This is a genomic window from Paenibacillus sp. An7 (genome assembly GCF_009870785.1).
Classification (GTDB): domain Bacteria; phylum Bacillota; class Bacilli; order Paenibacillales; family Paenibacillaceae; genus Paenibacillus.
Genome location: NZ_WTWX01000015.1, coordinates 1 through 57671, shown reverse-complemented (window position 1 = coordinate 57671; position 57671 = coordinate 1). Strand labels below are relative to the sequence as shown.

At 41.4% G+C, this 57671-nt stretch carries 47 protein-coding genes and 1 pseudogene; 29 read left to right on the top strand and 19 right to left on the bottom strand.

Annotated features, from left to right (window positions below; all coding sequences use genetic code 11):
• Positions 1-52 precede the first annotated feature (52 nt).
• The 10 genes from GQY27_RS15825 (at position 53) to GQY27_RS15780 (ending at position 10281) form a co-directional block, all read left to right on the top strand.
• Positions 53-697 carry a GntR family transcriptional regulator gene (locus tag GQY27_RS15825; RefSeq protein WP_160036142.1) on the top strand — a complete coding sequence of 215 codons (645 nt, stop codon included), beginning with the start codon at positions 53-55 and terminating at the stop codon, positions 695-697.
• 147 nt (positions 698-844) lie between these two features.
• Entirely contained in the window at positions 845-1249 is a 405-nt protein-coding gene (locus GQY27_RS15820; RefSeq protein WP_160036140.1) for an RDD family protein, read from the top strand.
• 356 nt (positions 1250-1605) lie between these two features.
• The gene (locus tag GQY27_RS15815) at positions 1606-2289 is read left to right on the top strand and encodes a YjjG family noncanonical pyrimidine nucleotidase (protein ID WP_160036182.1); all 684 of its coding nucleotides are present in this window, start codon (positions 1606-1608) and stop codon (positions 2287-2289) included.
• Between the two features lie 287 nt (positions 2290-2576).
• Positions 2577-3836, top strand: a complete 1260-nt coding sequence (locus GQY27_RS15810) for a M20/M25/M40 family metallo-hydrolase (RefSeq protein WP_160036138.1) — start codon at positions 2577-2579, stop codon at positions 3834-3836.
• Between the two features lie 64 nt (positions 3837-3900).
• Positions 3901-4695, top strand: a complete 795-nt coding sequence (locus GQY27_RS15805) for a DUF3100 domain-containing protein (protein WP_160036136.1) — start codon at positions 3901-3903, stop codon at positions 4693-4695.
• The gene (locus GQY27_RS15800; RefSeq protein ID WP_160036134.1) at positions 4695-5177 is read left to right on the top strand and encodes a hypothetical protein; all 483 of its coding nucleotides are present in this window, start codon (positions 4695-4697) and stop codon (positions 5175-5177) included. Before GQY27_RS15805 ends, GQY27_RS15800 begins: the two co-directional genes overlap by 1 nt.
• A gap of 349 nt (positions 5178-5526) precedes the next feature.
• Positions 5527-6945, top strand: coding sequence for an alanine/glycine:cation symporter family protein (locus GQY27_RS15795; protein ID WP_160036132.1), 1419 nt, complete (start codon positions 5527-5529; stop codon positions 6943-6945).
• 178 nt (positions 6946-7123) lie between these two features.
• Entirely contained in the window at positions 7124-7972 is an 849-nt protein-coding gene (locus tag GQY27_RS15790) for a DUF1835 domain-containing protein (RefSeq protein ID WP_160036130.1), read from the top strand.
• Between the two features lie 17 nt (positions 7973-7989).
• Positions 7990-8874, top strand: coding sequence for a TIGR01777 family oxidoreductase (locus GQY27_RS15785; protein ID WP_160036128.1), 885 nt, complete (start codon positions 7990-7992; stop codon positions 8872-8874).
• Between the two features lie 477 nt (positions 8875-9351).
• Positions 9352-10281: a tyrosine-type recombinase/integrase gene (locus GQY27_RS15780; RefSeq protein WP_160036180.1), complete on the top strand. Its 930-nt coding sequence runs from the start codon at positions 9352-9354 to the stop codon at positions 10279-10281.
• Positions 10282-10602: 321 nt separating this feature from the next.
• Here GQY27_RS15780 and GQY27_RS15775 read toward each other — a convergent pair whose 3' ends face one another.
• The 4 genes from GQY27_RS15775 to GQY27_RS15760 form a co-directional block, all read right to left on the bottom strand.
• Positions 10603-11958: an FAD-binding oxidoreductase gene (locus GQY27_RS15775; RefSeq protein ID WP_236570626.1), complete on the bottom strand. Its 1356-nt coding sequence runs from the start codon at positions 11956-11958 to the stop codon at positions 10603-10605.
• Positions 11959-12290: 332 nt separating this feature from the next.
• Positions 12291-13436 carry a DHHW family protein gene (locus tag GQY27_RS15770; protein ID WP_160036126.1) on the bottom strand — a complete coding sequence of 382 codons (1146 nt, stop codon included), beginning with the start codon at positions 13434-13436 and terminating at the stop codon, positions 12291-12293.
• Between the two features lie 13 nt (positions 13437-13449).
• Positions 13450-14856 (bottom strand): MBOAT family O-acyltransferase, encoded by a 1407-nt coding sequence (locus tag GQY27_RS15765; RefSeq protein WP_160036124.1) that lies wholly within the window; start codon positions 14854-14856, stop codon positions 13450-13452.
• Between the two features lie 38 nt (positions 14857-14894).
• The gene (locus GQY27_RS15760) at positions 14895-15395 is read right to left on the bottom strand and encodes a DUF4358 domain-containing protein (RefSeq protein WP_160036122.1); all 501 of its coding nucleotides are present in this window, start codon (positions 15393-15395) and stop codon (positions 14895-14897) included.
• Positions 15396-15718: 323 nt separating this feature from the next.
• Between GQY27_RS15760 and kimA the strand changes: the two genes are divergently transcribed.
• From kimA to GQY27_RS15735, 5 genes are all read left to right on the top strand, one after another.
• Positions 15719-17539, top strand: coding sequence for a potassium transporter KimA (gene kimA / locus GQY27_RS15755; protein ID WP_160036120.1), 1821 nt, complete (start codon positions 15719-15721; stop codon positions 17537-17539).
• 198 nt (positions 17540-17737) lie between these two features.
• A complete protein-coding gene (locus GQY27_RS15750; RefSeq protein WP_160036118.1) occupies positions 17738-18127 on the top strand; it encodes a hypothetical protein in 390 nt (129 codons plus the stop codon).
• Between the two features lie 175 nt (positions 18128-18302).
• The gene (locus tag GQY27_RS15745; protein WP_160036116.1) at positions 18303-19553 is read left to right on the top strand and encodes a stalk domain-containing protein; all 1251 of its coding nucleotides are present in this window, start codon (positions 18303-18305) and stop codon (positions 19551-19553) included.
• A 143-nt stretch (positions 19554-19696) separates the two neighbouring features.
• Complete coding sequence (locus GQY27_RS15740; RefSeq protein ID WP_160036114.1) at positions 19697-20110, top strand: PH domain-containing protein; 414 nt, start codon at positions 19697-19699, stop codon at positions 20108-20110.
• Between the two features lie 405 nt (positions 20111-20515).
• A complete protein-coding gene (locus tag GQY27_RS15735) occupies positions 20516-21337 on the top strand; it encodes a class I SAM-dependent methyltransferase (protein ID WP_160036112.1) in 822 nt (273 codons plus the stop codon).
• Between the two features lie 21 nt (positions 21338-21358).
• Here GQY27_RS15735 and GQY27_RS15730 read toward each other — a convergent pair whose 3' ends face one another.
• The gene (locus tag GQY27_RS15730) at positions 21359-22054 is read right to left on the bottom strand and encodes a YoaK family protein (RefSeq protein ID WP_160036110.1); all 696 of its coding nucleotides are present in this window, start codon (positions 22052-22054) and stop codon (positions 21359-21361) included.
• A 91-nt stretch (positions 22055-22145) separates the two neighbouring features.
• Positions 22146-22445, bottom strand: a complete 300-nt coding sequence (locus GQY27_RS15725; RefSeq protein WP_160036108.1) for an MGMT family protein — start codon at positions 22443-22445, stop codon at positions 22146-22148.
• A 178-nt stretch (positions 22446-22623) separates the two neighbouring features.
• Between GQY27_RS15725 and GQY27_RS15720 the strand changes: the two genes are divergently transcribed.
• Entirely contained in the window at positions 22624-23172 is a 549-nt protein-coding gene (locus GQY27_RS15720) for a hypothetical protein (RefSeq protein WP_160036106.1), read from the top strand.
• A gap of 339 nt (positions 23173-23511) precedes the next feature.
• Positions 23512-27717 carry an S-layer homology domain-containing protein gene (locus tag GQY27_RS15715; RefSeq protein WP_160036104.1) on the top strand — a complete coding sequence of 1402 codons (4206 nt, stop codon included), beginning with the start codon at positions 23512-23514 and terminating at the stop codon, positions 27715-27717.
• Positions 27718-27846: 129 nt separating this feature from the next.
• Here the strand turns inward: GQY27_RS15715 and GQY27_RS15710 are convergent, their stop codons facing one another.
• Positions 27847-28878: a zinc-binding alcohol dehydrogenase family protein gene (locus tag GQY27_RS15710; RefSeq protein ID WP_160036102.1), complete on the bottom strand. Its 1032-nt coding sequence runs from the start codon at positions 28876-28878 to the stop codon at positions 27847-27849.
• Positions 28879-29069: 191 nt separating this feature from the next.
• Here GQY27_RS15710 and GQY27_RS15705 point away from each other — a divergent pair, with 191 nt between their 5' ends.
• The 4 genes from GQY27_RS15705 (at position 29070) to GQY27_RS15690 (ending at position 34777) form a co-directional block, all read left to right on the top strand.
• Positions 29070-29546: a VOC family protein gene (locus tag GQY27_RS15705; protein WP_160036100.1), complete on the top strand. Its 477-nt coding sequence runs from the start codon at positions 29070-29072 to the stop codon at positions 29544-29546.
• 264 nt (positions 29547-29810) lie between these two features.
• Positions 29811-31664 (top strand): assimilatory sulfite reductase (NADPH) flavoprotein subunit, encoded by a 1854-nt coding sequence (locus GQY27_RS15700; protein WP_160036098.1) that lies wholly within the window; start codon positions 29811-29813, stop codon positions 31662-31664.
• A 37-nt stretch (positions 31665-31701) separates the two neighbouring features.
• A complete protein-coding gene (gene cysI, locus GQY27_RS15695) occupies positions 31702-33426 on the top strand; it encodes an assimilatory sulfite reductase (NADPH) hemoprotein subunit (protein WP_160036096.1) in 1725 nt (574 codons plus the stop codon).
• 223 nt (positions 33427-33649) lie between these two features.
• Positions 33650-34777, top strand: a complete 1128-nt coding sequence (locus tag GQY27_RS15690; RefSeq protein WP_160036094.1) for a DNA alkylation repair protein — start codon at positions 33650-33652, stop codon at positions 34775-34777.
• Positions 34778-34877: 100 nt separating this feature from the next.
• Here GQY27_RS15690 and GQY27_RS15685 read toward each other — a convergent pair whose 3' ends face one another.
• The gene (locus tag GQY27_RS15685; RefSeq protein WP_160036093.1) at positions 34878-35627 is read right to left on the bottom strand and encodes a YqcI/YcgG family protein; all 750 of its coding nucleotides are present in this window, start codon (positions 35625-35627) and stop codon (positions 34878-34880) included.
• Positions 35628-35721: 94 nt separating this feature from the next.
• Here GQY27_RS15685 and GQY27_RS15680 point away from each other — a divergent pair, with 94 nt between their 5' ends.
• The 3 genes from GQY27_RS15680 to GQY27_RS15670 all read left to right on the top strand — a co-directional run bounded on the left by GQY27_RS15680 (position 35722) and on the right by GQY27_RS15670 (position 39888).
• Positions 35722-36267: a hypothetical protein gene (locus GQY27_RS15680; protein ID WP_160036091.1), complete on the top strand. Its 546-nt coding sequence runs from the start codon at positions 35722-35724 to the stop codon at positions 36265-36267.
• A 219-nt stretch (positions 36268-36486) separates the two neighbouring features.
• Positions 36487-38214, top strand: a complete 1728-nt coding sequence (gene poxB / locus GQY27_RS15675) for a ubiquinone-dependent pyruvate dehydrogenase (protein ID WP_160036089.1) — start codon at positions 36487-36489, stop codon at positions 38212-38214.
• Positions 38215-38418: 204 nt separating this feature from the next.
• The gene (locus GQY27_RS15670; RefSeq protein ID WP_160036087.1) at positions 38419-39888 is read left to right on the top strand and encodes an aryl-sulfate sulfotransferase; all 1470 of its coding nucleotides are present in this window, start codon (positions 38419-38421) and stop codon (positions 39886-39888) included.
• A 189-nt stretch (positions 39889-40077) separates the two neighbouring features.
• Here GQY27_RS15670 and GQY27_RS15665 read toward each other — a convergent pair whose 3' ends face one another.
• Positions 40078-40467 carry an S-layer homology domain-containing protein gene (locus tag GQY27_RS15665; protein WP_236570625.1) on the bottom strand — a complete coding sequence of 130 codons (390 nt, stop codon included), beginning with the start codon at positions 40465-40467 and terminating at the stop codon, positions 40078-40080.
• Between the two features lie 62 nt (positions 40468-40529).
• Positions 40530-42068: a purple acid phosphatase family protein gene (locus GQY27_RS15655; RefSeq protein WP_160036083.1), complete on the bottom strand. Its 1539-nt coding sequence runs from the start codon at positions 42066-42068 to the stop codon at positions 40530-40532.
• 295 nt (positions 42069-42363) lie between these two features.
• Here GQY27_RS15655 and GQY27_RS15650 point away from each other — a divergent pair, with 295 nt between their 5' ends.
• From GQY27_RS15650 to GQY27_RS15630, 5 genes are all read left to right on the top strand, one after another.
• Positions 42364-43242: an AraC family transcriptional regulator gene (locus GQY27_RS15650; protein ID WP_160036081.1), complete on the top strand. Its 879-nt coding sequence runs from the start codon at positions 42364-42366 to the stop codon at positions 43240-43242.
• 86 nt (positions 43243-43328) lie between these two features.
• Complete coding sequence (locus tag GQY27_RS15645; protein ID WP_160036079.1) at positions 43329-44606, top strand: ABC transporter substrate-binding protein; 1278 nt, start codon at positions 43329-43331, stop codon at positions 44604-44606.
• Positions 44607-44653: 47 nt separating this feature from the next.
• Positions 44654-45544 carry a carbohydrate ABC transporter permease gene (locus GQY27_RS15640; protein ID WP_160036077.1) on the top strand — a complete coding sequence of 297 codons (891 nt, stop codon included), beginning with the start codon at positions 44654-44656 and terminating at the stop codon, positions 45542-45544.
• Between the two features lie 16 nt (positions 45545-45560).
• The gene (locus GQY27_RS15635; RefSeq protein WP_160036075.1) at positions 45561-46439 is read left to right on the top strand and encodes a carbohydrate ABC transporter permease; all 879 of its coding nucleotides are present in this window, start codon (positions 45561-45563) and stop codon (positions 46437-46439) included.
• 952 nt (positions 46440-47391) lie between these two features.
• Positions 47392-48984: a bifunctional metallophosphatase/5'-nucleotidase gene (locus tag GQY27_RS15630; RefSeq protein ID WP_160036073.1), complete on the top strand. Its 1593-nt coding sequence runs from the start codon at positions 47392-47394 to the stop codon at positions 48982-48984.
• Positions 48985-49113: 129 nt separating this feature from the next.
• On the opposite strand, the gene phnE (GQY27_RS15625) is transcribed toward GQY27_RS15630, so the two are convergent.
• The 9 genes and pseudogenes from phnE (GQY27_RS15625) to GQY27_RS15585 form a co-directional block, all read right to left on the bottom strand.
• Positions 49114-49920, bottom strand: coding sequence for a phosphonate ABC transporter, permease protein PhnE (phnE, locus tag GQY27_RS15625; protein WP_160036071.1), 807 nt, complete (start codon positions 49918-49920; stop codon positions 49114-49116).
• A gap of 13 nt (positions 49921-49933) precedes the next feature.
• Positions 49934-50749: a phosphonate ABC transporter, permease protein PhnE gene (gene phnE, locus GQY27_RS15620; RefSeq protein ID WP_160036069.1), complete on the bottom strand. Its 816-nt coding sequence runs from the start codon at positions 50747-50749 to the stop codon at positions 49934-49936.
• Positions 50742-51542: a phosphonate ABC transporter ATP-binding protein gene (gene phnC, locus GQY27_RS15615; protein WP_160036067.1), complete on the bottom strand. Its 801-nt coding sequence runs from the start codon at positions 51540-51542 to the stop codon at positions 50742-50744. Before phnC ends, phnE (GQY27_RS15620) begins: the two co-directional genes overlap by 8 nt.
• 115 nt (positions 51543-51657) lie before the next feature.
• Positions 51658-52764, bottom strand: coding sequence for a phosphate/phosphite/phosphonate ABC transporter substrate-binding protein (locus GQY27_RS15610; protein WP_442950913.1), 1107 nt, complete (start codon positions 52762-52764; stop codon positions 51658-51660).
• A gap of 1175 nt (positions 52765-53939) precedes the next feature.
• Positions 53940-54198: pseudogene (locus tag GQY27_RS21780) on the bottom strand (CPCC family cysteine-rich protein); the annotation flags it as partial.
• Between the two features lie 950 nt (positions 54199-55148).
• Entirely contained in the window at positions 55149-56018 is an 870-nt protein-coding gene (locus GQY27_RS15600; RefSeq protein ID WP_160036065.1) for an arginase family protein, read from the bottom strand.
• A gap of 288 nt (positions 56019-56306) precedes the next feature.
• The gene (locus tag GQY27_RS21925; protein ID WP_268893033.1) at positions 56307-56429 is read right to left on the bottom strand and encodes a hypothetical protein; all 123 of its coding nucleotides are present in this window, start codon (positions 56427-56429) and stop codon (positions 56307-56309) included.
• 226 nt (positions 56430-56655) lie between these two features.
• On the bottom strand, positions 56656-56835 hold the full coding sequence (locus tag GQY27_RS15590; RefSeq protein ID WP_160036063.1) for a DUF1572 family protein: 180 nt from the start codon (positions 56833-56835) through the stop codon (positions 56656-56658).
• Between the two features lie 128 nt (positions 56836-56963).
• The gene (locus tag GQY27_RS15585; RefSeq protein WP_160036061.1) at positions 56964-57275 is read right to left on the bottom strand and encodes a hypothetical protein; all 312 of its coding nucleotides are present in this window, start codon (positions 57273-57275) and stop codon (positions 56964-56966) included.
• Between the last annotated feature and the right edge of the window lie 396 nt (positions 57276-57671).

The following is a 57671-nucleotide window of genomic DNA, read 5'->3' as shown; positions in this document are numbered from 1 at the left end:
TTATATAAAAGATTTTTCAGTGGTAATTTGGTAATATGAGTAATAACTTGTAATGTTAACGGAGGTGAAGTTAGTGCTTGAAGGTAACAACTCACGACCGGCGTATCATCAATGTTACGAAATTCTCCGTGATAAAATATTAACCGGTGAGCTTTCTAGCGGTACGAAGATCGTCGAAGAAAAACTCGCTGCCGAACTTGGTGTCAGCAGAACCCCCATAAGAGACTCTATACGTAAATTAGAAAATGAAGGTCTTATTGTTAAAAAGAAAGTAGTAAAGCCAACGGAGAAGGACTTGCGAAATATATTTAGTGTGAGAATCTTGCTGGAAGGATACTCAGCTCGGTGTGCGGCTATTTTCTTGAAAGAAAATGAAATTGAAAAACTGTACCAATATGTGGAGGTTGGCAGAAAAGGAACGAAAGAAGAGATTATGTCTGCCAATGAAGATTTTCATAATGATATTGTGAGAGCAAGCAATAATCCGTTGATGATTGATATCATTGACCGGATGCAGGCTATCATTTACTTACTCAGAAAAACCGTTGTTATCTATAATCGGCCTCATCTCATTGATGAACATGAAGAAATATATGAGGCAATCAAGATGAGAGATGGAGAAAAAGCGGAAGAATTGATGAAAAAACACTTAGAAAATGACTTGAACTTTTATCTGCATGTCATGAGTAATGACTAGTGTTTTCATTCTAATCGTATGAAAATCATCTCACATCACTTTAAGTGAAAAATGTTTTTCTTTCCATTTTCGTAACTGATTCATATTACATGTCGTTATTACCTACATATGAATACAGGTAACTGAATACGAATAGGTGGTGACGGTATGGTAAGTGAACCAGCTGGTTTTTGGTCGCGTTTCTTTGCGGGGCTGCTTGATGGGATCATCGTAGGTCTCCCGTTGTACATTTTGTCTAATATCCTGACGGGATCTACAGACGACAATTGGGTGACGCAGCTGCTTCTTTTCCTTTATTCGCTGCTTCTCCCTGTCTTTTGGGGAGGATGCACGATCGGGAAACGACTATGTGGTATCAAAATACAAAAGGTATCAGACGAGGGCCCACCAGGGATTGGAACGATGCTGCTGCGCAATCTGGTAGCAAGCTTCGTATATGGAATTACGCTCGGCATAGGCTGGATTATCAGCTTGTTTATGGTCGTATTTAGAGAAGATAAACGTGCTATTCACGATTTTATTGCAGGGACAGAAGTAGTTCAATTTAAATAAGACTGAATAAGAACTAAATAAGAACTAAGGAATCAGGACCGTTGGGATTTTCTCAATGTCCTGATTTTTTTGTTTTCTCCTATAAGAATGGTTATCAGAAAGGGGACTTTGAAGAAAAACATATTCAGGTTTACATAATTATAATTATGTAAACCTGTATCATAGTAAATAATTCTAACTAATCTAATAAGGCTATTTAGGTTTACAATGAAAGCTACTCTATACTGGTAGAGACTAATTTTTAGAATATCATTCGTTTTCATAAAATGGCATATGTCCTTTCTCCTCAATACAAGGTATTATTTAATAGATATCAAATCATTGCTGTAAATATATTAAGAAAGAGATGACCTATGATGAGTACATATAAGACGTTGTTTTTTGATGTAGATGACACGTTGCTTGATTTTGGTGCGGCAGAGAACAATGCCCTTCAGCTGTTATGTAAAGATATGAAGCTTCCTTTCACACCTGAAATAGAAGCCAGTTACAGAAAGATTAATAAGCAATTATGGAGAGCTTTTGAAGAAGGAACAATTAGTAGAGATGAAGTGTTACATACTCGATTTTCGCTTTTCTTTAAAGAATGGGGACTTGAAGCGGATGGTATTCAGTTAGAACAAACCTACCGTACCTATCTTGAACAAGGACATATGCTGATGGATGGAGCCATGGAATTAGTAACAGAGCTGCAACATCGATATGATCTTTATATCGTAACCAATGGAGTTTCAAGAACGCAAGATATCCGGTTACGAAGTTCAGGTCTGTATCCACATATGAAACAGATTTTCGTATCCGAAGATACCGGTTATCAGAAGCCGATGAAAGAGTTTTTTGATTATGTATTTGATCGAATCCCTGATTTTCAACCTTCTACCGCATTAATTATTGGCGATTCGCTAAGTGCAGATATTAAAGGGGGACAGCTTGCTGGTTTAGATACCTGTTGGTTTAATCCGAAAGGGCTCGTTAATTCTACAGATATCATCCCCACTTATGAAATATCAGATTTACATCAGTTACATAGCATATTATGAAAAAATACGATTTGAACTGGGGAAACCACATTGTCTATTTACAATGTGGTTTCTTCTTTTTTTATAAAAACACTCAACCTATAGGATGAAATATTCAATGTTTCGACTCTATAAAAATCCTCACAATACCCCAATTTATTAACATAATGTTCGGGAATAAAGCAAAATTCGACATAAAAATCCTAAAAACGTTGACAATATTCTGCTTTTTACTTATGATGAGGTTGTTCTTTTGACATGTATATAAATTTAATTAAATATAAACCGACCTAACTGGGGGACACAGCATGAGTACTTTCACAAAACAGTATGAAGAAATCAAACAAATTGCTAACCGGATTTTCGACAATCCTGAATTAGGTTACAAGGAACATAAAACACACCAAACGGTTCTAGAATTTTTACTTGAAGTTAATCCTGAGCTTACATATGAGGTATTCTGTGGGACAGGGATTATGACGACACTCGGGACAGGTAAATCGCTGAACCTTGGATTTATAGCTGAACTCGATGCAGTTTATGCACCGTCTCATTTTCATGCCGATCAGGAAACGGGTGCAGCACATAACTGCGGACATTACACACAAGTAGCAATAGCCCTCGCACTGTATAAGCACTATTTTACGACGAAAGCATATGAAGATTTAGATTTTGCTCTTACCTTTATTTTTGTTCCTGCAGAAGAATATCTTGATTTACCATATCGTGATGGACTGAAAGCGAAAGGGGAAATAACCTACTACGGCGGTAAGCCTGAAGCGATGAAACGCGGCATATTTGACGATATTGACCTCGGAGTATGTGTTCATTCGATGGGTGGAGAATATCCGAAACGTACGATTGAAATCAATTGTGATCTAGCAGGTTTCCTGTATAAGAAGTATACATTTAAAGGTCGTGCATCTCATGCCGGTTTTGATCCATCTTCAGGTACAAATGCGTATAGCATGTCGACTTTATTTAATGTAGCGCTTGGTATGCAAAGACAGCATTTTAAAGATGCAGAAAAAGTGAGAATGAACCCCATTGTGATGCAGTCGGATATGTCAACGAATGTAATCCCTAACCAAATCACGGTCGGAACGGATCTGCGTACACAGTCTGTTGAATATATGAAGGAAGTAGCTAAACAGATGGATCAGGCCGCAAAAGGAAGTGCCATTGCTATGGGCGGAGAGGTTGAAGCTTCTACACAGATGGGCTATCTGCCTTTTGTACAAGATCGTTATCTTTCTGAATTTGCACTGGCTGCCTATAAAGAGAATGAAGCTATTGAAGAAATACTGGAAGACAACGCGATTAGTGCAGCAGGGGATATTGGAGATTTATCCTTCATGATGCCTTGCATTCAGATTGGCTACAGTGGTTTTACAGGTACGATTCATGGTGATGATTTCAAAGATATTGATCCGGAATTCATTTATGAAATCTTCCCTAGATACTTGACAGAAGTCTTTAACAAAATGAACGGCCAACTCGACAAATCTAGAATCTACCGCCGTACGTTCGCTGAGTATGAAGCGCTTCTGACTTCCATTACGGAGTAATCTTTTATCCACTAAATAGATCAATGAGACAACAAAGAATATACAGAAATGAGGATTTTGGTTCATGAAATCAAAAGGACATCTTGTTTATCTTATCTTATTTGCTTTATTTCTCATTACAGCAGCAGAATGGATTGGAACCCAGTCCATACCGATCGGTAACATTACCATTAACTTGCTTCCTCTGGTGTTTGCTATTCTAATTGCTATGATTCTAGGAACTGCTATCTTTAGACGCGGTATTATGAAAAAGGTGTACAGTAAAGAAAACGTGAACTTTGCAAGTAAATATCTAATTTACATCATGTTACCTCTTATGGCGCGTTACGGAGCGGATGTTGCTCCTAAACTAAGAGAAATTCTTGATGTTGGCTGGGTCTTCTTGCTGCAAGAGATCGGTAACCTCGGAACTGTACTGCTTGGTCTTCCAGTGGCAATTCTACTGGGTCTTCGCAGAGAAGCAATTGGAGCTACCCTGGGGCTTGGACGTGAAGGTGAACTTGCTTATATCTCTGAGAAATATACACTCGATTCCAGTGAGGGACGCGGGGTATTATCACTGTATATTATAGGTACACTTTTTGGAACTTTGTTCTTTAGTATTATTGCACCTGTTCTTCACGCTTTAGGTTTCTCTATTGAAGCACTGGCGATGTCTTCTGGAGTAGGTTCATCTAGTATGATGGTGGGAGCTTCTTCATCTCTAATCGCCTTAGCTCCAGATCAAGCTGACGTCATCAACAGTTATGCTGCAGCGAGTCAGCTACTGACAAGTTTCCTTGGAACGTACACTATGGTGTTTTTGGCTGTTCCGTTGCAACGTTTTATGTATAATCTGTTTACTGGAGGTAAAAGGTAATGGTACTAGATAAAAAACATTGGATGAAAGCAGGACTTGTACTTTTGCTAAGTGTCTCGCTTATCCTATTTACAGATATTATGAAACAACTTCGGATCGGTGAGGGCGTTACCGTCTCATGGCATACGATTGGCGGACTGGCTGTATTATGGCTGTTCTCGATGATCGGGATCTTAATTTCTTCTTTAATGAAGAAAGTGCCTGTGAAAGTGCTGCAAGAGTTCCCTGTACTTGGCTGGGTATCGATTACATCACTCATATTCTGCCTTAGTTCTGATGTGTTTGTAGAAGCTATTCAAGCGGTTAACTTCTTATCGATTACTACACCTATTTTGGCTTTCGCTGGGATCTCCGTAGTAGATCGTCTGTCAGATCTTCGTAAAACATCTTGGCGTGTTGCTATTGTTGCATTATTCGTATTTACCGGCACATACCTTGGCAGTGCCATATTATCTGAAATTGGTCTTTCGTTAACTCGTTAGTAATTATAATTTCACTTATGCAAATACTATACAAAAGAATGGAGAATAACCTATTCATATGAATAGGTTATTTCTTTTATTTCGGATAATAAGACAGTGAGTCTCAGATAACCGATTTCACACAGGTATAATCAATCAAATTCATGTATATAATTGCAAGATGTCATCTTTGTAATATATCTTGACATGAAAAAATCATTTTTATACTATAAAATTAATATAGCGTAAATTAATAAAAATAAGTATAATAAAAAAATGCGTTATTAAATTTTAATGTTAATAATACTAACAAGAGATCGTTAAGGACATCGTTCCCTTATACGAATATACAACATGATGGAGGTTTGAGATGCAAGACTTCTTACAAAAAGGAATCAGTTTGATCAACGATGTGCTTTGGTCATATGTTCTAATCATTTTATTGGTTGCGATTGGGCTTTACTTCACATGGAAATCAGGCTTTATGCAGTTCACTTACATAAAAGATATGTTCCGTGAACTTAAAGGATCAAACAAGAAACAAAAAGGTGAGATTACCGCTTTCCAAGCATTTTGCATCAGTATGGCTGCTCGTGTTGGGACAGGTAACATCACGGGTATCGCTCTTGCGATTGGTATTGGAGGTCCAGGTGCTGTTTTCTGGATGTGGATTATCGCGATCATCGGATCTGCGTCAAGTTTTGTGGAAAGTACACTTGCTCAGGTTTATAAAATCAAGGACAAACAAGGGTTCCGCGGCGGACCTGCCTACTATATGGAACAAGGGCTTAACAAGCGTTGGATGGGAATCCTGTTTGCAGTCCTGATTACCGTATCCTTTGGACTCGTATTTAATGCGGTTCAAGCCAATACAGTAGCAACAGCTTTCCAAAATTCTTTTGGCGTTGATCCATTATGGCTCGGGATTGCTTTGGTTGTAGCTTTCGGGATTATCATTTTCGGCGGTATTAAACGAATTGCGAAAATCTCCGAGTACATTGTCGTTATCATGGCCGTTATTTATATCGGTATTGCTTTCATTGCGGTACTCATCAATATTACTGAAGTTCCTGCAATGATTGCTACTATTGTTAAACATGCATTTGGTATTGAACAATTTGCGGGTGGTACGCTTGGTGGAGCTCTCATGCAAGGGGTTAAAAGAGGACTCTTCTCCAATGAAGCGGGTATGGGTAGTGCGCCGAATGCGGCTGCTACAGCAACGACAAGTCATCCAGCTAAACAAGGTTTAATTCAAGCATTAGCTGTTTTGATTGATACGCTGATTATTTGTACAAGTACTGCTTTCTTGGTACTGCTCTCAGGTGCTTATACAGATCCATCTGTAAATACAGAAGGGATTGTACTTACACAAACTGCACTCAGTATCCATTTTGGTGATTGGGCGTCAGGTATGCTTGCATTAATGATTTTCCTATTTGCATTTAGTACGCTGATTGGTAACTACTATTATGGGGAAACGAATATTGAGTTTATTAAATCAAGCAAAACAACGCTTGTAATTTACCGAATTGCTGTTCTTGCTATGATCATGTTTGGCTCGGTCGCTAGCGTGAAGCTGGTCTGGGATATGGCCGACCTGTTTATGGGCTTCATGGTTATTGTTAACTTAATAGCCATCGCGCTCTTATCAAAGATCGCATTCGCTGCGTTAAAGGATTATTCAAAACAAAGAAAAGAAGGCAAAGATCCTGTGTTCTACAAAGATTCCATTCCAGGAATCGAGAATGTAACAGGCTGGGAAGAATCACCTAAAGAGAAATCCTAATGTAATTGTTCAAAGCTTCTACCTTTTGGTAGGAGCTTTTTTTGATACAGGCGATTGTATGGATCAGTTAAATTTATTATAATTAGGAAATAACCAAAATTTTCAATTAATTATTTTAATTAGGAAGTCATTATGTAATAAGGTGTAATAAGGGGGAATAGGGCTGAAACAGCTCAAGATGGTTCCGAATAGTAAGACGAAAAAAGTGCACATCTTGTTTGGTTATTCTACAGCAGGAAGTGTAAGACAGACCATCAAGCAGTTGAATTTACAGGAGTCTGATGGGATGATTTGTTTTCCAGATCTATTTTCAGTGGGACCCATATGGAAACTTCATGAACCAGAAGGAAGACGATACCGTGAAGAATGGATGAGAACTCACCTGGGTCTCGAAAATCATTCTGCTCATAATGGTGAGTTGAATTCTATCCAAATGCTTCAACAGATACCGGAACACGCTCGAATTGTAATTTGGGGTGGAGATTCAGCTCATGAAAAAATAGGATCAAGGTACGTTGAGTATTTGTTAAAAGAATATAAGAATGAAATAATTGAAATCAATGCTGTTAAGATATGTGAAAGAAAGTACAATACACCGAAGCATCAACAATATTATCGTCATGCGGGAGAAATCGTGTCAGAGAAACTTATTGAAGTATTTCATGAACTGAAACGAATTCATCCTTTAACTACAGAACAAAGAAGTAAGTACGAACAAGAATGGTTGGGATATGCAGAGACGAAGCAGGTACTTAGGCTGTGGAATGATGGGGAAGTAGATACAGTAGAGGAAAATGTTTTAGATGAATATTTGCTTCATACGGTTTCTAAGTTACAGAATCGCTCTAATGCAGGTGGTTTTATAAAAGCAGCGCGGGTCGTAGGGGAAGCGATGGGATATTTGGAGCAGTATATCGGTGATGCATTTTTTGAGTTCCGATTACGGAGTTTGATCAATGAGGGCAAACTTGAGATACAAGGAGTACCTAGTGCGATGAGGTATTATTCGGTACGTATAAAATCTTAGCGAGTGAGGTGAGCTTTATGGGGAAGGTTGTGCTAGCCGGCGGTACGGGGTTTATCGGCCAATTTTTCGAGAAGAAATTTAAAGAGAAAGGCGAGACCGTATACATTATATCAAGGCAAGAGGGTCATATCTCTTGGGATGATAAACAGTCCATCATAGAAGCACTGGAAGGAGCAGATCTGCTCGTTAACCTTGCAGGAAAATCAGTCAATTGCCGCTATAATGAGCGCAATAAGCGTGAAATCATGGAGTCCAGGAAACGGACGACTCGAATCTTAGGAGAAGCGATAGAGGTATGCATAGAACCGCCAAAGCTATGGATCAACTCAAGCACGGCCACGATCTACAGACATGCAGAAGATCGTCCCATGACAGAGGAGGAGGGAGAGATTGGCACAGGCTTCTCAGTAGAGGTAGCAAAAGCATGGGAAGAGACGTTTTTCTCCTTCTCATTAGATCAGACTCGCCAAGTTGCCCTCCGGATTTCCATTGTGCTGGGTAAAGACGGGGGAGTGATGACTCCTTATCTCTACTTAACTCGATTTGGCCTCGGGGGTAAGCAAGGACCTGGAACGCAGAAATTCAGTTTTATTCATGTGGAGGATCTATACCGGATTGTACAGTTTGTTCAGCAGCGAGAAGATCTCCGCGGTGTGTTTAATGCGGCGACTCCTTATCCAGTGTCGAATCAAAAGTTAATGGCTGAAATGCGTAAGAAGATGAACGTTAAAGTAGGAATCCCTACTCCCGGGTGGATGTTAGAAATGGGAGCTGTTTTTATTCGGACGGAAACGGAGCTGATTTTAAAAAGCAGATGGGTAGTACCCGAAAGGTTACTAGCGGAAGGTTTTGAATTTCGTTATCCTACAATAGAAGATACATTAGAAGCTGTACTGGAATAAATCTATTATTTATGTAAAGCTCGATCACATAAGGCTAATCATAAGATGTCGAATTATGATCATTATCAAAAATCACATTGCCAAAAGTGGTGTCTGATTCCTACGAATCAGGCGCCTTTTTTATGTTTATAGAGGGAATAAAGAGAGCGATGACTTCTAGCGTATTTCGGCATTTATTTTGTTATGTCTTATTATGTAGCGGGTTTAGGAGGGTTAGGGGCTATTTCAAGTCAAAGTATTACATAAAACGTCGTTATTTTACTAGGAAATAAGGATTATTTCAGAAATTCTCATAACAACGACATATCGTGGGAAAATGAAGCTTTCATTACACTAAAATACTGCGTATAATATAAATTATACGCAGTTTCTGTTTATATTCGATTTATTTAAGAGAGTCGACCACTTACCTGAGTTCGTAGACGTAGATCGACACGTATTTTGCTTATAAACTCTAATTTTGAAGAATGGCAGGTGATGATGTTGAATGCAGAAATTTTAGAAACCATTTTAGAAACCTATGCTGAAGAACTCGAAGCATTTGATATCTGGCTGAAAGATGCGGGGTACACTGGCCACACCATTAAATCTTATAAAAGTGATGTGTTTGAGTTTTTATCTTCTCTAAATGGGAAGTCATTAGATAAAGTGAAGAAGCTACATATTCTCTCTTTTCTGTCCAAGGCTCGTGATCGGGGGATCAGTGATTCAACTCGGAATCGCAAACACGCTTCGGTGCATTGTTTCTTCAAAGCGCTGATTGAACTCGAACTTCTCGAAGTGAATCCGGCAACAGGAATTAAGAAATCGAGAACAGAGAAAAATAAAGCACCCGTATTTTTAGATGAAGTAGATCTGCCGAAATTCATGAAATCGGTGGAGGGGAAATATCGGAATCGCAATCTAGCGATTTTTCTGCTCATGGCATATATGGGTCTGCGGGTAGGAGAAGTTCATTCTTTGAATGTTGGAGATTATAATTCGCAGCGTAGTACGATCGATGTATTTGGTAAGGGGAGAAAGTGGCGTACGTTACCCGTTCCTGCGGCGGTAAGAGATGTGCTTGATGAAGTGCTAGCCGAGAGGATTGAACCTCGTAAATCGAAGGAAGAAGCTTTCTTCATCTCTCAGCAAGGAAGAAGGCTGTCCATTCGAACAATACAGCTGATTGCGGCTGAGACATTTGATCGTTTTCAAGAGAATGAAGGGATCACCCGCAAAAAAGCATACTCCAGTCATAAATTGCGACATTCTTTTGCGACGATGATGCTTCGTAAAGGTGCCGACCTCAGAACCGTGCAAGAGCTGTTGGGTCATTCATCCATTGAGACTACAACCGTCTATACCCACGTTACCAATCGAGAGAAGGAACAAGCCATGGCCATGCTTGAGATCGACCTATCTTAATCGGTAATTTTAATTAAATCGAGTATATAGAAAATACCTTATCATTCTTGAGTGAATACGAATGGAGCACGGATCGTATTCGTATCAGGGATCATTGGTTTACATAAAATATATTATGTAAACCAATGTCTTAACAAACGATTTATTAGATTTTCTTGGTTAACCATTTTGAATAAGGTAGTTCAATAACATAGTTTAATAAGAGAAAGGGCTACCTTATAGGCAGCCCTTTGCTTCATTACAAAAGTGTTTTCATATTCATGTCTCTAAGGATGCTTTAACCCATTATCTGAATAATCTGAATGTCAATCTAGGGCTGGTTTATCCTTTTCGAGCAGGAGGAATACTTTGAGGATTGTTAAATACATTTTTAGGATCATACTTCGCTTTCACTTTACGTAGTCTAGCATAGTTTGTTCCATAGTATACCGGTCCTGAATTTTTGATGCCTTGGTCTGGTACGTTAATATAAGACCCTACGATATAAGGTTGTAGCTTTCGGCGTGTATTACGAGTTAAGGCGATATTCTTAGCAGCATTTGCTGGATTAATCCAGGAGGTGTTCCATTCTACATAAAATTTAGCTTTACGCCAGAAGAAAGCACTCGCTTTTGGTGAAACACGGCTTATCGCACCGCCCCAGTTGAGGAAGAAGAAACCGGCTGTTGAATCTGCCTCTGCATTCTCTAGAAATTCCCGCATTACTTTTATGGCTTTGTCAGGAAAAACAGACTTTCCGAACCCTGAAGAGAACTGGTTGCTATACTTTTGGGTAAGTACCGGATCTGGTGCTAATAAGAAGTTCACTACTTCCGTGTAAGGTAATAACCGGATAATACTCTCCGTTGGAGTTCCTACGGATGTAATAGGCTTAAGTAGGCGGACTGCCTCTGTTTTTGATCCCAGGAACAAGCCTTCCATTGTGACGTTGCCGCCTTTTTTAGGACCGATATTCAGTTCACTTCCAAGTCTTGTATCGACAGAAGGAGCCCAGCGTTGCCATACTTTCAATACCTTTTCGAATTGGTTCCATGGCCACGTAATCTTAAATACGGTAGCCTTCGCAGGGGCTTTGCGCACTCTAAATTTGTATTTTGTGCATATTCCAAAGTTACCGCCGCCACCCCCACGAGAGGCCCATAAAAGATCAGCATTTTTCTTATGATTAGCTACAATTACTTTTCCATTTGCATCGACCATTTCTAGTCCAATCAGATTATCACTGATAAGTCCAATTGTACGCTGTAACGGTCCGATTCCTCCACCGAGTGTGATTCCGCCGATCCCTACGGTTGGACTGTCACCAAAAGGGGCTATAAATCCTTGAGCAGCCAGGGCTTTCGCGATTCTTCCGACTTGGTTCCCCGTCTCAACAATGACTGTTCCATTCTTTTTATCCAGCTTAATGTTTTGCATCTTGCTCACATCTATTACGATACCTCCGTTAACTTGCGAGAGGTTGCTCTCGAGTGCATGTCGTCCACTTCTAGCCCGAATAGGGATATGATGATGACGAGCCCATTTTATAGCATTAGCGACATCTTGCGTTTTTAGAGCAAAAACAAATACTTTAGGATATCTGTCTGTATGAGGATCCCAATTTCTACGTGCGGCCTCATATCCCGGATCTCCTCGGAAAATCACTTTACCGGTCAGTTTCACCTTTGACTTCACCATAACAACTCCCTATTGTAAAAATGGATTACACCGCTATCCTTACAAACACGGTATCGTCCATTATATGGAGGGCAGCAGACTATGGTGTAGGCGAATACTCATAATGTAACCCTCATAGAAGGAAACTTCGGAGATTAAGATCGTATTTAATAAGCGTGTTAAAAAAATCGAACATCATACATCATATGAAATGAAATATTAGTTTACATAATAAATATTAAGTAAACTCAATGAGTTAATCGAATGATTTATCTGCAAAATAAAAAATCCGTAAAGATAAAGTCACCATCAACTTTTTCTTTACGGATATCCTAAATGTTAATTCAGTGAAATTAATTCAGCCATTTGAAAATATCTTCTTGAGCTATAGTTGCTACGCTATATAACAGAAGCATATCATCGAAATGATGTTCCTCCAGATACTCGTCTACATCCATCCGGAAGTAACGCATGTCAATCATATGAATGGTGGAGTAATGCTGGGCTAGAAACGGCACCATTGCATTAGCGTAAGAGTCTTTAAACACGATAATACTGCGATTTTTATTAACTTCCTCATGAGCGATGTCGATCGTTACAAGCGGGAAGTTCCCGCCGAAAAACACCTTGTATTTATCCCGCTCATTCTGTGCATCCAAATCATAAAATGAATTCTCACATGTGCTCTGTCCCTCGATACATACTTCGTATTCAGGAAGAGAAGTCTCCAGCAATTCCAGACGATCAGGAGTAATATCACGCTGGTTTGCCTTTGTATAAAATGTACCGTAGAACGCATCACTGAACGGCTTTGCCTCAAGTGCTGCTTCAGGAGTAGGAGAGAGGCCTATGGAGTTAGCATAGGCTTGATATCCATAGTACGCACCGCGTGTCGTCCAGTGATGGTCCGTACGATAATAGATTTGTGCGGTGTTTTTCTTCTGATGCAGTATTTCTCTGATATCAACGGGTGCAACCTGTCCATTCAGCTCGCTAAAGATTTGATCCATCAGCGGTGACTGGGGAGCGTCGGTTGCATCTGCATATTTGGGTAAATACTCGCCATTCAGCGTCTGGGAGTTCGGAACAAGCAGAAGAGATAACGAATCTACGTCCTTCTGATGACGTTCAGCAAAACGAGCAATCTGTTTTATATTCTGCCCCAGCTGTTCTTCATTGTACGTAAACCGTTCGAACAGATACCCAGAACTACCAAAGAATACTTGATTATTCTCCGTCTTGCCTGACATTCGCTCCATATCTGATTTGAGTCCGACCCAGTTGTCACGACCTACAAACTGATCCACCAGGTAATCGTCCAGTTGATCTGTATATCGTCCACTCCAGAGTTTGTCCCAGGAGAAGGAGGGGAACTTAGCCAAGACGCGATTTTCAAATTCGGATAAGGTCCGGTCCGGTTCCCATAGGCTCCAAATACCAAAACAGCTGATAAATAGAAGAAAGCCGCTGGTTACGATAACTGCTCTTTTACGATCCAATCATCATCACCTCCTAAAAACGGAAATACAGAAATGGATTATACGAGTCATCAATAATATACGCTGTGGAAGCGAGGAGAAGGATTGTTAATACAATTACTTCCAAGATTGCCATGACTGTACGATTCATTCTGTTATTTAATTTTGATGTCAAACGAGCCGCAATGGGTGTCGAGGCGAACGTTAATACCACGAGCAGTGCTCCATACGATTGTAGGTAGTAAAGATTCGTTCTGCTTATCCATTCCGCTTGACTAAATCCCAGCATCACATGAAGATAGTGAGGAAGTAGAGCAAGATCCTCAATAGCGAATAAGGTCCATCCAATCAGGATGACAGCTATAAAATATAGGTGCCGGAAAGGACGCCAAATTCTTTCGAGCCATTTTCCAAGCCATAACTTCTCTATAGCAATAAGGAACCCGAAATACAAGCCCCACAGCACAAAGTTCCAGCTGGCTCCATGCCATAATCCAGTCAAAAACCATACAACAAATAGGTTTACGAGGAGCCTCCATTTACGAACCCTGCTTCCCCCGAGCGGGAAATATACATAATCTCGAAACCACGAGCCGAGCGTAATATGCCATCTTCGCCAGAACTCGGATGCATTCTCAGATATGTAAGGATAACGAAAGTTCTCAGGAAATTCAAAGCCGAGCATTCTACCAAGTCCAATGGCCATATCTGAATACCCGCTAAAGTCAAAATAAATCTGAAAAGCAAACGCTGTAATCCCAATCCACGCACCCATGATGGTTAGTTCACTGCTTCCAGATAGCGTAGTGTCCCACAGCATACCAATGTTATTGGCAAGCAGTACTTTCTTGGATAGACCGATGATAAAGCGGCGCACACCACTTGCAAAAAGCTCCAAAGATACGTGGCGACGAGTGAGCTGTTTATCAATATCCTCATACCTGACAATAGGTCCTGCTACTAATTGCGGGAACATGGATACAAATGCTGCAAAGTTGATAAAACTCCGCTGAGCTGGGACATTTCTGCGGTAAACATCAATCATATAGGACATCGTTTGGAACGTATAAAAAGAAATTCCAATCGGAAGCGGTAGATCGAGAGCCACAAAGCTAGTACCCAGCAGTTCGTTCGTTGAATGAATAAGAAAATCAGCATATTTGAAAAAACTGAGTACGCCAATGTTTACAATCAGGGAGAATACAAGGATAAAGCGGCGTATTTTCTCACGCTGCTCATATCGATCCATTAGGAGTCCATTCATGTAATCTACCACTGAGGAAAACAGTAGCAGAAGAATATATACCGGTTCTCCCCAAGCATAAAAGAGTAAACTAATAAGAAGAAGCGCCGCATTCTTCCATCGCTGCGGCGCTACATAATATACAAGTAAAGCTACGGGTAAAAAGTAAAACAAAAAGGCTACAGAGCTAAAAACCAAGGATATTCCCTCCAGTCATCTTTCAAAGGGTCCGCGAGTTACTTACTCTCGGAAGTCAAAGCATTTGTGAAGGCTAGTTCCATTTTTTCAGCATCGTCTGAAATAAGAAGGATCAGATAGTTGCCTTGTTGCTTAATAATGTGGTTTTTCACCTTTTCGTATTGTTCAGGTAAATAAGTGCTCCAAGTTTGCTCCTGATTGGCCACTTCTTTTTCTAGTGCAGACTTTAGTTCTTCTACTTTAGAAGAATCAGACGCTTTTAAAATAATGATTTCATCAGCAAGTACATTAATCATCGCTTTCATGTACTGTCCATCTTCAATTGCAGCTGGATCAATACCTAGGTTGATTGCCGTTACTGTATCCTCTTTGAGATTTATGTTAAAGAACTGAGCCGTGTTCATCTCCGTTTGCTCCGTAACAACCTGCATTAATTCACTTACGGGTACGTTAACTTCCTTAACTTCCTCCGCTTTTTGTGTTCCACATCCAGCGATCACCATACTAAACGTCATTAACATTAAAATCATTTTTTTCATTTCTTAGCAACTCCTTCTTATTCTCATGATGTGAAATATTCTTTCCTTAGATTTAGACAAACTAATCATTTAAAAGGTTCCCTTTTTCAAAAAAAACTTTTTTTCTCTAGAAAAACACAATCGAACGAGATAAAGAAAGCTACGAAGAGATTTTTAATCTGCGGTACATAATTCCTGTATGAATTCGGCTTCGTTTGATTTCTTTAGACCTTCGTGCTCCTTTACCATCTAAAGGCAATGGGAGTATGATTCATCTGCTGAGAAGATATATACATAGACCATAAAAACTCAGCACTAGATACGGGGTAAAGAGGGAGATCATTATGGTTAGAAAAATGAAACGTTTATTGATTGGACGCCCTATGAAAAACAGCGAATTAGAAGGAGAAAAACTAAGCAAGTTAAAGGCACTTGCCGTACTCTCTTCAGATGCGTTATCGTCCGTAGCTTATGGTACAGAACAAATTCTCATTGTTTTGATGGCAGTGGGTGCTGCAGCTGCCTGGTATTCTATACCTATTTCACTTGCAGTACTTGGACTACTCGTCATTCTAATATTCTCATATAGACAGACCATTTATTCATACCCCTCAGGCGGAGGCGCCTATATCGTAGCAAAAGATAACATCGGGTTATCAAGTGGTCTGCTCGCAGGAGGTTCCTTGCTTGTCGATTACATCTTGACCGTTGCCGTAAGTTCTTCCGCAGGAACGGACGCGATTACATCAGCTTTTCCACTGCTTCATGATTATCGAGTCCTTATTGCACTCATCATGATTCTTATGCTCACGATCCTAAATCTGAGAGGGATTACGGAGTCTGCTTCCGTACTTGCATTACCGGTTTACTTATTTGTCTTTGCCATTGTTGTGCTGATTATTACCGGATTTATTAAATACGCTATGGGTGGAGCAGAACCGTCCGTTCCGGTGGAATGGGGGAGCGCCGCAAACAATGTAAGTCTCTTTCTCTTGCTAAAAGCTTTCAGTTCCGGCTGTTCTGCGCTGACGGGGGTAGAAGCGGTATCCAATGCCATTCCTAACTTCCGGGCCCCAGCAGAGAAAAACGCTGCAAAAACGTTAGTTATGATGGGGTCTATACTTGGATTTATGTTTATAGGTATCAGCTTACTAGCCTACTGGTATGGGATTATACCAAGCGAAAAAGAAACGGTCGTATCGCAAATTGCGAATTCCGTTTTTGGCAGGGGAACAATTTATTACATTATCCAAGGGGTTACAGCATTAATTCTTTTTTTAGCAGCAAATACAGCTTATTCTGCTTTTCCATTACTTGCTTTTATGTTAGCCAAAGATAAATTTATGCCGCATATGTTTCTTGTTCGCGGTGATCGGCTCGGTTATTCCAATGGCATTATCTTTCTTGGCGTTTTATCCGCTGTACTCGTGATTGCTTTCCACGGGAATACAGAAGGGCTAATCCCGCTGTATGCAGTTGGGGTATTTATCCCCTTTACCTTGTCCCAACTCGGTATGATGATTCGCTGGATTAAGCTAAAACCGTCTGGCTGGCATGTTAAACTTCTTATCAATACGATTGGGATGCTGACTACTCTAAGTATTACGCTGATTTTTATTTTCACTAAATTCAGTCAAGTATGGGCCGTCTTTATATTCTTACCGCTGGTGATATGGATTTTTATGCGAATTCATCGTCACTATATTCATGTAGCCGATCAGCTTCGAATTAATATCCAGGAAGATAAACTACAGATTAAAGGAAGTACGGTCGTCGTTCCTATTGGAGGGATCACAAGTGTTGTTCGCAATTCACTCAGTTATGCCAAGTCATTAACCGATAATGTGGTTGCCGTATATGTAGGCTTTGATGATGACAGTATTCATAAGATGGAAGAAAAGTGGGAGGTCTGGAATCCAGGCGTAAGACTCATCACCCTGAAATCGAGTTACCGAAGTATTGTAAAGCCGCTTATTAAATTTATAGATACGGTGGAATGGAAGAAAAATGAGACAGATCATATCACTATTTTGATTCCGCAGTTTATTACAAAACATTGGTGGCAGTATGTTCTTCATAATCAAACCAGCCTGCTGCTTCGTGCTTATCTTTTCCGTCATAGAGACGTCGTCATTTCTACAGTAACTTATCATCTGGATAAATAATTAGGGAAGAAGCCGTCTTCTTAGGAGGCGGTTTTATTTTTGATTCTGCAGCAAGTATTGGGCACGTATATCACGTATATAATGAAGGGAAATAATAACTTACTTCTTTTTAATAAGGGGGATTCGATAATCAAGCCTAAATATGTTACTCTTTAAGGTAGCGTTCGATTATTAAGTAACTAGAGGTGGATTAGCACTTTGAAACGAGAGAAAAACAAAAAAAACATACTCACTTTTGTAAAAGAAAATAAGGAACTTGAAGTACCGATCAAAGCAACAGGTTCTTTCAACTGGGTTGGCTCTTTTCGCCTATTTAACGTATACCGAAAAGTAAAACCTACGCGTATGATTCTGCCTGCGCTTATTATATTGTATTTTATTGTGGCTCAGATCATCATTATGTTCTTCTCCATCCTGGTGTCCACGTCATTTTTCCCAGCCTTTCTGGTAGGTTTTGCGGTATGGGCACTGCTGAACAAATATTTAATCTGGGTGCTAAAAGAAACTACGGTCAGAACAGTGATCAAAGAGGGATATACACCTCTTGAAAATGCAGACAAGCAGTACGTTGATTCTCTGTATCTATAATTTTGATGTGTCACATCCCTATTACTACAAAAAACCGTCATGGACGGTTTTTCTGTATTTTATAAACCAAGATAAGCTAAAAAACCCATTTTAATGTAGATTTATAGTAGAATAGTAGGGGTAGTTACTAGATTTATAGTTAATTACCACCACTACAAGAGAATGGGGAAAACATATGAGACCATGGGGAAAATTAGTTTTAAGCTGTGCCATACTACTAGGAGGTACTGTCGGAAGTACCGGTATTCCTTCCACTTATGCAGCAACGAACCAAGTAAAAATCGTGCTGGACGGTTACTCACTTCCGTTCCCAGTAGCACCTGTCGTTATTAGCGGAACAACAATGGTTCCTTTTCGTGCTATTTCTGAAGCACTTGGCATTGAAGTACAGTGGAATCAGAAACTCAGAAAGATTACAGCAACGAAACAGACTGACGAAGGAAGTAAAGTCGTAGAACTTACAATGGGAAATAAAACAGCGAAAGTAAATGGACAGAATGTACCTCTTACTCTTGCACCAAGGACGATCAGTAATACAACCATGATCCCGCTTAGCTTTTTCAGTCAGCAGTTTGGAGCAGCCGTCGGCTGGAATCAAGCCGCAAAGACCGTGTCGATCACTTCTCCAAGAGAAGAAATGTATACACTGGGGTTCTACGCTCTTCGTTCTTATGATGAAATCAATTATCTGCCAAGTCTGGATGCTGCCACTTTCGGTTGGGGACGAATCGACCGGGATGGAAACTTCACAACCACAGGTGATGAATATAAATGGCCTTCTTCACTAGGAGACATCACAGGAGAGAGTATTATACAAGAAGCACAAAGCGCGGGGACAACTTCTTCTTTCATGGTATACGCCTTAGATGGGCAGCTTGAGCTGACGAAGAATCTGGAAGACAAACAGCTTCAAGCTAAGACCATTGAGGGAATCGTGACTACAGCGGTAGAAAAAGGATTTAAAGGAATTACTCTTGATTTTGAAGGGCTGGGACTCACGGGTGATGCTGCCAAGGTGAAAAGTGATTACAATGCTTTTGTCAAAGTGATTGCTGCACGGGCTCACGCAGAAGGACTTACCTTAACGCTTGCTCTTCACCCAATTAACAGTTCCTACAAAGGCTACGACTACAAAGCATTAGGAAGTCTAGCTGATGAGCTTATCATCATGGCATATGCTTTTGAAAATGAAAAAGGACCCGAACCTCTTGCTAAGGTAGACGAAGCGATTCGCCTTGCACTGAAAGAGACAAGTAAAGATAAACTGCTCCTTGGTATTTCTAGAGGCAGTGAAGATGCAGCGAGCATTAACAGTAAGATTGGTCTTGCCAAACGGTACGATCTCAAAGGAATAGCACTGTGGAGACTAGGCATTATTGGTCCTGCGGCTTGGACTGAGATGAATAAGTCGATTGTACTTGACTAATGAAACTCCTTTTTCATATAAGTAAGCGAAAGAACACAGTCACTTGTTTGTGAGGCTGTGTTCTTTTTCCTGAATTTAACTGATCTTTTTGATAAACATCCTATATAATATGGAAACAAATGATTTAGAAAGAGGGATGAGACATGGGTTTCTTTGATGGATTGCTGGGAAATGCTTCGCAAGTCAATTTAAATGAAATACAGAAGGAGTTTACTCCTTTGCTTGCTCCAAATGAACAAATTGAGAACGTAGGGACTGGGTTTACAGTAACATTGCAACGTATCATAAGCGGAGATCTGAGAGAAGTCATGTGGAATGATTATATAGCTCTAGCCTTATACTTGGCGGGGGCGATCTGGCTTTTTTCTTCTCTATATATAGATTTCAGACGGTTCTTTAAGCGGAGAATGAAAAAGTGTCAAGGTAGGAGTGAAATGGACATCTTCTCAAGTAGGTGGGAACGACATGCACGGGTACGTAAGTCGCGTGGATACATAGAACCTGGGATACTCATCGCGGTTGCTTTTGTGTTTAGAGATTGGTATGTACTTTTTTAAAAGGATCAATCTAGACGTTCAATGTGTATGAAATCATTTTATGGGGCTTACATATTGTCTATAGCATTTATCGTCATTTGATATTATACTGTAAAAAATATACATATATTTGTGATGATGGGTCTCGTTATTCGGAAGCACATCTACAGAGAACTGCTGGTACGCTGAGAGGCAGGATGATGGCCGAAGAACTGCTCACCCCGGAGCAAGAGTGAATCTTAAGGTCCTAATGGATGATTGATACTCCGTCTAACCAGCGTTAACTGGTCATTAAGATGTGGTGAGATATAAGATGTAGGATTGTCTATATTCCATCACGAAGAAGAGTGGTACCGCGTCAGACGTTAGCCTGTCGCCTCTTTTGAGGCGGCGGGCTTTTTATTTTTGATAAGGGAGGCAGTTACTATGAGTCATATTATTGATTACTATTCGCGCTTTGATGAATGGGGAAGGCTTGACCGCGAACCACTGGAGTTTATCGTGAACATGCATTTTATCAATAAGTATTTACCGCAGGAGGGACATCTGCTGGATAACGGAGCAGGTCCTGGTAAATATGCAATGAATCTCGCACAGGAAGGATACCGGATTAGTGTATCTGATTTGACGCCTGCCCTTGTAGCATTTGCGAGAGAGCAAGCAAAAACCCAGCAATTGGAGTCTTCCTTTACTGGTTTTCACGTTCAGAATGCGACAGATTTACATGAGCTAGCAGATAACTCATTTGATGCAAGTCTGATGCTTGGACCTATGTATCATCTTCAAAAAGAAGATGAAAGGTTGGCAGCAGTCCAGGAACTATATCGAGTGACAAAAGAAGAGGGGATCGTATTTGTCGCATTCCAATCCCGTACGAGGATGCTGTTCAATTCACTTCAGAATCCCGGGCATTGGAAGCCGAATCATACGATGGAAGGGATCGAAGCGTTTTTATCCAGCAGCAGCTTTACACATGATGAACCAGGCAGATTTACGGGTGCTTACTACTATGGTGTGGAAGAAATTCAGCCTTTTATGGAAAGTAACGGATTCAGTACGATTGAACTGATTGGTTCAACCAGTATTGGTGGATTGCTGGATGCAAATGCACAAGAATACTGGAAAGAGCAGGGGGAAGAAGCTTATCAGAAGTTTATATCGATGATGATTCAAACGGCAGCGGACCCTTCGATCCTTGGCCTATCTTCCCACTTGCTGTATATAGGACGTAAAAACAAAACCAAATAGGAGCGTTCTCCGGATTCATATTTATTCTTGTGAGGCGCAGCGCTGAGCAGGAGATACACACATCATAATAAAGACAATAATTAGAAGACCGCTGGCACCCCATACGGCTTGATCTTCTAGACGATGCGTGGCAAATGTTCCGATAAAAGCCCCGCCTAGAAATGAACTGATGATGGTCGCAAACTTTTTAAACTGAACAGATGCAGATTGATCTTTACGAAACAAAGAAATATAGAGGGCTCTAGAAGCTGTATATAAATTCCCTGTTGTCACGGTCGTATTATAGGTCCACCCCTCTAAAGAACGAAAGGTCGAGATTTGCAGCGAGCCAACAAATACAATCAGAATGGTTACAATCATGTTAGGAACAGACGCAGGAAGAAACCCGACACCGAAAAGCACGAGAATCTCTAGTAAAAGAACGGCTCTCGAAGTGTCTAATAATTTCCGTATGATCCAAGGATGATTGAGCATTTGCGCGACGAATACTCCAGTGATAAAGGCTGCTATAGGTGGAATGCGTACAAGAGCTGCATGCACGTTCCCCTTGGCAGCTTCAATACCGAGAAGAACCATATTTCCGGTCTGGGCGGTCGAGAAGACACCATCTCTGCCAATGTATGTATAAGCATCAAGATAACCTGCTACGAGTGATAATATAGCACCGATATAAACCGATTCTGGTGTTAATTTCAGCGTCTTTCGTTTACTGTACATATCAGACTTCCTTTATCATTTACTTGTTTTCAAGATGCCTAATCTATCCTTATTTTATTCACTATAAAAAAGGACTCAAGCACTCAAGCTTTCAAGCTTGATACCTCGTAAGGTCAATTCGCTCCGAAAGATGGAGCTCAATACCTTCGCTCTCAAGTAGACTTTGCTGTAATGAACGGTGCCATTCATCACTCATCGAAATTTCCCCTTGCTTATTTACTACTCGGTGCCATGGAAGATTATATTTTTCGCTCATTGAATGCAGGATTCGAACCACTTGCCTTGCTGCCCGGGGACTACCTGCCAAAGCGGCTACTTGTCCATAGGTCATCACTTTTCCCTCTGGAATCGATTGTATAATTTCTATTACTCTTGCTGTAAAAGGCTGCATAAATACAAACTCTCCTTCTCTTAAGTCTCGTGTCTTCTAGTATAGCAGAGATATTAAAAATGAATAAAATACCCACTCCGCCCATCATTTTCAAAATCCTGGTTCAATATATAACAAATTGAATAATAAGGTATATAGCCTTAATAGGATGGTTGATGTACAAGGGAGGGAATCACCAATGATTTTGAAAAAGAAAAATGGGGTTTATTTAGTAGGTGCAGTTATCATTCTTGTGATTGTTCTTGTTTATTTTATGAGTAGGCCGGCAGGGTTATATGGGAACGATCAAGAGTCTATTGAGAAGATTCTTCAATCTGAGCAAGTATATCAAAACACAGAAATAGAAATCTTAGAAGTTAAAGATATTTATGATAAAAGGGTGGTTGCTTTTCTAAACGATGATGATCCTGCTTATGCTGAATTCAGAAAAGATGAGAAGGGGAATTATCTTCTTTCTAAGTTTCAAGATCGGAAGGGGGAAGCTTTGTCTTCTTTTCTTATTCAAGAATTTGAAGATCAAGACGAAGTTCATGCCGCATCCATGATGTATATTTCGAATCAAGATAACACCATATCGAAGCTGGAACTCACTGTGAATGAGGATCAAGTATTCGAGCGAGAATTCAAAGTGCATCAGAAAGCTGTGGAATGGATCGAACTTCCGAAGTCAAATGAATATCACTTCAAATACAAATATGATGATGAGAACGATAAAATAATCGATTAAAGGAAAACAGGAAAACTCTCTGCTGCTTCTAAGCAGAGGTTTTTTTGCATTCAATATAATATTTGCAAAATTATGGGTTGACTGGATGCGAAAACAAACGGTAATATAATGGTGCAAACGGTTTCATTTTGGAGTGAAGCTGAAATATAGATACATAGCAGAATAACCGATACTGTCATAGTAAAAGCAGAAAGAAATGAGGTGATCGCCTTCTTTTAGGAACGTTAGATCATTCTTAAACTCTTGCATAAGGGCAATGTTTATCATTTTGTGCAAACGTTTCCACAAAAGAAATATGCTTTTTAACAACAGAATTAATACAACGAAGGAGGACTTTTTATGAAGTATACTGTCAGGCGAACTTTCACTTTATTGTTAGTTTGTATGCTTATGATTACAGGATCAGGCTGGCATGCACTCACTGCTTTTGCCTCTATCTCGGACAATGGGATTCCTAAGCAGCATTTACGCATCCACTACGAAGGAGACGGCGAAGGACTCGGCGTATGGACGTGGGAGGATGTGGTTGCTCCGTCTCAAACCTGGGCAACAGATGCAATCCCTTTTTCCAATGAACAGCAGGATACATACGGAGCCTACGTCGATATACAGCTAAAAGAAGATGCTCAAAAAGTAGGATTCTTAATCGTAAACCGGGAGACTGGTCAAAAAGATGGGGGAGACAAAATGGTCAATTTAGACAACTTGTCTGTGAATGAAGTATGGGTGAAGAAAGGATCTGACAAAGTATATCCGAGTGAACCGGAGTTTACTACGGAATTGTTATCGGCAAAAGTGATTTCTGAAAATGAGATCCAGCTTCGCTTTTCAGATACAAAAGGTCTGACAGATGAACAACTCTTTAGCGAAATCATCGCAAAAGACCGTGATGGTGAAGGGGTTCAAGTGAACAAGGCAGAAATCGCGAGTGACAGAATGGTTAGTCTCGCAGTAGAAGTGACAATGAAAAAATTGCCCATAACCATTACTTATGCAGGGGTCACAGTCACGTCTATAACCGACTATAAAATGATTGATGCGGCATATTCCTATGATGGTGACGATCTTGGAGCCAGCTATACTCCAGAAAAAGTGACGTTTAAAATTTGGTCTCCTACCGCTTCAAGCGTAACCCTGAATGTCTATGACAAGGATGATTCAACGATTCAGGTTGGAAGCAAGCCGCTTGTACTGGTTGAAAAAGGCATATGGGAAGCAGAGGTTCAGCCGTCCGAGATGAATTTAGTGGACCTGAGAGGTTACTTTTATCAGTACGATGTAGTGAATAATGGTGTAAGCCGAAAAGTATTAGATCCTTATGCGAAATCAATGGCTGTATTTCAAGTCGATACGAACGGTAATGCAGGACCTGATGGAGATACCGTTGGCAAAGCAGCCATAGTCAGTTTAGAGGGTACGGACCCCCAAGGATACGATTATGCAGCGATAGATGGATATAAGAAGAGGGAAGATGCAATCATCTACGAACTGCATGTGAGAGATTTTACATCCGACCCTTCTATCGAAAGTGAGTTAGGTGATACACGGTGGGGATCGTACGCGGCAGTGAAACAAAAACTTAGTTACATTAAATCGCTAGGCGTAACTCACGTACAGCTTCTTCCGATTATGGCTTGGTATTATGGCGATGAGACGAAGATGGGCGAACGGGAACTAACGTATTCGGCTTCTGGTAATGAGTACAACTGGGGTTATGATCCGCATCATTACTTTTCTCCCGATGGTGCCTATTCCGAAGATCCAGCTGATCCGGAGCTGCGGATTCGTGAAACAAAAGAAATGATTGATGCAATCCATGAAGCCGGTATGGGGGTTGTTCTTGATGTTGTATATACCCATATGGCAAAAGCAGACCTGCTAAATGATATTGTACCTAATTATTATGCTTGGCAGGACGAGACAGGGAGTTTTGTTGGGGGATTTGGTAACAACCTTGCTACGAATCATGCAATGGCTGAGAAATTAATGATCGATTCCGTAAAATACTGGTTTGATGAATATAAAATTGATGGCATGCGCTTTGATATGATGGGTGATGCCACATATAGCTCTATTCAAAAAGCGTACGATGCAGCTGCAGCGCTTAATCCAAATGCTTTGTTTATCGGAGAAGGATGGAGAACCTTTAGCGGTGCATTAGCAGACCCATCGCTTGCCGGACAGGGTGCAGATCAAGACTGGATGAATCAGACAGATGATGTGGGTGTCTTCTCTGATGAGATCCGCAATGAACTCAAATCCGGATTTGGATCGGAAGGAGAACCGCGGTTTCTTACAGGCGGGGCTCGTAATATAGACCTCATCCTGAACAATATTAAAGGACAGCCAAGCAACACACCAGCAGATGCCCCAGGCGATATGGTTCAGTATATTGAAGCTCACGACAATCTTCCTTTATATGATGTCATTGCACAGTCGATTAAGAAGGATCCTGCCATTCCAGAAAATGATGTGGAAATTCATCAGCGTATCCGGCTCGGTAATCTCATGATTCTTACATCACAAGGGACCGCGTTTCTTCATGCCGGTCAAGAATATGGACGAACAAAACAGTGGTTCGGAGAGGGAGTTCCAGAGCAAAAGTACCATGCTTTAGAAGACGAGGAAGGTAACGTCTTTGGTTATTTCATTCATGATTCCTATGATTCTTCAGATGCCATTAATAAATTTGATTGGTCCAAGGCAATGAATCGCAATCGATATCCCGTAAATAACACAACAAGAGCGTATACAGAGGGACTTATTCAGCTTCGTAAATCAACCAATGCGTTTCGTCTGGGAGAAAAAGAATTGGTTGACCGTAACATCAGCTTAATTGCTGCCCCAGAGATAAGAGAGAACGATTTAATCATTGCCTACAAAAACCAATCAACAGACCAAACGGGTGACTACTATGTCTTCGTAAACGCTGACCGTTCGGAAAGAACATTAACGCTTCCAGTTGATTTAACAAAAGGAACGGTGATCGTGGATCAAGACGAAGCAGGGATATCGCAGGTCCAGAACCCTTCAGGTTATGTTTTGGAGAAAGATTCCATTACATTAGAGCCGCTTACCGCGGTCGTTATCAAAATGAATTCATCTGCTGAAAACCCTGCGGTACCAGGACCTTCAGAACCATCTATCCCATCAGAACCGTCTGTACCGTCAAAACCAACACCTGCAATTCCTGTAGCTCCTTCCGAATCAGGTCAAGCAGAGAAGTGGGAGCAAGAGTTAACTGCTTTGCTTACAAGCATTCCTGCAGAGCCAAAGACAGCTGCAAAAGAAATAATGAGTATTGTAACACCGCTGCTCACCGTAGATAAATTCAGTATCACCTTAGACCAGATTGGATCTACAATCGTTGCACCTGACTCCACCGCATTGAGTTTAGCTTATAAACGTCTTCAACGCGCTTGGGATCAGATTTCATTACTAAATAAAACACAGCATAAAGATCTTCTGCTTATATTACAGCAAGAGCTTAAGGTGGTACTCGATACCAAATCAGTGCAAGGAGAAAAGATAGCCGTAGAGCTGCCGACTTCTTTTGTAGAACAAGTCCATCAATTATCATCAGGTGTTCAGGTTATTTCAAATTCAGGAAGTGTGACAATCCCAGCAGGAGCGATCGAGGCGAATTATTTTATTCCTAATGGTTCTTTTGTGATCACTTTATCTAAAGCTTCAGATTTCTCAACTACGCATGATGCTTCTATGAAAGCAGTGGGCGATGGACTGACTCTCTCAATGAAGCTGATCCAGAATGGAAATGGCGGTGCCACAAGTGAAATCTATCATTTTGTAAAACCCGTATTGCTGGAAGGATTATACCAGCCAGAACAAGTGTCAAACTTGAATAAGACCGGATGGTATATCAAATCTAGTGATCAGAAGCATAAATACGTAAGTGATGTTAATGAGGAACAGGTCAACCTATTAAAAACAAAACGAACGGGAACCTACTACTTGCTTGAATCAACCCTTACATTCAGTGATATAAATCAAAGTTACGCTAAAGGAGATATTGAGTATCTTCGTGCAAGACAGATCGTAAATGGAATAACTGACAGTACATTTGCTCCTAAAATGAAGGTGACAAGGGGGCAGCTTGCAGTCATTCTTGGACGGATGTTAGGTCTATCAGAGGAGACAGCTGAAAAACGTAAATTTGTAGATGTTGAACCTCAGAAGTTTTACAGCGGCTATATAAATGCCCTGTCTTCAGCTGGAATCGTAAATGGAGATCCTAGTCATACGTTCCGCCCAGAACAAAATATCACCCGGGAAGAAATGATAACTGCGCTGATGAATGCATATGAATACAAAACAGGTCAAAAATTATCCGGTATTCCAGGGTATGAAGAAGCTGAATTCCGTGATATTTCCGAAGTAAGTGCTTATGCAACCTCTGCTGCGAAAGCAGCTAAAGCGCTTGGGATCATCGAAGGGAGCGGGGGACAATTTCAGCCAAAAGAAATAGCGACTAGAGAACAACTCGCGAAAATAGCAGTACAGTTCCTGAAATCTACGAAGGAGTAACTGGAGAATAGTAAAAATAAAATGGAAAAGAATAAACAGAAAGATAACTAGCCATTATTCCTATAAAATTCTTCTTATATTTGGATGTAAAAAGGGACGGCGAGCGCGCTGTCCCTTTTCTCTATTTTGTTAGAAATGTTCAAGTATCAATTTTCCAATCATATTCCCTTGTTCGACGATGGAATGAGCTTTTCTGAGATTCGCTGCATGAATGGGTTCGAGCGTCTTCGTTAATGTCGTATGGATCTTCTTCTGATCCGCCAGAGCACTTAGTTTGTTGAGGATTTCATGCTGTCTAACCATATCTTCAGTCTCATACATGGCCCGAGTAAACATATACTCCCAGACAAATCCTGCGCTTTTGCTTTTCAGCAAAGAGAGATCGAGAGGATGATCCGCTTCAACGATGGTTCCTATTGTCCCTTGGGGTGCAATCAGTTCACACATCGCTTCATAATGCTCTCCCGTACTGTTCAGACAGAAGATGTAGTCCACGTAGGTATAACCTAGATCTCTAACTTGAGAGACTAAATCTTCTCTATGATTTACCACATGATCTGCGCCTTGTTTCTTAACCCAGTTGATAGATTCTGGGCGAGAAGCCGTTGCAATGACGGTAAGACCCGCATATTTACCAAGCTGCGTTGCGATCGACCCAACACCGCCGGCTCCGCTAATAATGAGAATTGTTTTATTCCGATTATCAGCCGCATTTTCCGAAATACCGATTCTATCAAACATTCCTTCCCAAGCCGTTATACCTGTTAAAGGCAGGGCTGCAGCTTCTGCAAAGGATAATGAAGCAGGCTTATGGCCGACAATTCGCTCATCCACAAGATGGAATTCACTATTTCCCCCCTGGCGAGTGATTGTTCCTGCATAGAATACTTCATCTCCTGGTTTAAATAAGGTGCAGGATTCACCTATTTCTTCCACAATCCCAGCGACATCATAACCAAGTATTTTTGGGTGTTCTTCTTTTTTATCCTTCGGTGCTCGGACCTTTGTATCTACGGGATTTACAGAGATCGCCTTTACCTTTACTAGCAAATCTCGGCCGGACGGAGCTCTTTTTGCTATGGTTATGTCCACGAGACTTTCTGGATCTTTAATAGGTAAATAATTATACAACCCTACCGCTTTCATCAGCTGATCTGACATGATAAATCCTCTCCCTTTTTTCATATTTTCTTAATTCTCTTAATTCTCTTATTACACACTTCCTATATTACTAACCATGTTCTCGCAGAACTATGCAGTGATGATTTTCACGGAGGAAATCTATTAAGATCGTATGTTTATGATTAATGATTCTTATAAATAGGGTAACAAGAGGAAGGAGGGATGTACAGATGATCGCCATTACACATATCGGATTATCCGTTCCGGATTTAGATCAAGCGATACGTTGGTATGAAGAAGTGCTCGGTTTTGAAAAAATAGCAGGTCCCTACTCTTTCGACCAAAAAAGCGAGAATGAGCATAACATGACGAACGATCTGCAAGGACAGGAAGTACGGAAAATGAGGAATGTTCATTTAACTTGCGGGAATCAGGTGGGACTTGAGTTGTTTGAATTCGAAGAGCCGAGAAGAACACAGGTGCCAAAGGGAGAATATGATGGATTCTTTCATCTTTGTTTGCTGGTAGACGATATTGAAGCGGTGGCTAACCGGATTGAAGCGGCAGGTGGTAAAAAGACAAGCGAGATGTGGAATACGAGGAAAGGTAAACCTTATTACCTGCAGTATTGCGAAGACCCGTTCGGAAATATTCTAGAATTATATAACAAAAGTACGGAACTAATGTATGGAAATAAAGAAAACTAACGTTTCTATCTAAGAGAACTATCTTTGAGAACTATCTATGAGATATAAAGAGAACTTCCACTCGGGTCATGGACCTGATTTTGTGGGAGTTTTTTTATTTTGGAGACGGAAAAGGGTCCTTTATAAGGTTTATCAGCTTAACTAATAAGTACTATAAGATGATTCTAATTGACCAGCTATTAACAGCTGTGGTAGTTTCAGTATAGATAAATAATTCTGATGAACTTACTGAGAATTAAATTCAATCATCCGAGGTGGATCTTATTGGAACTTCAGGCGAATAACAGCCCATTTACTCAGGAACAGACGGAACTACTTAATCGTTTATTACCTACTTTATCACAAACACAACTCATTTGGCTAAGTGGATATTTTACTGCCAAACAATCTGCGGGAACTCAAGTTGTTTCTAGTGATGCACCAAGCAATTCAGTTTCTCCAGTCAATGAGACTTCAGCTCCTGCAGCTCCTACAGCTGTAGTTAGTAAAGACATTACCGTATTATTTGGTTCTCAAACAGGTAATAGCAGCGGCCTGGCTAAAAAGATGACGAAAAAACTGGAAGAGCAAGGATTCCAAGTGAATCTGAGCTCGATGAGTGATTTTAAGACAAACCAACTTAAAAAGCTTCAAAACCTCCTCATTGTAGTCAGTACTCATGGAGAAGGAGAACCGCCGGATAGTGCGATTGCATTCCATGAATTTTTGAATAGTAAACGTGCACCGAAGCTTGAACAGCTGAAATATTCCGTTCTTGCGCTCGGGGATACATCTTATGAGTTCTTCTGCCAAACAGGTAAAGACTTTGATACACGCCTTGAAGAACTTGGTGCTATTCGTCTGACACCGCGTATCGATTGTGACGTTGATTTTGATGAGCCTGCTGCGGATTGGATGAGTCAGGTGCTAGAATCCCTTGGTCAGAAGTCGGCTGCTAATCTAGTAAGTGTTAGCAGTGTAGGCGCAGCAGCATCTGTGTCCGCAGAATCTGAGTATAGCCGTTCCAATCCATTCCATGCGGAAGTGCTTGAGAATCTGAATCTGAACGGACGGGGTTCAGACCGGGAAACAAGGCATTTGGAATTATCACTGGAAGGTTCGGGGCTTACTTATCAGGCAGGCGACAGTCTCGGTATCTATCCGCAGAATCACCCGCAGCTCGTGGAAGATATTATCTCAGCTTCGGGATGGAACGCAGAAGAACTTGTACCTTTATCCAAAAATAAAGGCGAAGTTTCATTAAGAGAAGCTCTTCGATCTCATTATGAAATTACGGTTCTTACCAAACCGCTGCTTGAGCAGATTGTGAAGATTACAGCCAATGCTGAACTTAGAAAACTGCTTGAACCAGGAAATGAACAACAGCTCCGCAGTTATATTTCGGAACACGATTTACTTGATCTTATACAGGATTATAAGCTCGAAGGCGTATCTGCTAAAGACTTGGTATCTGTGCTTCGTAAAGTCCCAGCTAGACTGTACTCAATAGCAAGCAGTCCAAGTGCTTATCCAGATGAAGTGCATTTGACGGTGCGTACGGTTCGCTATGAACACAAAGGACGTAATCGGTACGGAGTATGCTCCACACAGCTGGCAGAACGTATTCAGCCAGGAGAGACATTACCTGTTTTTATCCAGCAAAATGACGGCTTTAAGCTTCCTGATAACCCTGACGCGCCGATTATTATGATTGGACCAGGTACGGGTGTTGCTCCGTTTAGAGCATTCCTCGGTGAAAGAGAAGAAATCGGCAGCGAGGGCAAGAACTGGCTCTTTTACGGAGATCAGCATTTTGCAACCGACTTTCTATATCAAGTGGAATGGCAGCGCTGGCTTGCAGACGGAATCCTTACCAATATGGATGTTGCCTTCTCTCGTGACACGGATCAGAAAGTATACGTTCAGCACCGGATGCAGGAAAGAAGCCGGGGAATTTATGAGTGGTTGCAAGAAGGTGCATACATCTATGTGTGCGGGGATGAGAAAAAGATGGCACACGACGTTCATTCCACACTTGCTGCTATCCTTGTACAAGAAGGCGGCATGACGATGGAACAAGCAACCGATTATTTGATAGAGCTTCAACAGCAAAAACGATACCAGCGTGATGTCTATTAAGCCGACGGCTTTTATAGATACGAGAGGAGATTCCAGCATGGCTATAAATGAACTTTATCCACCTCAGAATGCGCCTCACAGTGATGTAGAGGATATTAAACGCCGCAGTGATTTTTTAAGAGGAAGTCTTGTCCAGACTTTACAAGATCCAATCACCGGTTCCATTCCGGAAGATGATAACCGGTTAATGAAACACCACGGAAGTTACATGCAGGATGATCGTGACTTGCGTAATGAGCGTGCCAAACAAAAGCTTGAGCCGGCTTATCAGTTCATGCTTCGTGTTCGCGCCTCTGGCGGAGTGGTCACACCGGAACAATGGCTGATGATGGACCGTATCTCTCATAAGTATGGTAATGACACAATTCGATTAACTACTCGTCAGTCTTTTCAGCTGCATGGTGTACTGAAGTGGAATCTGAAGAATACCATTCGTGAAGTAAATGATGCACTGCTCAGCACCTTGGCAGCCTGCGGGGATGTAAACCGGAATGTGATGTGTAATCCGAACCCTTACCAGTCTGAAGTTCACGAAGAAGTATACGAGTGGGCTCGCAAAGTAAGTGAGCATCTTGATCCCAAAACGCGTGCTTACCACGAAATTTGGCTCGATGAAGAGAAGATTATCGACAGCCGTGACAACGAATGGGAACAAGAACCGATCTATGGAGCAGTATACTTACCGCGTAAGTTTAAGATCGGGATAGCAGTTCCTCCATCAAATGATGTCGATGTATTTTCACAAGATTTAGGACTGATCGCCATTGTAGAAGATGGCAAACTGAAGGGATTTAATGTCTCTGTCGGCGGCGGGATGGGAATGTCCCACGGGGATACAAAGACGTATCCGCAAGTGGGGAAGGTCATTGGTTTTTGCACGCCGGAGCAAATGGTTGATATTGCTGAAAAGATTGTAACCATTCAGCGGGACTACGGAGATCGTGCCGTTCGGAAACATGCCCGTTTTAAATATACGATTGATGATCGTGGTATAGACTGGCTGAAGAATGAATTAACTGCACGACTGGGTTATTCTCTTCAAGAAGCAAGACCTTTCGAATTTGATCATAACGGCGATCGTTACGGCTGGATTCAAGGGAGCAATGGAAAGTGGCACTTTACGCTGTTTATCCAGAATGGACGTATCGTAGATCTTGAGGATTATCCGCTCATGACAGGACTTCGCGAAATTGCCAAGATTCACAAAGGTGACTTCCGCTTAACAGCGAATCAAAACCTGATCATTGGGAATGTAGGGAACAAGAGTAAGAAGAAGATTGAAAAATTGATTCAGGAATACAAGCTCACAGACGGACTTCATTATTCTGCTCTTCGCAGAAGCTCGATGGCTTGTGTTGCACTTCCTACCTGCGGACTGGCTATGGCTGAATCTGAACGTTATTTACCTTCCTTAATGGATAAAATTGAGCCTATGCTCGAGCGCAATGGCCTTCGTGATAAAGAGATTGTGATTCGGATGACCGGCTGTCCTAATGGATGTGCTCGTCCGATGCTCGCAGAGCTTTCGTTTATTGGAAAAGGCCCTGGTAAGTACAATATGTATTTAGGCGGAGCCCATAACGGATCACGTCTAAACAAGCTTTATAAGGAAAACATCGGCGAAACCGAGATTTTGGAATCTCTTGAGCCGATCATTGCAAGATATGCTGTAGAACGTTACGATGGTGAACATTTTGGTGATTTTGTGATCCGTGCGGAATATGTAGATGCGGTATATGATGGTCAGCAATTCCATGCCTAGCATTTAGCACTAATTCGATAAAAAGCAGTTTCTCGGTGTTTATCCGGGGGCTGCTTTTTTTTATGTGGGGAACGTTCTCAATGCAGGGCCAGAACTGTTCGATCTTCTTCTCATCAGATTAGGACTTTGGCAAGAAGCATTCTTCACGTATAATGTGATAGCATGGGATCTGAAAAGGTCTACCGTATGATCCGCATCATTAATATTATAAGGAAGTGTTACCGTGGCAGAGCCGCTTAAAAATGTATATAATGAAGCTTTTTTACTTCAGTTAGGACGAAAAATATCGGCTGTCTATCCTCCTTTTCAAGTAGATTCCTTCATTCAGCAAGTGATGGATGAGAGCTTTGAAGCGAAAGCTTTAAAAGAACGGATCCGTACAATCACGATTGCGATGGGGACCTTTTTACCTGAACGTTATGAGGATGCAATCCAGATCTTATTTACCGTGAGCGAATCTTGCTCCGGTTTTCCATATCTAATCATGCCGGACTTTGTGGAGGTCTTTGGCCAAGAGGAACAGCACTGGGACCTATCCATGCAGGCGTTAGAGAAATTCACCCAGCACTCCTCTGCGGAGTTTGCAGTAAGGCCATTCATTATCCGCCATCCGGAGAAGATGATGGAACAAATGATGAAATGGTCTCTACATCCGATTGATCATGTACGGCGTTTAGCCAGTGAAGGCTGTAGACCTAGACTTCCTTGGGGGCAGGCCCTCACCTTGTTTAAACAATATCCAGCTCCGATTCTCCCCATTTTGGAACAATTAAAGGCAGATCCTTCTCTATATGTACGCAAGAGTGTTGCCAATAACTTAAATGATATAGCCAAGGATCATCCGAATATCGTTATAGAAACAGCGCGTAGATGGATGGGGCAAGACCCCTATACGGACTGGATTGTAAGACACGGCTGCAGAACACTGATACGTAAAGCAGAACCCGAGGTGATGGCTCTCTTCGGATATGCTGAATCAGCGGAAGGGACAGCATTAGTAACTGAGGCAGAGATTACGGCGAGTCCAGCTGCCTTGCACATTGGAGAAAGCTGTGATCTTAGTTATAACCTAATTGTAAGGGAAGGCAATCCTGCGCGGCTGCGTATTGAGTATGGTATTGATTTTGTAAAGTCCAGCGGACAAGTTTCACGTAAGAAGTTTTTATTGTCTGATAAAACAGTAGCGGGAGGAACACATCTCAGCGGATCTAGAAAACATCGCTGGGCTGATCTAACAACCCGCAAACATTATGCAGGGGTTCACCGAATCGCACTTCTTATTAATGGACGGGAATCCGCATTTACGGAAATTGATTTGAAGCCTCCTATCTCCATAGGTGAATTTATTTGAAATTATAACCTACGACCAAGACTGCTCAACCTCATTGAGCAGTCTTTTTTACGTCAACTTGGGGTAGGTTCCTTTTGCTCAATTAGCTCTACAGGATATATTAGCTTTGTTTTTTAAGATGAAGATGAGCAAAAGGACACTTGGACTCTGTTGTCGAAGTATTATCATCGTTCAGGAAATACTGCTTCCATTCATAGTTATCCTGACTTCCGTAAGATTGGAGATCGGGATGAATGCCTACCTCGTCATAAGCTTCAATTCGTTCTCTGATTTTTGTTTTGAGCTGTGCAGATGCTTGGGTATTGGAATTAAACTCAGTAAGTACCCAGCGCGGCGTTATCGCATATATAAAATACGGGAAATAACGGCTTTGTCTGCGATCGTGTGCCGGGGTTGCGCAGTACATAAAATACTGCTCACCCGCATAACAATATTCCCATACATGATGGTGCGGATCGGTTGGGATATGAGAGGGCCATTCTTCTTGATCCCTGCTGCTAACTTTACTTAGAACGTCCCAGAACAATTGACGATAATCAGAGACCTGGTAGTTCTTTTGTATGTCCCGCGGAGTTTCAAAAAAAGCGATTAATGAAGTGTACTTACCAAATGCTTGAGACTGCTCACCATATATATTCAGCAGTTCAGCAAGCTCATCCGCTGCCTGATCGGACCTTGGATCACTAAGGAAACCATACCTAAAGTGATTCAGTTTAAATCCTATCGTAGCAGGTATACAAGGAAACTTATGTGTCTTATCTGTCATTTTCGATTCGAAAAGTTGAAAGGCATCTTGCTGCCATTTCCCTAGTGACGAAGTGCTTAGTTTTTCCTTCTCAAACAAGAGCATGTATGACTTCCTCCTTTGTTGCTAACGTATTAAGGAAGGTCATTATGTGTGTATGTCCTATCTTTTTAGTTCTAACCATGGAAGGAATGAATACATGATCATAACCTTTATCATTGCTTGTGAAATTGGATTTTGGATATTTGTACTGGGCGGTCTAAGCTGCAGGTATGTATTACAGAAGAAAAGACTCGGGAATATACTTCTCTTCTGCACTCCGGTCATTGATCTTGCTCTGCTTGTTGCTACGGTAATTAGTCTTCAAAATGGAGCGCCGGCAACGACAGCTCATGCACTAGCTGCTGTATATATTGGAGTGTCGATCGGGCTTGGACATCGCATGATTAGATGGATGGATCAGAGGTTTATGTATTGGTTTGCCAAAGGACCAAAACCACAGAAGAAGTATGGAAGAGAACATGCGAGAGAAGAAATCCGTGGCTTTGCCGCCCATTTAGTGTCGTGGATGATCGGCTGCTCGCTGCTATACGGTATGATGATCTGGATTAATAATGAGGTGAATACGGAACCTTTCCGAGAAACGATCAAGACTTGGTCTATTATTCTTATTATCGATCTATTAATCAGTGCAAGTTATACGCTGTGGCCCCGCGTTGAAAAGGAGAGTAATACAACTAATTAGTTAAAAATGGGATGACAATGTAGGAGGATGCCAAAAGGCATTCTTTTTTTGTTTTAGTGTGTTTTAATCTAACATTATGAATGAGTTTACATATAGAAATAAGGAGCTTTTACGAAAAAGCGTTACTGTTCTTATCTAGAAGGGTAAAGAGTATCAGATGCAAGATCGGGCTCAGATTCCTGTTAGCCTCAAGAATATACTAGAAAAGGATGAGGATACATGAAAAAGACAATTGCAGATGCGGTAGTAGATTCTCTTATCAATGCAGGAGTGAAACGGATTTATGGAATCGTTGGCGATTCTTTGAATGCGGTACTCGACTCTGTTCGAAGATCAGGAAAAATCGAGTGGATCCATGTTCGGCATGAAGAAGTAGCTGCTTTTGCGGCAGGGGCGGATGCGGAACTAGAAGGAAGTATTGCTGTATGCGCAGGGAGCAGCGGACCTGGGAATCTCCATCTTATTAATGGACTCTATGATTGTTACCGCAATCGTGTTCCCGTACTGGCTTTGGCTGCTCAAATACCAAGTGATGAGATCGGCAGCGGATATTTTCAAGAGACTCATCCGGAGCAGATCTTCCAGGAATGCAGTGAATTCTGCGAAGTCATTATGACAAAGAAACAAATGCCTCGAACGATTTCGATGGCGATTCAGACGGCGGTTGCGAATTCCACGGTATCAGTTGTTATTCTGCCCGGAGATATCGCGGCCCTTGAAGCAGGAGAAGATGAGGTACCCGATCAAATTTCGTATTATACGAAACCGGTCATCCATCCTTCTGAAGAGGAACTTATGGCTCTAGCCGGCTATTTAAATGCAGGGAAAAAGGTAACTTTACTTTGCGGTGCAGGGGCGAAGGATGCTCACGAAGAGCTCATGGAGCTTTGTAGTATTTTGAAATCCCCGATGGTAACGGCTTTGCGCGGTAAGGAGTACCTAGAAGATAATAATCCATATTTCGTCGGTCTGACCGGGCTTATTGGGTATTCTTCTGGTTATAAAGCAGTAATGGACTGCGATGTCCTGTTCATGCTTGGCACCGACTTCCCTTATCGGCAGTTTTATCCCGAAAATGCAGCGATACTCCAAGTGGATATCGAGGCATCTCATCTGGGAAGACGCACCCCGCTTACGTACGGATTATGCGGAACGGTAAAGGATACGCTGCAGAAACTTCAGCCTTATCTCACGATAAAAGAAGATACCAAACATCTCGAGAAGTCTGTAGAAAATTATGTAAAAGATCGGAAAGAGCTCGACGGATATGCTGAGTTTAAACCGGGACATACGCCCATCCATCCTCAGTATGTAACTCGTCTCATCAATGAAATGGCTTCTGATGATGCGATATTCACTTGTGATGTAGGAACGCCTACCGTTTGGGCTTCTCGTTATTTAGAGCTGCATGGCGAGCGCCGTTTATTAGGTTCGTTTATTCATGGAACAATGGCAAATGCCTTGCCGCAAGCGATTGGTGCACAGGTGGCTGCTCCGGGTCGCCAAGTGATTTCACTCTCGGGGGATGGCGGGCTTTCGATGCTGCTTGGGGATTTACTCACGCTAAAACAGCATCAGCTTCCTATCAAAGTCATTGTGTATAACAATGATGCGCTTGGTTTTGTGGAACTGGAGATGAAAGCAGCGGGATACTTAGAAACGGGGACAGACCTATCTAATCCGAACTTTGCAGCTGTAGCAAATGGTCTCGGAATTGTAGGAATCAGAGTCGATAAGCCAGAAGATCTTCCAGCGGCTTTAGAACAAGCTTTTATGCATAATGGTCCTGTTATTGTAGATGTGGCAGTGAATCGTCAAGAACTGTCTATGCCCCCGAAGATTAGCCTGCAGCAAGCGGAAGGTTTTACGATATGGGCTGCCAAAGCGTTACTGAACGGAGAAGGCAATAAAATCATTGATCTCGCAAAAAGTAACCTATTAAGATAATTGATAAGATATTAGGGTGGACAGTTTTAAAAACATACTTGACTACTAGGAATAATTGGTTTAATCTATTCTCAATAGCTAAGCCGATTGGACAACCGAAGGCTCTAAGTTTCTCTTTTCTTATGATTAGAGAAGCCTAGAGCCTTTTTGTATATCTGCAGAGCTTAAATACGCTGATACATAGAACCGAGAGGAGATAGATACATGGGACACCCTACAATTTACCCGACAGGAACCACCGTTTATTTACCTAATAAAGCATGGAGTGGTTACACGATCTTCCAAGCTGCAGATACGGGTGCTCTGCTCATTGATATGAATGGGAGAGAAGTGCGCTTATGGAAAGGGCTTAGGGGTTTCCCGAATAAACTGTTCCCGGGCGGTTATGTGCTGGGAAGCACTGCAGAGCGAGATCCAAAGTATGGATTTCAGGATGAAGCCAATTTGGTACAAGTGGATTGGGACGGTAATGTAGTATGGAAATTCGACCATTATGAGTGGATTGAAGATCCTGGACACAGCGGGCAATGGATGGCTCGTCAGCATCATGATTATCAGCGTGAAGGAAGTTCTGTAGGATACTATGCACCTAATCAGGAGCCGAAGATTGAATCGGGTAACACTCTCATTTTGGCCCATAAAAATGTGAACCGCCCTGAAATATCGGATATCGAACTGCTGGATGATACCATTATTGAAGTCGATTATGAAGGCAATATCGTGTGGGAATGGTCTGTTAGTGATCATTTCGATGAACTTGGATTTGATGAGGAATCAAAACAAGCGATTTATAAAGATCCCAATACTCGGGGATTTGGTGAACATGCGGGGGACTGGATGCATATTAACTCCATCTCGATTCTTGGACCTAACAAACATTATGATGCGGGTGACCAGCGTTTCCATCCAGATAACATCATATGGGATGCTAGAGAGTCGAATATTATTGCCATTATTGATAAAACATCTGGAAAAATCGTCTGGCAGCTCGGTCCAAACTATGATACGGAAGAAACGAAGCATATAGGCTGGATTATCGGTCAACATCATGCTCATCTTGTACCCAAAGGTCTTCCTGGAGAAGGAAACATCCTTATCTTTGATAATGGCGGATGGGGTGGTTATGGCCGGCCTGGTACAGTATCTTCTGATGGTTTAAAAGTAGCTCGCCGTGATTACTCACGCGTCCTTGAGATTAATCCTGTTACTCTTGAGATCGAATGGCAATACACGCCTACAGAAGCAGGATTTGTTGCTCCGCTGGATTCGTACCGATTCTATAGTCCGTATATCAGCTCTGCGCAGCGTTTGCCAAATGGAAATACGCTGATTACAGAGGGAGCAGATGGACGAATATTTGAGGTAACAAGAGATCATGAACTAGTATGGGAATATATTTCTCCTTATAAAAATAAACGAAATGCTAACATGGTCTACCGTGCTTACCGGGTCCCTTATGAATGGGTACCACAGCTTGAACTTCCGGTTCAGACAGAGATCGCCCCGATCAGCGTTGCTGATTTCCGTCTGCCAGGGGCTGCGCCAAGAGGAGCTGCCGTTACCGTTGTCATTGAAGGAGCTGTCTCCTATGATGATGGAGCCTTTTGTGTAGCTACGACAGATGAGTCACTACTCAAAGATGCAGACGCAGATACAGCGAAAGGAACAGATTAGGCGGAGCGTTTTGAACCCAAGCGGTGCTTTATGATCAGTCAGTAAGATAGATTTGATGATTCGAAGAAAAAAGATCTGCAGAAATAACAGAAAACCTCTTTCTCTAATCATACTTGAGAAAGAGGTTTTCTTTTTGATTTAGCCTAGTAACAAAGGATGACCCATATCACAATAACGTTAATTCATTACCTATAACAGCTTCGCAATAAACACGGCAGCTTCTGCGCGGGTGGTTAATTGCTTAGGAGCAAACCGATTATGTTCCACACCGCTTATAAGTCCTGCTTTAACACCTGCTGTAACATACGGAACTGCCCATGCGGGAACAGAATCTTTATCCGTGAAGGAGAGGGAGGCTTTGTTATTTACCGTCAGCCCTGCTGCGCGAACCATCCATGTCGTTACTTCTGAACGATTCAGTTGTTTACCTGGTCTAAATGTACCGTCAGTATACCCGCTTACAATCCCTGCTTCTACAGCTTGAGAGATATAGGAGGAGGCCCAAGAAGGTATCTGCTTTGCATCCGTAAAGGAAATTGAACTTGTTGTTTCCTTCATTTGTAAAGCACGGCCTAGCATCGCAATAAATTCAGCCCGATTGATGTGCGCATTTGGTTTAAACGTCTCATCTTGATAGCCTTTTATATATCCTGCAGTGACACCAGACTGAAAGACATCTCTGCCCAGTGACCAGAGATGTCTTTCAAAGATACGACTGGATCTGTGCTTGCGGCCGAGTCTTTCTTGATGATCCCGAATTGATCTACTATGAAAGGCTTAGCTTCATTTTTATTTTGGTCGATTTCATAGGTGACTGCAGTAAGCCTATCTCCATCAACCTTTATGCTGACAAAATTCTGTACTTGGCTGCGTTTTGGTCTGTCATTTTTATCTGGGTCGGGTCCATAGATCGCCGCATGATGTTCTTCAGCCTTTTCGAAAAGACGATAGTAACTGTCTCCGAGTTCTTCGCTTTTATTTTTATAATAGACCTTCGGTCCCGCTGTCGCTGGAATCATGTAGATACTGCCGTCTGGATTCACACTGTATTCAATCGTTTCACCATTTAAGGTTTCCGTTATTTTCTCTGGAGAGGTTGCTTTTCCTTCAGAAGTGATCGGATTCGTACGTGCATAGATATGATCATGCCCTTGCATAACAAAATCAATATCAAGCTCTGCCATGAGCGGAGCGATTTGGTTACGTACGCCATTAGCACCCATAATATCCTCATCCGTTGCATGGTTAGAGGTTGTATAAGGACCTTTATGTATATTGACAATAATCCACTTCGCTCCCGCTTTCTTTGCAACTGCAGCATCCTTCTTTAACCAATCCACTTGTTCTTCAGAAAAGTTAGCATACTTAGATGAATTCTCATTCGAGTTCAGTACGATAAAATGTGTATTGCTGTAATCAAAAGAGTAATATGCTCCTGTTTCTGTAGCAGAGCCGTCAGGTTCGTTAATATGGAAGTGTTCATAAAAAGCATAGTTCTCATCTTCATGATTCCCCGCAGAAGGAACAAGGGTCGTCTGCAGCAAGCTATCTTGAGAATGACCTAAGAGCCAGTCCCACTGTTCTTCTTTTGTTCCTTTGTCTACCATATCGCCGTTGTGAACGACAAACTGAGCGTCAGTAACGGTTTGAAGTGCTTTTTCAAGAGTCTCTGATGACAAAATGGCTTCTTCTTCTGTTTTGGCTTGCGTATCCGCGATATCAATAAAAGTAAATGCACCGCTTTGAGGAGCGGTTTGGAAAGTACCCGTCTTGCTCCATATTCCTTGCTTCTTGTCACCTACCCGGTAGTAATACCTCGTATTTGCTTCAAGTCCCGAAGCCTCCGCTTTATGTACAAGCTCTTCTTGTGAATTGGTTGATACCCAAGAGGTGCCTGTAAAAGTGAGGGCTTTGTTAAAGTCAGGCTCTGCCCCCGTTTTCTTGATGACTTGAACGGTACTGTCCGTAAGTTGTTTAGAAGTATACCATGTAAACCCCTTCGAACTTGTTGTATCTCCATAAAAGGTGGTTGTTACTTTGCTGATCTGCTCATTCTGTAATGAACCTGCTCGTTCAGCAGATTCTGCACTAGCCGGCAAGGCTGATGGAATAGTGACCAAGCTAAGCAACAGAATAAACGATAACATAAATGCCGTTCCCTTTTTAAACATGTTAAACATGAAGTACACTCCTCTGTATGATGTATATGTCAAATCCGACATGACAAGCATAACAACCGTTTGTTAATTCTAAGGCTTGAGTTATAGCGTATTATGTTAAGTATGATCTAAAACTTCAAACTAATGTAAAAATGCATATATTAGGTGTGATCCCTTTATATTGTCCAATTCAAAGAATCCATCGAATGATTCGCTTATTTTTTATGGCGGATGTTAGAGGGAGAAGCATGACTTTTGCATAATATAATGATGTTATGACTTTCATAGCAAGTGAAAACAGGAGAGGGTGGATCAGATGGGAGAACCTACTTTTCTTGAGACAGGTCATATGACGGAAGGATTTCCTATACGTGTGATTCATACGAGCAGGCAATTTAATTTTGCTTCCCACTGGCATGAAGAAGTTGAAATGGTCGTCGTGAGAGGGAAACATGCAAAGATTAGAGTATATAACCGTCTTTATGAACTAGAGCAGGGGGATATCCTGATCATTAAACCGGGGGATGTACACTGTTTCTTGCCGGGTACAGATCACCTTACCATTCTTTTATTTCGTCTAGAACTGATCACGGGAAGCTTTGCAGTCACAGAAGATACAAAGGAAATGATAGAACTTTTTCATGATACTACTTTCATCCCTTCAACCCTCTGTTGTGAAAATAATCTAAGCTCCTATGTAGATACCTTATCCGATGAAAGCAACAAACAGCAGCCGGGATATCGCTGGTCCATGATTGCGAGGTTTTATGATCTTATTGTTCATTTATTGCGCATAAAAACACCGACACCCCAAACTTCGAAGTCAGGGCGAGTATGCTCACCATCTAAGAAGTTTGAATTCATCGAATCGATCTGTGAGTACCTAGAAGAACATCATGCAGAAAATATTAAGCTCGATCAGGTGGCGGAACATATCAAATTCAGTAAGTTTTATGTATGTACCTTGTTTAAAGAGCTTAAGGGAGTCACGTTAATGGAGTATTTAAATCATTTTCGCATTATCAAATCAGAATGGGCCTTACTTTTCAGTGAAGACTCTATTCTCGATATCTCCATAAGGCATGGATTTAACAATATCAACTCCTACAATCGGCTGTTTAAAAAATATAATCACTGTACTCCTAGCGAATTTCGAAAGAAGCATCGCACAAAGATCACAACATATGAAGGATAATTCGCAATATCTGAAGAGAAAGACCTCTGTAAAATCACTATACTCTAATAAATTGTAAGCGTTTACTTTGAGGAAGGAGGGGGAAAATGAAGAAGAGGCTTAATCGTAAATATATCTCGGTTATTGCTATTCTTACTGCGGCAATGATGTTATCTGGATGCAGGGCCACAGGAGTGACCCATTCAAAACAAGAGGAGATTACCATTTGGAGCTTTACCGATGAAGCGGGTTATGCGATCGAGAAATTTGAAGAAAAATATCCAGACATTAAAGTGAACTTCGTTAATATCCCCGGGACTTTCTATATTACGAAATTGAAATCGGCACTACAGACCGCATCCAAAGCACCCGATGTCTTTATGATCGAGAATGCAAATATAAGAGAATTGATCGATGTACCTTATTTAGAAAATTTATCTTCAGCACCATATGACGCAAATGAACTTATTAAGGAGCAGTACCCTTTTGTTCAGTCTAATGAAAAGGATAGTGAAGGAAACGTTAGGGCGATTGGTTATCAAGGTACACCAGGGGGGATCTATTACCGCAGAGATTTGGCGAAACAATATTTAGGGACAGATGACCCTGAGAAAGTCAGCCAGATGATTAGCACCTGGGAGGACATTTTTAAGATCGGAGAGCGGGTGCAACAGGAAAGCGGCAATAAGGTTCATGCGCTGGCGAACTGGAATGCAATATCGAATTCATATGATGGTGTTCCTTGGGTCAAGGAGGGGAAATTCGTCATGGAGGATACCTATATGAAGGTTCTGGATCTTGTGCGTGAAGCTCGTCAGCGTCGTGTGCTGGGGGAGTATGACGATGGAAGTGCCGGCTATGCTGCATCGATGCAAAAGGGTCAGGTTATGTTCTATCCTGGAGCAACCTGGGCACTGCAGTATACGTTTAAGGCGAATGCACCGGATACGAAGGGACTATGGGGTCTCGCGCAGGGTCCATCTGCTTTTAGTTCAGGCGGAACGTACATTGCGATGTATAGCAAAAGTGATAAAAAGGATCTTGCCTGGAAGTTTATTGAGTTCTATAACTTTGATCATGATTTTTTATCTGAACTCGCTAAAGAACAAGATTATTTTACTAGCAATATGGTTGTAAATGATGAACTGGCAAAAACGGTTACTTCTGATTATTTAGGAGGACAGAAACATTTTGAGTTCTTCTCAGAGGCAGCAAAGCAGGTACCTGTGTATGAACGAACCAAATACGATACGACCATTAATGCGGATATTTTTAAAATTGTCCTTCAGTTGTATCTGAATAACGACATTCAGACCAAAGAAGAAGCAGTGAAGAGAATAAAAAGGGATGTGAAGTTACGATTTCCGGAACTTGAAGTCGATTAGATTTTAGGTATAGGGCTAACCATTTCAGATGACGGGGGGTATCGTTCATGTTTGCTAAGTCGATCCGCAAAGACCACTATGGTTACTATTTCATTGCACCATTCTTTCTCATTTTCCTTATTTTTGGCCTCTATCCTATTCTCTACTCTCTATATCTTAGTTTTACGAATTGGGACGGAATCACTTCCCCCGAGTTTGTTGGACTGGGTAACTATATTGCTGTTCTACAAGATCCGCTGTTTTATAAAACACTCTTTAACACGCTTTTTATCTGGGGAGTCTCTGTTGTTCCGCAGCTTACCGTTTCTCTTGTGCTCGCCTTTATTCTGAACGACAAACTACTCAAAGGGCGAGACATCTTCCGAGCCGTATATTTCTTCCCGAACATTGTTACAGCTGCATCGCTGGGTCTGCTAGTGAGTCTAATCTTTGATTGGCAGTCTGGGGGGCTAAATCACTTTCTAGTTCAAGTCGGACTCATCGATGATCCAATCAATTGGAAGAATGATCCTTGGTTTATGCGCCTTATCGTTTCTTCCATTCTATTCTTTCAATATTTTGGGTACTCGATGGTCATCTACCTTGCCGGACTGCAAGGGATCGATCCTTCGCTGCAAGAAGCTGCGCAAATTGATGGTGCTGAGAAAAAACACATTTTCTTTCATATCATTGTGCCGATGCTTCGTCCGATCATTCTCTTTCAGATTATTACGTCCATCATTGGAGGTATCCAAATTTTTGACCAGCCATTTACACTGACGAATGGCACAGGCGGCCCGGATCGTGCAGCGATGACAAGTATCATGTATCTATATAACGTCGCATTCCAAAGTACTCGTTTTGGTTACGGAGCAGCCATTGCCTTTTGTTTATTCGTAATCATCATTCTGTTCTCAGCCGTATCCTTTATGATGACTAAGCGGAAGAGCAGTTCATAGGGAGGAGGGAAATCATATGCAACCGGCAAAAATGGCAGATCAGCCTATCGCTGTCCAGAAGCAAACCAACATGAAGAGTATGACTATAGGGAAAATACTCGTGTATTTCATTTTAGTGAGCCTCGCGGTCATCTGTATTATTCCCTTTTATCTGATGCTCATTTATTCCACCCATAACAATGCAACGATTGCATCAACGTTTACTTTCCTTCCTGGACAGTTTCTTATCGATAATTATATTAACATGGCTTCTAAAATAAATATTTGGAAAGGATTCGCTAACAGCTTTTTTATTGCAGGAACCTCTACCGTACTTTCTTTATATATTGGAGCGCTTACCGCATATGGTTTTGCAAAGTATAAGTTTAGAGGACGTACCGGGCTGTTCTTATTTCTGCTTGCTACAATGATGGTTCCAGGCCAGCTTGCTCTAATCGGAATGTATCGATTGTTTAGTACACTTGGGCTTCTAGACAGCTATTTAGCCATTATCTTACCTGCAGCGGCGAATGCGTTTAATGTGTTTTTTATCAAACAGTTTATTGAAGGCAGCATTCCTGATGAAATTATTGAATCTGCTCGTGTAGACAGCGCAGGGGAGTTTCGGACATTTAATCAGATTGTGTTACCGATTCTTGGACCCGCTATCGCGGCACTTGGGATCTTTACATTCATTGGATCATGGAATAACTTTCTCACACCGCTCGTCCTGCTGTTTTCACTAGATAAATATCCGCTCCCTGTACTTGTTGCACTCGTGCAAGGATACTATGGAATGGACTATGGATTACTGTATTTAGGGGTGGCCATCTCGATTGTACCTATTATCATTGTATTCTCCATCTTCTCAAAGCAAATTATAGGCAGCGTAGCGCTTGGGGCTGTGAAAGGATAGTTTAGGATATAAGGCTAAATATATAATGTTAAAGTAAGAAAATAAACATAGCAAAGCTGCTCTGCCCTAATTCGCAGGTGGCTTTGCTTTTTTTGTGCTGTGCATGAGTCCGCGCATTCCAGTGATCTGTTGAAGGAATAGGATGTAACGGGTATGTTGATGCAAACACACGTTCCTATTCTCATTAATTACGAACCTTTTGAATCTAAATAGACGTTATTAGTGGTCGTTTTATAGCGTGGCGATACAAAAATGTTGCTGACAACAGCAACATAAAGAGTGCTTCTTACCTCTAATGCTGTAATGGTGAGGGAGAAGGATACTTTATTTACCTTATATAACCTTTAAAAGGGGATTAAAGTTAAATTTAGACGAGAATATAGCTGAAAATGATCAAAAAGTGCGGTTTTTACGGGTAGCGAACATATGTTCTAAAATGAGATTAGTATCAAAAAGTATAGATGAAAGAGCTTAAAAACAGAAGATTTCTTCTTTTTACATATCAAAAAGAGTGCGTAAGAATAGAAGAAGTAGACAACCAGAGAAGAAGAAGTGCTGTTTTATAGGATGGAGAACGTATGTTCCTAATCAGAAGATTTCAGCTTATATATACATAAGGACAAACATAGAACCATGTATAATTTCATAGGAGTGCAGATCGAGCCGGAATTGTCTATAAGACTTTTCGATACTTTTTATTTTAGTAGAGTGATAATAGAGACCACTGTAACAAATAAGTAAACTTAATATATATTATGTTAACTAATAGGATTTATATAGATTACCTCTATACATACCGTTGAATGATTTATTTTTAACCTGTAGATAACAAAAGGTTTAAAATCTGTTGTTATATTACAAATATAATAAGAGTGGAAAGATAGGAATAGATGACCTTGATCTCAGTCTAACGAGAATATATCGCTTTATTTCATAGGGGGGCTTCAGAAAAGTGAATTCGAAGACAAAAGATACAGTAGTCATTACACTACTGGAAACAAGCGATGTGCATGGTCACATTTACCCAACAGATTATCGGGGGACAGGGGATATGCCGCTTGGTTTTGCCAAGCTGTCTACAATTATTCGTAAGGAACGGGAAAAAGATTCGCATCTCTTGCTAATCGATAACGGTGACCTTCTGCAGGGAACTCCCTTCATGTATTACTATGCTAAATACGATAGAACAGGGATGCATCCGGCCACGAAACTATTAAATCACCTTACATACGATGCAGCTGTACTTGGTAATCATGAATTCAATTATGGTTTAGAGCTGCTGAACAGCCATATGAAAGGTGCCAGGTGTCCTTATTTATCTGCCAATATCGTAACGAAGTCCTGTGGTGAACCTGCATTTGGCCCGCCTTACCGAATATTTACGATGCAGGAAGGTATCCGTGTTGCCGTGCTCGGTATTACTACGCACTATGTTCCTAACTGGGAAGATTCGGCGAACATCCGTGGGCTAGAATTCAAGGATGCGTTATCTTCTGCTCAAGAGTGGATTACTCATATTCATAGAACCGAGGAGCCGGATGCTGTTGTCGTCTGCTACCACGGGGGATTTGAATGTGATCCAGTCACCGGAAAAGCTACGGAGCCTCTTACAGGGGAAAATCAGGGCTATGAGATGTGTATGCAACTCGAAGGGGTGGATGTTTTGTTAACAGGACATCAGCATCGGCAGCTTACCGGTGAATTAAATGGTGTATTGTATGCGCAGCCTGGTTCAGCTGGACAAGCGATTGCTAAAGTGGAACTACGATTTAAGCAGGAAGTGGAGGGCAGATGGGAAATATGCAATAAGAAGGCACAGCTCATACATGCAAGCGAAGCGGAGGCAGATCAGGAAGTGCTTTCACTTTTTGCTGAAGCGGAACGAAATACACAGGCATGGCTGGATCAGCCCATTGGCAGATCAGAAGGCGACTTATCGATTCCCGATCCATTTACAGCTAGACAAAAGGATCATGCCTTCACAGAATTTATTAATCGGGTGCAGATGGAGGTCACGGGTGCAGCGATCTCCTGCGCTTCTATTTTTACCAATAAGGCAAAAGGGTTCTCCGAACACATCACCATGCGTGACGTCGTATCGAACTATATCTATCCAAATACCCTGAAGGTCCTTCTACTGACCGGCCGTGATATTCGGGATGCCTTGGAGCAGAACGCCCTTTACTTTACACTCGAGAAGAATACCGGGAAATTACAAGTATCTGAGGGATATCTACAACCGAAACCGCAGCACTTTAATTATGATATGTGGGAAGGTATCGAATACGAACTAGATATCTCAAGACCCGAAGGGAACCGTGTTAGTAAGCTGATGTTTAACGGTTCTCCTATGGACCTGGACGCTTCCTTTGAAGTAGCCATGAACAGCTACCGAGCGGGTGGAGGAGGCAACTTCGGAATGCTGATGAATAAACCCGTAATCCGAGAAATCCCGACAGACATGACCGAGATTTTGGCTGATTATATTAGAAAGCGAAAGGTTATCAATGCATCATGTGATTACAACTGGAAGGTCGTCTTCTGAAGAAAGACCGGTTAACGATTATTCTTATATACAAAAAACCTCCAATACCATCGTTCTAATGGATTTGGAGGTTTTTGCTGTCTTATTTTTGATGAAGAGAATAATCACATAACCACTATGTAACCATACTTACCCATGGATGAGTTTAGAGCGAAGACGGTTTGATATCCATTCGATAAGCAGAATTAGAACCACTAAACCGATCAAGATCGAGCCGACCTGATTCCAACGATAGCTGTTCATAGCAAAGATCAGTGGGGCTCCAATTCCACCGGCACCAACCAATCCAAGGATAGATGCTTCACGCATATTCATGTCAAACCGATAGATCGTAACCGATAGGAATAATGAGAACAGCTGCGGTAAGATGCCGAAACGGATTTTTTCAAAGGTTGTACAGCCTAAGGACGTCATCGACTCTAGTACTTTCTTATCCAGCTCTTCAATGGTGTCGACATAGAGTTTTGATAACATGCCGATTGACGTTAGTCCTATGGTAAGTACACCTGTGAATGGTCCAGGTCCGGACACGCGAATGAACATTAACCCGTAAACCAGTGCTGGAATGGTTCGAATCATAATAAGGAGCAGTCTTGTGATCCATGAGACCGGTTTCGGTACGATATTGGAGGCCGCTAGAAAAGCGAGTGGAACAGATAGCACTGCACCTACAAGGGTACCCAAAAAAGCGATGGCTGCTGTTTGAATTAGTAAATAGATGACACCTTGTTTCGATAAGCTTAACAGCAGCTCTAGATCTGGACTGCCCAATCCTTTTAGGATGTTCAGGGCGATCACGAATCCATTCTGATTCATGTCTTTAAAGCTTACTGTGTTTAAAGACCAGATGAACAGAATAAGCACAATCGCCGTAACGGTCAGCACATACCTGTGATTTCGAGGGGAAGCCAGCATTTGTCTTTCTATTGTTGTCATCCAATCAATCTCCTCAAGTTAACTTTTTTCTGAAATGCTCGCTGATGGTCTCAATTACATATACGGTGACGATCAGCGACAAAATAATCATTCCAACTCTGGAATAATCTCGCCAGCCAATGTTCTCATGGATCAGCAGACCAATTCCTCCAGCACCTACGTATCCGAGAATAGCCGCATATCGTACGTTTCCCTCAAAACAAAATAAAGAAGCAGATAGATAACGAGAGAGTACCTGCGGAAATATCGCATATCGAAAAGCCTCCACACGGTTCATCCCAATGGATTCCATCGCTTCAAAAGCTCCCATATCGACGTTTTCGATCTGTTCATATACTAATTTACCGACATAGGAGAGGGTAAAGAGCATAATGGCCACCAGTCCTGCCATCGGACCTAAGCCGAACACATAGGTAGCGATCAGCGCCGTTACTAGCGTAGGGAGCGTTCTGAGCAGGCTGAGCATGATTTTACATACAGCTACGACGGATTTATTACGAATGACGTTAGAAGAAGCTAACATGGCGAATGGGAGAGCCAGAGCAGCGCCAATAATAGATCCTAAGAATGACATTTGCAAGGTTGAAAACATGGCATCCAAAAGGTGAGGGAAGTAACTCCATTTAGGAGGAATCATCTCTCCTATAATCATAAAAAACTCATCTATCCGGTCAAAGAGCATTTGAATATTGAAATCAGTCAGTTCGGTGGATGTCACTGTTAAGGCGGCAAGAATCAGGAATATGAAGGGGAGCCGAGATCTTTTTTCCATGATGATTTTCCCGTTCGACAGAACCAGCTCTTTTGGAGGGAAGAGTTTATCATACATGTCCTGAAACCACCTCTAACGTAGATGCAACTTCTTCGTTCTTCTCTTCAGAATCAGAGATATTTCCATAAATGTTGTTCAGAACTCGCTTTGATACCTCAGCAGGCGCACCATCAAATACAATTTCTCCTTCACGAACCCCGATAATGCGGTTCGCATACTCCAAAGCGACCTCTACATGATGGATGTTCATAATCACGGAGATATTCATGGTTTGATTAATTCTTTTGAAATCTTCCATCACGATTTTAGAAGTTACTGGGTCAAGAGAAGCGATCGGTTCATCCGCAAGGATGATATCTGGATTCTGAGCGAGTGTACGGGCAAGTGCGACACGCTGCTGTTGTCCGCCGGATAGCTGGTCTACACGGATATAAGCCTTATCCAAAATTCCAACTTTATCTAAAGCCTCTAATGCCAAGAGTTTTTGTTCTTTCGTAAAAATGCCGGTCAGCTTACGCCATAGGGATAGATCCGGTACGAAAGAGACGAGTACGTTATTTATGACACTTATTCGATTGACGAGATTAAAAGATTGGAAAATCATCCCAATTCTTTTTCGAAAACGGCGAATTTGTTTGCCGCGTAACTTCGATACATCCACATGGTCTACTAATAACTGTCCATCTGTTATGTCGTGCATTCGATTAATACATCTGATCAGTGTCGACTTGCCGGCGCCAGATAAACCAATGACGGCTACAAATTCGCCTTGTTCAATCTTTAGATTTATGTTGTTCAGAGCCATTGTGCCGTTCGGGTACGTCTTTTGTACATTCATAAATTCGATCATGGATAAACTCCAATCTTATAGTCTTCATCTGCCAAGCAGAAAAAGGAGAACATCTTAAAAAACACGATGCTCTCGCTTTTTTAGCTGCTTACCTACCTAGAAGATTTATAATCTACTATTTTTTCATTTCTCTAATAACTTCTTGCGCTTTTCTTTCTGCATCATAGTCTGATGATTGTGCTGCTTGGTAACCTTCATGGCTGTAGACCGCAATTACTTTTTTGCCTTCTTCCGTTTGTGCAATGGAGATAAACGCGTTTTGAAGAGCTTTTTTGAAATCATCTGTTATGATTGGGCTGTTTTTACTAACGCTGATCGTATCATTGTATATTCCATCTGTTACGGCGATTACATTGGTCTCATCCCAGATCGAGGCTGGACGACTAAATTCATTCGTCCATTGTTCGCTGTAGTCGCGTCTTGCATCTGCGTAGGCAACAATAACATCAACTTGCTTAGCTGCTAGACGTGCAAAGGAGCTGCCGTATGAGTCAGATGTAACCACGTGTGCTAGATCTGTAATGCTTTTATTAAAGTTTTCTTGAAGCCATAGCGTAGGATAGATATATCCAGCAGAAGAGGAGGTAGACATTACCGCCCAATTCGCATCGTTTACATCTTCCCATGTCAGACTTTCGCCTTTATTGACTTTCTCAGCTAATGCCTGTCCTTTAGCGGAAGGACCTGCGATGAATAGGGAGCGATAGTACGTTGCCTGGTCAGTTGTTGGTTCGGTTGGCTTGTTATCGTTCCAGTCTTTAGGTGATTCAGAATCATTAGATAATCCTGCTCGTGTTGCCGTTAAAATAACGTCAGCACCGTCATCGTATAGAGCATAAGTTCCACCGGGTACAAATCCGATATCTGTCGTACCTGCCGTCAAAGCTTCGCCTACAGCTTCATATGTAGTGCCTACATCAATGCTGATTTCTCCAACATTGAAACCTTCCGTTGCCAATTGTGTTTTTAGTAAGTCTTTTAGCGGATCCGTTGCTGTAATAATATCCTCTGGATCTTTGGATGGAACAAAGCTGATTCGGAGCTTCTCAATATCCTTTGATTCAGAACCTGTGTCACTCGATGTTTCATTGTTATCCGCACCTGACGAAGAAGAGGAAAGGGAAGATGTGTTTTGCGGCGAACTGCTACCACTGGTTCCACAACCTGCGATTAGCACCATGACTAAAGTGAACAACGTGAAAAGCATGATTCTTTTTTTCAATTCATTACCCCCGATTATAATTATAGTTTTCAAAGGCGGACGGAAGACGCTCGCTATTGAAAGACAAACTCATTGTATAATCTCTTTGTTCGCGATTTATAAAGCTTTTGTCAAACCAATGATAAAATTTGTGGCAATATCAATGGTTTTGTCAAATAGGATGGGATTATGATGTTTTTTAACATGTAGTTAATAGATCCAATTGATTGGATTGGAGATTTGGTGGGATTATGTTGCAGTTTTTTTGATTTCGAGGAAGGTATTGTGGTAGATCATAAAAGAACATGCAGAAGATCCAGTGAATATTAATTTGAAAATAATGGTAATATAATCAATGAGGTGAGCAGATCAGAGAATATATAATGGAAATATAAGTAGGATTAAAAAGAAAGAGCAAAGTAGCTGGTTTTTTATTTAGTTAGTGGATTTGAAAGATCAAAGTATGCTGCATATAGTGAGTGAAGGTTAAAATTTGTCGTAGTTTGAATATTAATGATCACATTTAGATGATGTGATATATTAATTTTAAAATAATAATATTAGGTGGTTAAGAACATTATGGAAATTACTAATTAAAAATTTTTATATAACTTTGATCATTGTGAGTTGTAATTAATCAATCGTTTGGAATTAGAAAAACTAAGGGAAAGTAAACAGCAACAAAAAAAGCTGTAATGAACAAAGAAAGAAGCAAAGACTCATAAGCTTAATCAATATGAAGGTCAAATAATTGAACTATAAATGGTAAAAATCTTGATCCATAAGCTTTTTCACTTATACATCTACACAAAACCCGTATTTTGTACATATGTCATTTAAGGATGCTGAGTTCGGGAAACTTAAGAACTACTATCCTGCCGATGACCTCAATAAAAAAACAGCCGGTTGTTTGAGCGGCTGCTTACATGTTCTTATTAAAATTAAGGTTTTTCCGTTAATTGAATAACTTCCGTTCTATTATTGCATTTATCAAATCAACGTTTTGGTTTTTCAATTAGGGTACTTCTTTGTTTAATTTCACCACCAAAGCCCCATCCCTTTGCTTCAAGAAATTCAGTATATGCGTCTAAAAAGTCATTAATATTAATGGACTCCTGAAACCTTTTATCTATAACATTACCGTCGATTTGTATTTCCGCAAGTTTCGCTTCATCTAGGTTTACTTCATTTTCCCACACTGGTTTCCATGAAGGGTCTTGTTCGTAATCGTTTCTTGGAACTACGTTGTCTAAAGATTTCTTTTCCTTAGCCGCAAATTTCATAAAGTTTCTTTGCTTGTCTCAAACATACTGCATTCGCACCGCCCCAATAATCTGGGTTTTCATTCATTACAGCATCCTCTTGCCAATCACAAACATCGCAAGTCTCATATGTTCCAGGTGGTTCTTCATCAAGAGTTTTATACCCACAACATGGACAAGTATATTTGGTCATGAAATCACTCCTTTTATGAGATTTAATATGGAATAGAGGAACTCCTATATTCAAGCCCCTCCACTATCAGTTTTTCCGTTAGTTCAAATGAGTAGTTCATTTTTTTAATTGAGTAATTTTTCTTAGAATTACTGCTGTACAGACAGATATAACACTAGCTAAGTATAAAAGAGCGTATGCTATAGCAGCATAAGTTGTAGAATGTTTTCCTTCGGTGTCGTTAGCCGTTTGGCATTCACTAATTCATACCTCCTAAAAAAAAAACATGAACAAAGCAAGGCTCCTTCCCTCCTGCAGGTTGTGTTGTCCTGCAGTTCCTCAGTACTATGAGCCCCTCGGACTCCCTTCCTGCAAGTAGATCATTTCGTCTTTTGGACTTATAGACCACTTTGTTACGGTTTCTTTTTTTTTTTAAAAATTCCGTGCAGGGGAGGGTCACCCCAGTTCACTGCATCTTCCTTCATACCATGCCGATCCCCTTACGCCGGAGGATTCTTCACTGCCGCTCCAAGTTCTTAGCAGTTTCCGTGGCCTTCACCCATAATGCCGGGGTTCGGCTTCCCCTCTTCCTCTTGCGAGGCCTTTTTGACGACGCGGCAGGATTCACTTGATGTTACGGCCTGGTATGTTGCTCGCTCTCTGTCTCCGACAGATACTTTTGTCGATACGCTTCTACACACAGTTTTCAACCGTACGTAGGTATCCTAGCTACACGGAGGCTTGGCCCCTCCCGTGACCGGACTTTCACCGGCTAGAAGATGCGTGCTTAGCTGGGCACGCGCTTAATAAAATGAGCAGGCTGTGGTAGCCTGCTCAAAAATATGTGTAATTGAACTGTCGTGTCCCTTAAGTTTAATGATCGATTCAATTAAACCTATTTTTTTCTTATGAAGCGAAGCCGAAAGTTCTCCTCAAAGGAAATACGATTAAAAACTTCTCTTTCTACCTACTTACAATTTTTGTTTTTTCAACAATGGCAAGTTATGAAGCATCTTTGAAAGCGAAAGTGCATCCCAAGGTAGATGTTCCGTAATGCCTAGCCCGACAACATCAAATTCGTTGTTTACATCTTGTATTAAACGAGTCACGGACTGCATGGATGAACGTTTCAACCCTTTGCGTGCATACTCCTCATAACGATCTGGCCTAGCTATGCCTTGCGAACGGAATTCGTGCATATCTAGCACGTCCAAATCAAAATGAATGGCAATGCGGGAAGCGCCCGTTGCACGCAAAGCAGCTAACACTTTTTCGCTAGAAGAAGAAAACTCCTCTGAACTTACATTAGGAAAATTAAATTTTTTATAAACGTAAGGTGATTTTTCCTTCTCATCGTTAATTCCTGCGAACACTAAACGACTCGGGTCTACTTTGGAAGAAACCAACGAAGCTAGGTCGGTGTCTCCTTCTCCGAGAAGAGTAGCGAGGATCATCGCATGATAATGCGAGTACAATTCTGCCGTTTTAATATCCGGATGGGCATCAATCCACAATATCGCTAAATCATCTTGATATTTTTCGGCGAGATAAGCGAACGGGGCAAGCTCAACGCTGCAATCTCCCCCTAAAACGACTACTCGTTCAGGATTTCGATTCTGGAGAATAGTTAAAGCTGAAAGGGTCTGTTGTATAATTTGATTTTTGGCTACAATCCCATCCTCTTTTTTATCATTTGTAGGGTCTGTAGAAATCGGAACTTCAATAGTTTCATCATCCGAAACCGGTGCAAGCCATGCGAGAAGCTGAGCTCCAAAGTGATATGAAATGTTATTTCCGCCCTGCCATTGCGGCATTAGTAGACGAATAGTATGTGCAGACATGTGTTTACTCCTTTTCTTTAAAACAGAATTGAGCTACGGTATCACAAATAAAAAAGTACTAAAAGCACGCACTTATTAGATAGCTACTATCCTAAAAGGTAGTGTATCTCCTATCAAGCAAAGAAAATCCGATGTTAGTCGGATTTTCTTTGCTTGATTTTTATAGTCGCTCACTCTGATATGGTCTGAGTATAAATTCTTAATAGGGAAGTCAGTCTGTCCAAGTTTACAGTTGTCACTTGAGTTTGTCCATTCCAATAAAAGAATGTTGCCTAAAAACAATGTGGGTTACCAGTTAGCAAGGATCTCATAATCTTTAATCGTTGCGTCAGGTCTTAATACTTTGTCCTGATCCAGCTCGGCTATCGACTTTCCTTGTTTGACTCTTTCAACCCAATCATGATTAGCCAAAGCTCTTTTGCCTAATGTTACAAGATCCGCCTTATCATGTCCAATGATTTCGGATGCCTTTGAAGGGCTCTCAAGTTAACCATTAGCAATAATTATCGTTTTTGCGTATTTCTTTGCAAGTTCCACCTGTGAAGGTCCTTCCTTCTAAAACGCAGGTTCCCAAGCCTTATATTCTGTTACATGAATGTAGTCCAACCCGGCTTTTTTCAACTGAACGAAAATGACTTTAGCATCTTTCCTTAATATTCCCCTCTATGTGCTTAATAAGTGTTGATATACTGTGGCTTGCTTCATTAGGTCTCCAGTTGAGTTGATCATCATCTAACTGACTTGTCACTTTAAGAATTCTTTCGCGAATTTCCTCAAACTTGTTTACTAACCACTCCCGGTTAAAGTCTTGATTCACGCTTATACCTCTTATACACTCCGGATTATTTACCCTATAATTCGATAATCTATTGGTTTATCCTGCCGGTTTGCATAACTAAAAGGAGCAACTGCCAACTGGCAAGCTGCCCCAACTATCGTTTCCCGTTAGCTCAAGGGCAGCAGTCCTCTTAAGGTGTGCGACATCAGTTTGTTGGCTAAATGTATCGCCTCCGTTCGGTCCTTCGCTGGGGCTGTCAGCATCAGACCATCACCACTACTCCAATGCCCAGAGCCATCTTCCCGCTGTTCAATAAGTGTAAGTGTAATTTGGCGAAAGTCATCATCGGCATATAGCGTGCCTAACGGAAAACTCTTCCCTATGACCCCGATCTCAAACCATTGGTACACTAACAAAAAACCTTCTCCCTTACGAGCGATGAACGTACGGTTTTTCATTTGTTCCTTAGGTACTGGCATTGGCTCGCCTTCAACCTCCACAGTTCCCTGGAACACTCGATGCCCTTTCAGCGTTCGACGGACGGTGCCTTCGATAAGGATGGTGGCGGATTCGACCTCAGAGGCATTTTTCGTGCCTAGACGGTACTTTACCCCTTCCAGTCGTACATCTACTTCACGCGGTAAGACTAGCCAAATGCCAGCAGTTAGAGCCGTTAGAAGGACTCCGAGTATGAGAAGCCACACGACTGACATCTTCAACAAACTATATCCCTTTCTAGCATCTAGTGATTGCCCCCTCCAAAGTATATTTGTCTTTATACTTCAACAAAACGATACCATAAATTGGAACTAAACTGCCGGTTTGCATAACAAAAAGGGAGCAGCTGCCAACTGGTAAGCTGCTCCCTGCTGTGT

Coding starts and splice junctions, on each gene's coding strand:
- GQY27_RS15800 (WP_160036134.1), top strand. CDS start 4,695: ATGGTACTAGATAAAAAACATTGGATGAAAGCAGGACTTGTACTTTTG.
- GQY27_RS15585 (WP_160036061.1), bottom strand. CDS start 57,275: ATGCCAGTACCTAAGGAACAAATGAAAAACCGTACGTTCATCGCTCGT.
- phnC (WP_160036067.1), bottom strand. CDS start 51,542: ATGATCGAATTTATGAATGTACAAAAGACGTACCCGAACGGCACAATG.
- GQY27_RS15645 (WP_160036079.1), top strand. CDS start 43,329: ATGAAGAAGAGGCTTAATCGTAAATATATCTCGGTTATTGCTATTCTT.
- GQY27_RS15685 (WP_160036093.1), bottom strand. CDS start 35,627: ATGCTCTTGTTTGAGAAGGAAAAACTAAGCACTTCGTCACTAGGGAAA.
- GQY27_RS15820 (WP_160036140.1), top strand. CDS start 845: ATGGTAAGTGAACCAGCTGGTTTTTGGTCGCGTTTCTTTGCGGGGCTG.
- GQY27_RS15655 (WP_160036083.1), bottom strand. CDS start 42,068: ATGTTTAACATGTTTAAAAAGGGAACGGCATTTATGTTATCGTTTATT.
- poxB (WP_160036089.1), top strand. CDS start 36,487: ATGAAAAAGACAATTGCAGATGCGGTAGTAGATTCTCTTATCAATGCA.
- GQY27_RS15720 (WP_160036106.1), top strand. CDS start 22,624: ATGATTTTGAAAAAGAAAAATGGGGTTTATTTAGTAGGTGCAGTTATC.
- GQY27_RS15725 (WP_160036108.1), bottom strand. CDS start 22,445: ATGCAGCCTTTTACAGCAAGAGTAATAGAAATTATACAATCGATTCCA.
- GQY27_RS15785 (WP_160036128.1), top strand. CDS start 7,990: ATGGGGAAGGTTGTGCTAGCCGGCGGTACGGGGTTTATCGGCCAATTT.
- GQY27_RS15705 (WP_160036100.1), top strand. CDS start 29,070: ATGATCGCCATTACACATATCGGATTATCCGTTCCGGATTTAGATCAA.
- GQY27_RS15600 (WP_160036065.1), bottom strand. CDS start 56,018: ATGTCTGCACATACTATTCGTCTACTAATGCCGCAATGGCAGGGCGGA.
- GQY27_RS15710 (WP_160036102.1), bottom strand. CDS start 28,878: ATGTCAGATCAGCTGATGAAAGCGGTAGGGTTGTATAATTATTTACCT.
- GQY27_RS15815 (WP_160036182.1), top strand. CDS start 1,606: ATGAGTACATATAAGACGTTGTTTTTTGATGTAGATGACACGTTGCTT.
- GQY27_RS15640 (WP_160036077.1), top strand. CDS start 44,654: ATGTTTGCTAAGTCGATCCGCAAAGACCACTATGGTTACTATTTCATT.
- GQY27_RS15810 (WP_160036138.1), top strand. CDS start 2,577: ATGAGTACTTTCACAAAACAGTATGAAGAAATCAAACAAATTGCTAAC.
- GQY27_RS15740 (WP_160036114.1), top strand. CDS start 19,697: ATGGGTTTCTTTGATGGATTGCTGGGAAATGCTTCGCAAGTCAATTTA.
- GQY27_RS15735 (WP_160036112.1), top strand. CDS start 20,516: ATGAGTCATATTATTGATTACTATTCGCGCTTTGATGAATGGGGAAGG.
- GQY27_RS15795 (WP_160036132.1), top strand. CDS start 5,527: ATGCAAGACTTCTTACAAAAAGGAATCAGTTTGATCAACGATGTGCTT.
- phnE (WP_160036071.1), bottom strand. CDS start 49,920: ATGACAACAATAGAAAGACAAATGCTGGCTTCCCCTCGAAATCACAGG.
- GQY27_RS15730 (WP_160036110.1), bottom strand. CDS start 22,054: ATGTACAGTAAACGAAAGACGCTGAAATTAACACCAGAATCGGTTTAT.
- GQY27_RS15790 (WP_160036130.1), top strand. CDS start 7,124: ATGGTTCCGAATAGTAAGACGAAAAAAGTGCACATCTTGTTTGGTTAT.
- GQY27_RS15650 (WP_160036081.1), top strand. CDS start 42,364: ATGGGAGAACCTACTTTTCTTGAGACAGGTCATATGACGGAAGGATTT.
- GQY27_RS15635 (WP_160036075.1), top strand. CDS start 45,561: ATGCAACCGGCAAAAATGGCAGATCAGCCTATCGCTGTCCAGAAGCAA.
- kimA (WP_160036120.1), top strand. CDS start 15,719: ATGGTTAGAAAAATGAAACGTTTATTGATTGGACGCCCTATGAAAAAC.
- cysI (WP_160036096.1), top strand. CDS start 31,702: ATGGCTATAAATGAACTTTATCCACCTCAGAATGCGCCTCACAGTGAT.
- GQY27_RS15680 (WP_160036091.1), top strand. CDS start 35,722: ATGATCATAACCTTTATCATTGCTTGTGAAATTGGATTTTGGATATTT.
- phnE (WP_160036069.1), bottom strand. CDS start 50,749: ATGTATGATAAACTCTTCCCTCCAAAAGAGCTGGTTCTGTCGAACGGG.
- GQY27_RS15805 (WP_160036136.1), top strand. CDS start 3,901: ATGAAATCAAAAGGACATCTTGTTTATCTTATCTTATTTGCTTTATTT.
- GQY27_RS15780 (WP_160036180.1), top strand. CDS start 9,352: ATGATGTTGAATGCAGAAATTTTAGAAACCATTTTAGAAACCTATGCT.
- GQY27_RS15760 (WP_160036122.1), bottom strand. CDS start 15,395: ATGAAAAAAATGATTTTAATGTTAATGACGTTTAGTATGGTGATCGCT.
- GQY27_RS15670 (WP_160036087.1), top strand. CDS start 38,419: ATGGGACACCCTACAATTTACCCGACAGGAACCACCGTTTATTTACCT.
- GQY27_RS15775 (WP_236570626.1), bottom strand. CDS start 11,958: ATGGTGAAGTCAAAGGTGAAACTGACCGGTAAAGTGATTTTCCGAGGA.
- GQY27_RS15745 (WP_160036116.1), top strand. CDS start 18,303: ATGAGACCATGGGGAAAATTAGTTTTAAGCTGTGCCATACTACTAGGA.
- GQY27_RS15665 (WP_236570625.1), bottom strand. CDS start 40,467: ATGCTAGGCCGTGCTTTACAAATGAAGGAAACAACAAGTTCAATTTCC.
- GQY27_RS15715 (WP_160036104.1), top strand. CDS start 23,512: ATGAAGTATACTGTCAGGCGAACTTTCACTTTATTGTTAGTTTGTATG.
- GQY27_RS15825 (WP_160036142.1), top strand. CDS start 53: ATGTTAACGGAGGTGAAGTTAGTGCTTGAAGGTAACAACTCACGACCG.